The organism is Exiguobacterium algae, from assembly GCF_018617875.1.
Classification (GTDB): Bacteria; Bacillota; Bacilli; order Exiguobacteriales; family Exiguobacteriaceae; genus Exiguobacterium; species Exiguobacterium algae.
In genome coordinates this window covers 115,171-172,841 of sequence record NZ_JACSKZ010000001.1, presented here as the reverse complement: position 1 = coordinate 172,841, position 57,671 = coordinate 115,171, and the positions used below count along the sequence as shown (strand labels likewise).

General features: G+C 46.8%; 52 protein-coding genes, 1 tRNA gene, 1 pseudogene and 1 riboswitch (2 of these 55 only partly in view). Of the genes and pseudogenes, 27 read left to right on the top strand and 27 right to left on the bottom strand.

Annotation, left to right across the window (positions count from 1 at the left end):
• From KNP03_RS00835 to KNP03_RS00820, 4 genes are all read right to left on the bottom strand, one after another.
• On the bottom strand, positions 1 to 85 hold the 5' portion of the coding sequence (locus KNP03_RS00835) for a hypothetical protein (RefSeq protein WP_214823932.1). It extends 113 nt beyond the left edge of the window; only the first 85 of its 198 coding nucleotides appear in the window; the start codon lies at positions 83 to 85; its stop codon lies off the left edge, out of view.
• 63 nt (positions 86 to 148) lie between these two features.
• On the bottom strand, positions 149 to 679 hold the full coding sequence (locus KNP03_RS00830) for a biotin transporter BioY (RefSeq protein WP_214823931.1): 531 nt from the start codon (positions 677 to 679) through the stop codon (positions 149 to 151).
• Between the two features lie 126 nt (positions 680 to 805).
• Positions 806 to 1,744 (bottom strand): DUF5692 family protein, encoded by a 939-nt coding sequence (locus KNP03_RS00825; protein WP_214823928.1) that lies wholly within the window; start codon positions 1,742 to 1,744, stop codon positions 806 to 808.
• Between the two features lie 80 nt (positions 1,745 to 1,824).
• Positions 1,825 to 2,643, bottom strand: a complete 819-nt coding sequence (locus tag KNP03_RS00820) for a hypothetical protein (protein WP_214823926.1) — start codon at positions 2,641 to 2,643, stop codon at positions 1,825 to 1,827.
• A gap of 159 nt (positions 2,644 to 2,802) precedes the next feature.
• Between KNP03_RS00820 and KNP03_RS00815 the strand changes: the two genes are divergently transcribed.
• Positions 2,803 to 3,399 carry a TetR/AcrR family transcriptional regulator gene (locus tag KNP03_RS00815; protein WP_240544398.1) on the top strand — a complete coding sequence of 199 codons (597 nt, stop codon included), beginning with the start codon at positions 2,803 to 2,805 and terminating at the stop codon, positions 3,397 to 3,399.
• A gap of 43 nt (positions 3,400 to 3,442) precedes the next feature.
• On the opposite strand, the gene argH is transcribed toward KNP03_RS00815, so the two are convergent.
• The 6 genes from argH to KNP03_RS00785 all read right to left on the bottom strand — a co-directional run bounded on the left by argH (position 3,443) and on the right by KNP03_RS00785 (position 9,802).
• Positions 3,443 to 4,825: an argininosuccinate lyase gene (gene argH, locus KNP03_RS00810; RefSeq protein ID WP_214823925.1), complete on the bottom strand. Its 1,383-nt coding sequence runs from the start codon at positions 4,823 to 4,825 to the stop codon at positions 3,443 to 3,445.
• On the bottom strand, positions 4,818 to 6,050 hold the full coding sequence (locus KNP03_RS00805) for an argininosuccinate synthase (RefSeq protein WP_214823924.1): 1,233 nt from the start codon (positions 6,048 to 6,050) through the stop codon (positions 4,818 to 4,820). The genes argH and KNP03_RS00805 overlap by 8 nt, the downstream gene beginning before the upstream one ends.
• A gap of 105 nt (positions 6,051 to 6,155) precedes the next feature.
• Positions 6,156 to 7,304 (bottom strand): CapA family protein, encoded by a 1,149-nt coding sequence (locus tag KNP03_RS00800; RefSeq protein WP_214823923.1) that lies wholly within the window; start codon positions 7,302 to 7,304, stop codon positions 6,156 to 6,158.
• A gap of 150 nt (positions 7,305 to 7,454) precedes the next feature.
• Entirely contained in the window at positions 7,455 to 8,018 is a 564-nt protein-coding gene (locus KNP03_RS00795) for a DNA-3-methyladenine glycosylase I (RefSeq protein ID WP_214823922.1), read from the bottom strand.
• A gap of 162 nt (positions 8,019 to 8,180) precedes the next feature.
• Positions 8,181 to 9,347, bottom strand: coding sequence for a cation:proton antiporter (locus KNP03_RS00790; protein ID WP_214823921.1), 1,167 nt, complete (start codon positions 9,345 to 9,347; stop codon positions 8,181 to 8,183).
• 32 nt (positions 9,348 to 9,379) lie between these two features.
• A complete protein-coding gene (locus KNP03_RS00785; RefSeq protein WP_214823920.1) occupies positions 9,380 to 9,802 on the bottom strand; it encodes a GNAT family N-acetyltransferase in 423 nt (140 codons plus the stop codon).
• Between the two features lie 120 nt (positions 9,803 to 9,922).
• Between KNP03_RS00785 and KNP03_RS00780 the strand changes: the two genes are divergently transcribed.
• The 5 genes from KNP03_RS00780 (at position 9,923) to KNP03_RS00760 (ending at position 14,467) form a co-directional block, all read left to right on the top strand.
• Positions 9,923 to 10,468, top strand: a complete 546-nt coding sequence (locus KNP03_RS00780; protein ID WP_214823918.1) for a glycerol-3-phosphate responsive antiterminator — start codon at positions 9,923 to 9,925, stop codon at positions 10,466 to 10,468.
• A gap of 43 nt (positions 10,469 to 10,511) precedes the next feature.
• On the top strand, positions 10,512 to 11,213 hold the full coding sequence (locus KNP03_RS00775) for an SDR family NAD(P)-dependent oxidoreductase (RefSeq protein WP_214823916.1): 702 nt from the start codon (positions 10,512 to 10,514) through the stop codon (positions 11,211 to 11,213).
• A 105-nt stretch (positions 11,214 to 11,318) separates the two neighbouring features.
• Positions 11,319 to 12,167 (top strand): HD domain-containing protein, encoded by an 849-nt coding sequence (locus tag KNP03_RS00770; RefSeq protein ID WP_214823915.1) that lies wholly within the window; start codon positions 11,319 to 11,321, stop codon positions 12,165 to 12,167.
• Positions 12,168 to 12,353: 186 nt separating this feature from the next.
• Complete coding sequence (locus tag KNP03_RS00765) at positions 12,354 to 13,343, top strand: sodium:calcium antiporter (protein ID WP_214823913.1); 990 nt, start codon at positions 12,354 to 12,356, stop codon at positions 13,341 to 13,343.
• 62 nt (positions 13,344 to 13,405) lie between these two features.
• Positions 13,406 to 14,467: a bifunctional glycosyltransferase family 2/GtrA family protein gene (locus KNP03_RS00760; protein WP_214823911.1), complete on the top strand. Its 1,062-nt coding sequence runs from the start codon at positions 13,406 to 13,408 to the stop codon at positions 14,465 to 14,467.
• Positions 14,468 to 14,504: 37 nt separating this feature from the next.
• Here the strand turns inward: KNP03_RS00760 and KNP03_RS00755 are convergent, their stop codons facing one another.
• From KNP03_RS00755 to KNP03_RS00745, 3 genes are all read right to left on the bottom strand, one after another.
• Complete coding sequence (locus tag KNP03_RS00755; RefSeq protein ID WP_214823909.1) at positions 14,505 to 15,071, bottom strand: 3'-5' exonuclease; 567 nt, start codon at positions 15,069 to 15,071, stop codon at positions 14,505 to 14,507.
• 66 nt (positions 15,072 to 15,137) lie between these two features.
• Positions 15,138 to 15,470 carry a four-helix bundle copper-binding protein gene (locus KNP03_RS00750; RefSeq protein WP_214823907.1) on the bottom strand — a complete coding sequence of 111 codons (333 nt, stop codon included), beginning with the start codon at positions 15,468 to 15,470 and terminating at the stop codon, positions 15,138 to 15,140.
• Positions 15,471 to 15,710: 240 nt separating this feature from the next.
• Positions 15,711 to 15,783 (bottom strand) — tRNA-Ala (locus KNP03_RS00745).
• A gap of 129 nt (positions 15,784 to 15,912) precedes the next feature.
• On the opposite strand from KNP03_RS00745, the gene KNP03_RS00740 reads away from it, so the two are divergent.
• Both KNP03_RS00740 and KNP03_RS00735 read left to right on the top strand, forming a co-directional pair.
• Positions 15,913 to 16,776 carry a GRP family sugar transporter gene (locus tag KNP03_RS00740; RefSeq protein ID WP_214823905.1) on the top strand — a complete coding sequence of 288 codons (864 nt, stop codon included), beginning with the start codon at positions 15,913 to 15,915 and terminating at the stop codon, positions 16,774 to 16,776.
• 355 nt (positions 16,777 to 17,131) lie between these two features.
• The gene (locus tag KNP03_RS00735; RefSeq protein WP_214823903.1) at positions 17,132 to 17,377 is read left to right on the top strand and encodes a hypothetical protein; all 246 of its coding nucleotides are present in this window, start codon (positions 17,132 to 17,134) and stop codon (positions 17,375 to 17,377) included.
• Between the two features lie 761 nt (positions 17,378 to 18,138).
• On the opposite strand, the gene KNP03_RS00730 is transcribed toward KNP03_RS00735, so the two are convergent.
• Entirely contained in the window at positions 18,139 to 18,846 is a 708-nt protein-coding gene (locus KNP03_RS00730; RefSeq protein ID WP_214823901.1) for a hypothetical protein, read from the bottom strand.
• A 335-nt stretch (positions 18,847 to 19,181) separates the two neighbouring features.
• On the opposite strand from KNP03_RS00730, the gene KNP03_RS00725 reads away from it, so the two are divergent.
• The 4 genes from KNP03_RS00725 to KNP03_RS13640 all read left to right on the top strand — a co-directional run bounded on the left by KNP03_RS00725 (position 19,182) and on the right by KNP03_RS13640 (position 24,169).
• Positions 19,182 to 20,042 (top strand): SDR family NAD(P)-dependent oxidoreductase, encoded by an 861-nt coding sequence (locus KNP03_RS00725; protein ID WP_214823900.1) that lies wholly within the window; start codon positions 19,182 to 19,184, stop codon positions 20,040 to 20,042.
• A 91-nt stretch (positions 20,043 to 20,133) separates the two neighbouring features.
• Positions 20,134 to 21,576, top strand: a complete 1,443-nt coding sequence (locus KNP03_RS00720; RefSeq protein ID WP_240544397.1) for a class I adenylate-forming enzyme family protein — start codon at positions 20,134 to 20,136, stop codon at positions 21,574 to 21,576.
• Positions 21,577 to 21,826: 250 nt separating this feature from the next.
• Complete coding sequence (locus tag KNP03_RS00715) at positions 21,827 to 23,071, top strand: endonuclease domain-containing protein (protein ID WP_214823896.1); 1,245 nt, start codon at positions 21,827 to 21,829, stop codon at positions 23,069 to 23,071.
• Between the two features lie 663 nt (positions 23,072 to 23,734).
• Positions 23,735 to 24,169: a helix-turn-helix domain-containing protein gene (locus KNP03_RS13640; protein WP_214823894.1), complete on the top strand. Its 435-nt coding sequence runs from the start codon at positions 23,735 to 23,737 to the stop codon at positions 24,167 to 24,169.
• Between the two features lie 137 nt (positions 24,170 to 24,306).
• Here KNP03_RS13640 and KNP03_RS00705 read toward each other — a convergent pair whose 3' ends face one another.
• Positions 24,307 to 25,386, bottom strand: coding sequence for a PDDEXK family nuclease (locus tag KNP03_RS00705; protein WP_214823892.1), 1,080 nt, complete (start codon positions 25,384 to 25,386; stop codon positions 24,307 to 24,309).
• Positions 25,387 to 26,434: 1,048 nt separating this feature from the next.
• Here KNP03_RS00705 and KNP03_RS00700 point away from each other — a divergent pair.
• From KNP03_RS00700 to KNP03_RS00675, 6 genes are all read left to right on the top strand, one after another.
• Positions 26,435 to 28,825 (top strand): sigma factor-like helix-turn-helix DNA-binding protein, encoded by a 2,391-nt coding sequence (locus KNP03_RS00700; protein ID WP_214823890.1) that lies wholly within the window; start codon positions 26,435 to 26,437, stop codon positions 28,823 to 28,825.
• 46 nt (positions 28,826 to 28,871) lie between these two features.
• Positions 28,872 to 30,086, top strand: coding sequence for a hypothetical protein (locus KNP03_RS00695; protein WP_214823888.1), 1,215 nt, complete (start codon positions 28,872 to 28,874; stop codon positions 30,084 to 30,086).
• A complete protein-coding gene (locus KNP03_RS00690) occupies positions 30,083 to 32,647 on the top strand; it encodes an SNF2-related protein (protein WP_214823887.1) in 2,565 nt (854 codons plus the stop codon). The genes KNP03_RS00695 and KNP03_RS00690 overlap by 4 nt, the downstream gene beginning before the upstream one ends.
• 277 nt (positions 32,648 to 32,924) lie before the next feature.
• A complete protein-coding gene (locus KNP03_RS00685) occupies positions 32,925 to 35,009 on the top strand; it encodes a hypothetical protein (RefSeq protein WP_214823885.1) in 2,085 nt (694 codons plus the stop codon).
• A gap of 17 nt (positions 35,010 to 35,026) precedes the next feature.
• A complete protein-coding gene (locus KNP03_RS00680) occupies positions 35,027 to 36,250 on the top strand; it encodes a ParB/RepB/Spo0J family partition protein (protein WP_214823883.1) in 1,224 nt (407 codons plus the stop codon).
• Between the two features lie 15 nt (positions 36,251 to 36,265).
• Positions 36,266 to 36,529 carry a hypothetical protein gene (locus KNP03_RS00675; RefSeq protein ID WP_214823880.1) on the top strand — a complete coding sequence of 88 codons (264 nt, stop codon included), beginning with the start codon at positions 36,266 to 36,268 and terminating at the stop codon, positions 36,527 to 36,529.
• Positions 36,530 to 36,983: 454 nt separating this feature from the next.
• On the opposite strand, the gene KNP03_RS00670 is transcribed toward KNP03_RS00675, so the two are convergent.
• Both KNP03_RS00670 and KNP03_RS00665 read right to left on the bottom strand, forming a co-directional pair.
• Positions 36,984 to 38,081, bottom strand: coding sequence for an HNH endonuclease (locus KNP03_RS00670; RefSeq protein WP_276313795.1), 1,098 nt, complete (start codon positions 38,079 to 38,081; stop codon positions 36,984 to 36,986).
• Between the two features lie 131 nt (positions 38,082 to 38,212).
• On the bottom strand, positions 38,213 to 39,244 hold the full coding sequence (locus KNP03_RS00665; RefSeq protein WP_214823876.1) for an HNH endonuclease family protein: 1,032 nt from the start codon (positions 39,242 to 39,244) through the stop codon (positions 38,213 to 38,215).
• 372 nt (positions 39,245 to 39,616) lie between these two features.
• On the opposite strand from KNP03_RS00665, the gene KNP03_RS00660 reads away from it, so the two are divergent.
• The 3 genes from KNP03_RS00660 (at position 39,617) to KNP03_RS00650 (ending at position 42,402) form a co-directional block, all read left to right on the top strand.
• Complete coding sequence (locus KNP03_RS00660; protein WP_214823874.1) at positions 39,617 to 40,084, top strand: HNH endonuclease; 468 nt, start codon at positions 39,617 to 39,619, stop codon at positions 40,082 to 40,084.
• A gap of 16 nt (positions 40,085 to 40,100) precedes the next feature.
• Positions 40,101 to 41,318 (top strand): DGQHR domain-containing protein, encoded by a 1,218-nt coding sequence (locus KNP03_RS00655; RefSeq protein WP_214823873.1) that lies wholly within the window; start codon positions 40,101 to 40,103, stop codon positions 41,316 to 41,318.
• Positions 41,319 to 41,559: 241 nt separating this feature from the next.
• Positions 41,560 to 42,402, top strand: coding sequence for a hypothetical protein (locus tag KNP03_RS00650; RefSeq protein WP_214823872.1), 843 nt, complete (start codon positions 41,560 to 41,562; stop codon positions 42,400 to 42,402).
• Positions 42,403 to 42,473: 71 nt separating this feature from the next.
• Here the strand turns inward: KNP03_RS00650 and KNP03_RS00645 are convergent, their stop codons facing one another.
• Positions 42,474 to 43,220, bottom strand: a complete 747-nt coding sequence (locus KNP03_RS00645) for a hypothetical protein (RefSeq protein ID WP_214823871.1) — start codon at positions 43,218 to 43,220, stop codon at positions 42,474 to 42,476.
• Positions 43,221 to 43,816: 596 nt separating this feature from the next.
• On the opposite strand from KNP03_RS00645, the gene KNP03_RS00640 reads away from it, so the two are divergent.
• Complete coding sequence (locus tag KNP03_RS00640) at positions 43,817 to 44,338, top strand: hypothetical protein (RefSeq protein WP_214823870.1); 522 nt, start codon at positions 43,817 to 43,819, stop codon at positions 44,336 to 44,338.
• A 165-nt stretch (positions 44,339 to 44,503) separates the two neighbouring features.
• Entirely contained in the window at positions 44,504 to 45,265 is a 762-nt protein-coding gene (locus KNP03_RS00635) for a helix-turn-helix domain-containing protein (RefSeq protein WP_214823869.1), read from the top strand.
• A gap of 482 nt (positions 45,266 to 45,747) precedes the next feature.
• Here the strand turns inward: KNP03_RS00635 and KNP03_RS00630 are convergent, their stop codons facing one another.
• Both KNP03_RS00630 and KNP03_RS00625 read right to left on the bottom strand, forming a co-directional pair.
• On the bottom strand, positions 45,748 to 47,076 hold the full coding sequence (locus tag KNP03_RS00630; RefSeq protein WP_214823864.1) for a hypothetical protein: 1,329 nt from the start codon (positions 47,074 to 47,076) through the stop codon (positions 45,748 to 45,750).
• Positions 47,073 to 49,040: an AAA family ATPase gene (locus KNP03_RS00625; RefSeq protein WP_214823861.1), complete on the bottom strand. Its 1,968-nt coding sequence runs from the start codon at positions 49,038 to 49,040 to the stop codon at positions 47,073 to 47,075. Before KNP03_RS00625 ends, KNP03_RS00630 begins: the two co-directional genes overlap by 4 nt.
• A gap of 267 nt (positions 49,041 to 49,307) precedes the next feature.
• Between KNP03_RS00625 and KNP03_RS00620 the strand changes: the two genes are divergently transcribed.
• Positions 49,308 to 50,348, top strand: a complete 1,041-nt coding sequence (locus KNP03_RS00620) for a hypothetical protein (protein ID WP_214823860.1) — start codon at positions 49,308 to 49,310, stop codon at positions 50,346 to 50,348.
• A gap of 738 nt (positions 50,349 to 51,086) precedes the next feature.
• On the opposite strand, the gene KNP03_RS13480 is transcribed toward KNP03_RS00620, so the two are convergent.
• The 3 genes and pseudogenes from KNP03_RS13480 to KNP03_RS00610 all read right to left on the bottom strand — a co-directional run bounded on the left by KNP03_RS13480 (position 51,087) and on the right by KNP03_RS00610 (position 53,027).
• A complete protein-coding gene (locus KNP03_RS13480) occupies positions 51,087 to 51,353 on the bottom strand; it encodes a hypothetical protein (protein WP_240544396.1) in 267 nt (88 codons plus the stop codon).
• Between the two features lie 29 nt (positions 51,354 to 51,382).
• Positions 51,383 to 51,550 (bottom strand): annotated as a pseudogene (locus KNP03_RS13635) (Abi family protein); the annotation flags it as partial.
• Between the two features lie 451 nt (positions 51,551 to 52,001).
• Positions 52,002 to 53,027 (bottom strand): hypothetical protein, encoded by a 1,026-nt coding sequence (locus KNP03_RS00610; protein WP_214823849.1) that lies wholly within the window; start codon positions 53,025 to 53,027, stop codon positions 52,002 to 52,004.
• Between the two features lie 318 nt (positions 53,028 to 53,345).
• On the opposite strand from KNP03_RS00610, the gene KNP03_RS13630 reads away from it, so the two are divergent.
• Complete coding sequence (locus KNP03_RS13630) at positions 53,346 to 53,516, top strand: IS3 family transposase (protein WP_420827878.1); 171 nt, start codon at positions 53,346 to 53,348, stop codon at positions 53,514 to 53,516.
• Positions 53,517 to 54,086: 570 nt separating this feature from the next.
• On the opposite strand, the gene KNP03_RS00600 is transcribed toward KNP03_RS13630, so the two are convergent.
• The 4 genes from KNP03_RS00600 to KNP03_RS00585 form a co-directional block, all read right to left on the bottom strand.
• A complete protein-coding gene (locus tag KNP03_RS00600) occupies positions 54,087 to 54,335 on the bottom strand; it encodes a hypothetical protein (RefSeq protein ID WP_214823845.1) in 249 nt (82 codons plus the stop codon).
• Between the two features lie 143 nt (positions 54,336 to 54,478).
• A complete protein-coding gene (locus KNP03_RS00595; protein ID WP_214823843.1) occupies positions 54,479 to 55,009 on the bottom strand; it encodes a DM13 domain-containing protein in 531 nt (176 codons plus the stop codon).
• 134 nt (positions 55,010 to 55,143) lie between these two features.
• Positions 55,144 to 55,668: a peptide-methionine (S)-S-oxide reductase MsrA gene (gene msrA / locus KNP03_RS00590; RefSeq protein WP_214823837.1), complete on the bottom strand. Its 525-nt coding sequence runs from the start codon at positions 55,666 to 55,668 to the stop codon at positions 55,144 to 55,146.
• A gap of 67 nt (positions 55,669 to 55,735) precedes the next feature.
• A riboswitch (SAM riboswitch) is annotated at positions 55,736 to 55,834 on the bottom strand.
• A 44-nt stretch (positions 55,835 to 55,878) separates the two neighbouring features.
• Entirely contained in the window at positions 55,879 to 56,040 is a 162-nt protein-coding gene (locus KNP03_RS00585; RefSeq protein ID WP_214823835.1) for a hypothetical protein, read from the bottom strand.
• Positions 56,041 to 56,156: 116 nt separating this feature from the next.
• On the opposite strand from KNP03_RS00585, the gene KNP03_RS00580 reads away from it, so the two are divergent.
• Both KNP03_RS00580 and rlmN read left to right on the top strand, forming a co-directional pair.
• The gene (locus tag KNP03_RS00580) at positions 56,157 to 57,566 is read left to right on the top strand and encodes an amidase family protein (RefSeq protein ID WP_214823833.1); all 1,410 of its coding nucleotides are present in this window, start codon (positions 56,157 to 56,159) and stop codon (positions 57,564 to 57,566) included.
• Positions 57,567 to 57,631: 65 nt separating this feature from the next.
• On the top strand, positions 57,632 to 57,671 hold the beginning of the coding sequence (rlmN, locus tag KNP03_RS00575; RefSeq protein ID WP_214823831.1) for a dual-specificity RNA methyltransferase RlmN. Its footprint extends 1,022 nt past the window's final position; the window shows 40 of its 1,062 coding nt (coding positions 1-40); the start codon lies at positions 57,632 to 57,634; its stop codon lies beyond the right edge, outside the window.

The window sequence follows — 57,671 nt, the reverse complement described above, 5'->3', positions numbered from 1 at the left end:
CTTTCCCGCGTTTTTGTCCTTCACTGGAGCGTGGGTGGATGTGGGTCGCTTTCATCAAGCGCTTTTTAAACGTTGAGTCGCTCATAAGGACACCCCCCTTCCATACTATATAAGTTCCACGGAAGGTGTTCGCTGAAACGTCACAAAATCAGGAAGCGAGTGTCCGGCGCATCTGTTGATTGGACGAGACCTTGACCACAATCACGGCTGCGAGCACGGCTTTTAAGAGATCTCCGATGATGAATGGAAGATTAATTTTTAGGGCGTCTAAAAACGTCATCCCGAGCATGAACTCGAGACCGAGACTCCCTAGCACATACACAAAGCCAAGTCCGAACAAAGCGTTATAACCGATCAATGCCATCACGGAGCGATGACGTTCGCTGAACCAACCGATCAAATAGGCGGCAATCGGGAAGGCGAGCAGATAACCGACCGTCGGACCGACGAACGGGGCCAATCCTCCTTGACCGCTCAAGACAGGAAGGCCGATCAATCCGAGCAGGAGGTAGACGACGACCGTCAAGAATCCTTTTCGCGCCCCGAGGATACCGGCAAGGGTCATGATGCCCAGTGTCTGCAATGTAATCGGAACGGGTCCAATCGGAATTTCAATAAAACTGATGCTCGCGAGTAAGGCTGCCCCGACCGCGATTTGTGTCATGTCTTGAATTTTCATATGTAAACCCCTTTTCAGTTAACGTTAACAATAATAAAGTTAACACAAAATACGGAAGGGGACAAGCAGGAATTAGGATCAGGTAACAAAAATGACGAACGCCAGAAGCATTCGTCATTTCGATTTTTATAGTCCGTTCTCTGTCAAGGCCGTTTGATACGCTTTCGTGTCTTGATAAATCTCGTCACGGAGCGGGTTCAATTGCCGCTTCCGGATTCGGATGAACTGATACACCACGAGGGCGACGTTTGAGAGTAAGGAAATCAGACTGACGACAAAGAAGGCACGTGGGTCATGGGTCGATGGGACCGGTGCGAGACGGTCCGCAAAAGCAGGAATGGTCATGACAAACATAATCCAGAGAGCGAGCGTATGGGCGCGATGCTGTAACCACGCACCTTTTTTAATAAAGAACGTCGGAATCGTACAAGAGAGCAATAAGATGAGACCGGCATAGAAAGAGTGGTCCGAGATACAGTTGTACACGTATGCGAAATTCCAAAGGTCATATGCGATGATCCACGGCCAGATCATATCGGGCCAAATCATATCTTTGGAGCGATCTTTTGAGACCGTAATGCCGACCCAGCCACAGATTGCAATGATGTTCAATAATCCGGCAATGCCGTTCATCAGGTTCCAGGGTCCCGACATGACCCATAGGTTGTCGATATAAGCACCGTCGGGCACGTTGTAAAAATAGACTTGGAAATCACGGATGCATGCTTCTAATATGTTTAAAGCGAGTATTCCCGGCGGAAAGAGGAGGACCCACTTTTTCTTAAGCAGGGACGGATAGTAGCGGATGGCCATGAATCCTAGACACCCGGCAAGTGCCGAGTACGTTTTCACCCAGTTGAACCAAGTTCCGGTCCCATACTCGTTACCGGGTGCCGCGGTCGTCGGCCAAACAAAGATCGTCAAGACGACCGGGACGATCAGGAAGAGGGTGATTCCACCCCATTTCGTCGTCCGGCTGAACTCATTGAACGCCATCAACGCGAACAAGACGAACAAGCCGATGCCCCAACCGGTCAGCCCGATCGGTTCATATAATATTCCCATGATGCTTCACTCCTTTTGACATGTGATTGTGTAATGTTGAGCAAGTTAGGGCAAGTGAACCCCATTTCTCAGGAATGTATTCATTGTGCTTTCAATCGTTTAAACGTGAACATGGCCTGATTGTTATGAAGTTGCCACATGTGCCAGAACACGTACGGCACGATGATCACGAAGTTGATCATGCCCCATGTCGCTAAGACGTCCGCGCTGAACCATGAACTTGAATTCATGATGTCCGGGAAGATATCATAGCAGGCACGGATGAGCAGGTGGGCGGCAAGGGTGTAAATCCGAGCGGTGATATAAAGTTCCGGACGCTTTTTGAGGAGCGGATAGAGTTCTGCAGCGAGCAAGATACAGACCGAACTCGCGAAATACACGGGTGATTCGGCGTAGACGAAACAAGCATTCCAGGATGTATAGATGAAGTTCCAGGAGCCAGTCGTATAGGCGAGGAGTTCGGCGTGCCCTTCCTTCGCAAATTTCCAAAACGTCGGCGCAAACGGGATAGTTACACATAATAAAAATCCGCAGGCGGCATTGAAGTAATTGCCGAGCGTGGCATCTTTCACCGTCGCTTCTGCGATGTTTAAGAATAGGATGGCGTAGAAGAACCACAGGAACTCTTCTTTTTTAAGGAAATTCCAAACGGGACCTTCCTTGTTCTCGTATACGGCGATTCGAGAGAAGCCGACAATGATCGTCGGAATGAGAACGCTTACAATTTTTGCCCAACGAAACCATCCTTCCACGTTTCCCATCATCCATAATGGAAACGTCAACAGTGATGCGAGCCATAAGTAGGCGGAGAGCTTGTAGTGTTTTCGAAAGAAGACGATGATTCCTAACAACAGTGCAATGTACATCGGCATCGTGATGACATGAGGCCAAACAGTCATTCTTCTCACCTTCTAATTGGGATTTAACAAACATAACGCTTGTTATGTTTTTAGTATAAACCCGTCTTTGGATGTCGTCAATGTGAATTTGTTCACATACGTTTTTATTCAGTTCTCTAATTATGCTATGCTGAATAGAGACCGAATGGAGGGAACGGGATGAAAGTGGACGGGAAAGCAAAAATCTTAGCGGCAGCGAGAGAAGTGATCGTCCGGAACGGGGCGAACGGGGCGACGGTTCGCGCGATTGCCGATGAAGCCGGCGTCACGACGGGGGCGATCTATCATCATTATAAAAATAAAGAGGATTTGTTATACGACTTGCTCGATGACAGTCTATCCGTCTCCACGCAGATTGTGCACAGTATGGCGTCAGAAGACATCCAGGCGGACAAAGTGAAAGCGGACATCGTCCGGGAAACCGCGACACGGTTTAAAAAGGATGCCGAGAACCGACTGCAGTACCATTTCGCACACGAAGTCCTGTTAGGCAACACCGAGGTTCAGGAAAAGCTGAAAGAAAAATACAGGGAGTGGACGAATCGGATTGAAGAGATTCTCGTCAACCTTTATGGGCTCGAGGAGACGCGATTGAACCATGCGGTCAGTGCCTGGTTGATCGGTGCCGTCGATGGAGTCGTGCTCCAATACTTATTGGACGTGAACGACTGTCCGGTAGACGAGATGATGGAAGTGTTCGAGTTACTGCTCGAGGAAGGACTGCCCGCTTTCATCCATCAATTGAATGAACGTTAAAGAACCCTCCTCGAACGATGTGTTCGAGGAGGGTTTGGTATAGTCATGACGTATAGGTGAGGCTCGCGGACGCTTCATCGAGTTGATGACGTACGGCATCGAATCCGGTGCCCCCGTAACTGTTCCGTCTTTTCACAGCCGTGACCGGCGCGAGGGCGATATACACATCTTCTTCGAACAGATCCGAGTACGATTGGAACGTCGCAAGCGGGAGCTCACGTAAATAGAGGCGTTCCTTCACACAATGGTTGACGAGCTTCCCCGTCACCTCATGCGCTTCACGGAACGGCATCCCTTTCGTCGTCAAATAGTCCGCCAGTTCGGTCGCGTTCGAGAAGTCTTGCTCCGTTGCCTGTTGCATCGCATCCGGATGGAACGTGAGCTCTTCGACCATCCCGGCCATGATGCTCAGACTCCCCTGGAGCGTCTTGACCGTGTCGAACATGCCTTCCTTATCTTCCTGAAGGTCTTTGTTGTAAGCGAGCGGCAAGCCTTTCATGAGCGTGAGCAGTCCCATCAGGTTACCGATGACACGACCTGATTTTCCACGGACGAGTTCGGCCATATCGGGATTCTTCTTTTGTGGCATCATGCTGGACCCGGTCGAGAACGTGTCCGAGACGGTGATGAAACGATATTCCTCGCTCGCCCAGAGGATCAATTCCTCACAGAAACGCGACAGATGCATCATGAGCATCGAGGCGTTCGATAAAAACTCCAGGATGAAGTCCCGGTCACTGACAGCATCGAGACTGTTCGGATAGGCTTTGGCGAATCCGAGGAGTTCCGCAGATCGCGCCCGATCGATCGGGAAGGTCGTCCCGGCGAGGGCTCCGGCTCCGAGTGGGGACCAGTCGATCCGTTTCAAGCTGTCCGTGAAGCGTTCCTTATCACGCTCGAGCATCCAAAAATAGGCGAGCAGGTGATGGGCGAGGGAAATCGGTTGGGCACGCTGCAAATGGGTATAGCCCGGCATGATTGTCTCGACGTGCTCAGTCGCATGTTGGTGCAGGGCGTGCTGGAGCGAGGTGATCCCGTCGATCACTTCTGTCACCCGTCGCTTCAGGTACAGGTGCATATCGGTCGCGACTTGATCGTTTCGGCTTCTTGCCGTGTGCATCTTCCCGGCGACGGGACCGATTTCCTCGTGCAGGAGTGCTTCCAAGTTCATATGGATATCCTCATGGAAAACGTTGAACGTCAATTGCCCCGAGGTCGCTTTTTCCTTCAAACTATTCAACCCGTCTGTCAGTTGCCCGACTTCTTCGGGTGACAGAATACCCTGCTCCCCAAGCATCGTCACGTGGGCGATACTCCCTTCCAAATCCTCTAGGACGAGCTGGGCGTCGAAACCGATGGAGGCACCGAACTCATCGACCCAGGCGCTTGCGGATTGTTCGAAGCGGCCACCCCATAATTTACTCATGAATCAGTGCCCCTTTCTCGGCCAATACTTCTGCCTGTACTTTTGTCGGCAAGCCCCACAGTTTGATGAACCCGACGGCAGCCTGTTGATCGAACGTATCCGCAGATGTGTATGTCGCAAGTTCCTCGTCATAAAGGGAAATCGGCGATTTACGTCCGTCGACGATGGCCTGTCCTTTAAACAGTTTCATGCGAACGGTTCCCGTCACGGTCTGTTGTGTCTCATCGATGAATGCGAGGAGCGCTTTTGTGAGCGGTGAGTACCAGAGCCCGTTATAGATCGTCTCCGTCAATTTTTGTTCGACGATCGGCTTGAAGTGTGCCACTTCACGGACGAGCGTGAGTGCTTCAAGTGCTTTATGTGCGGTGATCAATGTCATCGCACCCGGGGCCTCATACACTTCGCGTGACTTGATCCCGACGACACGGTTTTCGATATGATCGATTTTACCAATCCCGTGCGCACCGGCCACGATATTCAATTGTTCGAGGATCGTCGTGAACGATTCGCTCTTTCCGTCGATGGCGACCGGTATCCCTTCTTTAAACTCGATCTCGACGTAAGTCGGTTCATGAGGCGTATCCTCGATTGCAGCCGTCAACTCATAGGCGCTTGCCGGAGGCGCAGCCCATGGGTCTTCTAGAATCCCACATTCAATGGCGCGTCCCCAGATGTTCTGGTCGATCGAGAACGGTTCTTCCTGAACAATCGGAATCGGGATGTTATGTTTTGCCGCATATGCGATCTCTTCCTCACGTGACCATTTCCATTCGCGGACCGGTGCGAGGATCTCAAGAGTTGGATCGAGCGCATGGATCGACACTTCGAAACGGACCTGGTCATTCCCCTTTCCGGTACAGCCGTGGGCGACAGCGACGGCACCTTCCGCCTGTGCCACCTCGACCAGCTTTTTCGAGATGAGCGGGCGGGATAGGGCGGAGACGAGCGGATAGACCCCTTCGTATAATGTATGCGCCTGCATCGAGTAACGTGCGAAGTCCTGGACGAATTCATCGACCGCATCGATGACGACGGATTTGACTGCGCCGACTTTCAACGCTTTTTGTTGAATGCGATCCAGATCTTTTCCTTCTCCGACATTGAGACAGCAGGCGATGACATCATATCCTTGTTCATCCAACCATTTGATGGCGACCGATGTGTCGAGTCCGCCTGAATAGGCCAATACGAGTTTTTGTTTCAAATTTGTGCACCCCTTATACATAATTATTCATCTATTTTTATAAATATACGAGTAAGTGTAAGGGATGCGACCCGATTGTGCAACCTTTTTTCCAAAGAAAAAACCACGAAATGATTTCGTGGTCTGTCATTGCTGGACGGTGAGGTCTGGCATCCATTGTTGCATATGGTTTGTGACGGGCTCGACCAAGGAAGGTCTTCCTGTTTTGAGCGGGACGACTTCAAACGGTCCTTCAGCAGAACGGCGCGTGAAGGTCGGGTAGAACATCGGGTTTGTCAGCTCGAACGACGTCACGCCCTCATCGACCGTCTTCACGACGTCAATCCCGACGATTCCCCCGGTGTTTCGCTCATCTCCCTGCTGTCCGGATAGAAAGTTACCGAGTGAATAAATGACGAATGTTTTGTTCCCGTCCTCCCGTTCGACCCAGGCCGGTGGCTGAAGGACGTGGGGATGGTGTCCGATGATGAGATCGACCCCGAGGTCGGCGAGTTGCTGAACGAGCTCGGTTTGAGAATCGTTCGGAAGCGTTTGATACTCTTGACCGAAATGGAGCGAGACGACCGTCAAGTCAGCCAATTGCTCCGCTTCCTCGATTTCAGGACGCATCGCTTCGATATCGATATAGTTGACGTGGTAAGGCTGCTTTGGCGAAATGCCGTTCGTTCCGTATGTATAGGCGAGAAAGGCGAACGAGATATCGTTTGCCGTGAGTGTACGGATCGTCTCTTTATCTTCTTGTGAGATGAAGGAGCCGGTGTACGGCATCCCGATTTCATTCCAATGTGCGGTCGAGTTTTCAATGGCACGGACCCCGCGGTCAAGTGAATGATTATTCGCGGTCGTCACTAAATCGACCCCGGCACGCTGTAGCGCGTCCCCGACTTCATAAGGACTATTGAAGGCAGGGTAGCTGGAGAGACCGATCTCGCTTCCACCAATCATGCTCTCCTGGTTGGCGATGGTGATGTCTGCCTCCTCCAAGACCGACTTGATCGGCGCAAACGTCGAATCGAAATCAAATCCTGCCCCGACACGAGCCGCCTCGTACACCGAATCGTGGAGCAATACGTCCCCGATGGCGTAAAGTGAGGCAGTTGTCACCTCGGGCTCTGGTTCGACGACCGGTGGCTCTTCTTTTGGTGATTCGACAGACGGGTTTTCGGAGTCGACAGAAGAAGCGGGTTGCTCAATCGCTGCTGGATTACACCCGAACAAGAAAGCGAGCGTGGAGAGGGCGGCGAATCGTGAAATGGTTGAAGTACGTGTCAACATGTGAGTCATCCTTCCTGATAAAGTACTGGTGCGAAATGATATCGGAAAGCAAGAAGAGCGGGCTAAATTGAATTGTGGAATCGGTATGTAGGAGAACGGTTTCAAAATTGTGGTTCTTTTTCTTGGACTCAGCAGGAGCCTTTTGCGTAGTTATATCCCTCTTGCGTGACAAGACATTAAGTGATCATTGACGAGGCCGGTCGCCTGCAGGTGGGCATACACCGTCGTTGGACCTAAAAATTTGAACCCGCGCTTTTTTAAGTCCTTGCTGAGACGGGTGGACAGTTCCGTTGTGGCCGGTATTTCGTCAATCGTCTCCCACTGGTTGATGATGGGTTCCCCGTCAACGAATGACCAGATGTACGCATCGAACGACCCGAATTCTTTTTGAATGTCGAGAAAACGTTGGGCATTATTGATCGAGGCCTCGATTTTGCGGCGGTTGCGAACGATGCCACTGTTTTGCATCAAGCGTTCGATGTCGTCTTCCGTAAAACCGGCGACAGTATGGACATCGAAATCGGAGTACGCCGAGCGGTAATTCTCACGCTTTCTCAAGATGGTGATCCAACTCAATCCGGCCTGGGCACTCTCGAGGGTCAGACATTCAAAATGTTTCAGGTCATCATGGACGGGCTTTCCCCATTCCTCATCGTGATAGGCGACGTAAAGCGGATCGTCCCCGCACCACGGGCAGCGGTCTAATGTTGTCATACGAAAGTCTCTCCCCCAAATCGTTTCTTCTAGTGTAGCACGTTTTATTTTGGAAGAAACAGAAGGAAAAGGAAATAAAGAAAGGAGTTCTAGTCGTGAAAGGGGGACTTTGAAAAGATTTTGAGGCAACAAAAAAGATTGAACGGTCCGTCAAACATCCGTTCAATCTTTTTTCTTTTTATCCGGAAGTACACGCGTTATCGTTCGTTCCGTCTTTTTACCTAAAATTTCCGAGAACCGGAACAGGATGATTCCAATGATGGCGGAAACGAAGATATATAACCCGACGAACAAATTGATCGCCCCGTTCGAGAGAGCCGTGAACAGAATCGAGAATTCACCACGAGGGGAGAGCGAGAAGCCCGCCTCGTTCGCCTGGACACGGCTCAGTCCGTAAATTCTTCCACCGACCCGACCGACAATCCATTTCGACAGGACGCCCCAGACGATCAGCACGAAGAACAACGTGTTGACGATGACCCCTTTCTCGAGATTGATCGAGATCCCGAACGAGATGAAGAAAATCGGGAGGAACAAATCCCGAACCGGGACCGTCAACCGTTTCAGTGGACGGACGTCATGGATGTCTGCGAGCATGATTCCGGCGATGAACGCACCCAGGATTTCCGAGAGGCCGAACACCATCCCGATCCCGGCGAAAGAGAGAATCAATCCGATGAGTCCAATACTCGCGTCATCCTGAAGCAACAAGTGTTTTGAAAACTTTTGCTGCTTCGAGACGAAGTTCGACCCGATCAGGAGGAGTGCCGTGAAAATAAGAAAGCCGGCAAATACTTTCCCGATATCTGAAAAAGCAACCGGCTCTTCCTGGATGATGAAAGGGGCGATCGTCAACAGTAACGGGGCGAAGATATCCTCGAAGATGAGTAGGGCGAGCACGAATTCTTTTATATCCTCGTGTTTTTCGGAATGTCGCTCCAACAACTTTGCCGAGATCGAGGAGCTTGTCGCATACAGGACTGCCCCGATCAAAAACGCCCGTGAGAAATCCAGGCTGAACAGGAGCGCAATCCCGAACGAGACACCGAACGAGAGGATGACGTCGAGCACACCGGCTTTCCATACTTTACGCATCCGTTCCAAAAGCTCCCGGAGCGGGAATTTCAGTCCGAGCAGGAAAAACAACAGGATGATCCCGATTTCGCCTGCGACCTTGAACACCTCATTGCCGCTCCAAAAGAATCCAACACCAACACCGATGGCGATGAAGGCGAGGATACTAGGGAAATACAGACGTTCAATCATGAGACTGAACATCGAGATGAGTATGAGCGCCAACCCGAGCAACACGATGATATTAAGCTCCATAAGTCATCTCCCCGTGTGAGAACACGCGTTTATTAATCTTGTCGGTTCCACTGGTATTCCATTCCGACCGATTCCGGACGGGAATAATCAAATCCGAACTGGCGATACAATCCATCGGCCGGAATGTCGGCGATTAGACTGATGATGGCCGTCTCATCCGCTTCTTGTAAGATCCAGTCCATCAAATGTTCCATGATCAGTTTGCCGAGCCCGAGTCCCTGGCATTCGGGATCGACGACGATATCGACGAGATGGAACACCATCCCGCCGTCCCCGACCACGCGGCCCATCCCGACAATGTCATCCTCTAAGTACAAGCAGACACCAAACAATGTATGTTTTAAGCCTTTGATTGTGGCTTGATCGGAACGTTTCGGCATCCCCGCTTTCACACGAAGCATCTGATGCTGCTCCGGTGTCGGTGTTTCCACCTTGACAGTTACTTCATTCACCATACAAAAATCCCCCTCTACACAAGTTATAATCATTTTCCCGATATATTGAATGGTTAAACCTTGATTTTCAAAAAAACTACTCCACATAATGGAAAGAGACAAGTGGAAGGAGCATACAACATGATTTCTGGTCAAACGATCTTACCCGCCATCCGAGACATGCGGGACCTTGAAACGTTTCTAAAGAGTGATCTGCAGGTCGGGGTCCTTTTAGAAGTCCATCTCGGTCGTCTCCATGCAGTATTTAAATTATTAGCGGAACAAAATAAAAACATCTTCGTCCATATCGATTTGATCCAAGGGTTGAAGGCAGATGAGCATGCGACCGAATACGTCTGTCAAACGTTCAAGCCATACGGAATTATCTCGACGAAAACAGGTGTCATTCAAAAAGCAAAACAAAATGGGGTTCTGACCGTCCAGCGCCTGTTTTTAATCGATTCATCCTCTTTGGACAAAAGTTTGAGACATATTCAACGGGCGCAACCGGATTATATCGAAGTGCTACCCGGACTCGTCCCAAAATATATTACGCATATTCGACAAGAGACCGGAATCCCCGTGTTTGCCGGCGGCCTCATCTCATCAAAAGAGGAAGTCGAAGCCGCGATCGAAGCCGGCGCATCCGTCGTCACGACATCGAATCGGGCATTATGGAAGTCATAATGCCGAATAAAACGGGTATAAACACGTCTAGGAGGTGGATGACATGAAATCTGTCATGATCATTACAGGAGTCAGTCAAGGAATCGGGTATTCGCTCGCACGTCATTTTGCCGAGACGTATGAAGTGGTCGGACTGGATATTGGGGACGACCCGAATCTTGAAGGGGTGACGTTTTTTAAGATGGACCTCGAACAACCGGAAGAGGTCAAACAGACGTTTGAACGCATTCGCGACCAGTTCGGAAGCGCACATGTGCTCGTGAACAACGGGGGCATCGCCTCGCTCGTCCAACCGATTGATGAGATCGACGTCGAGACGTTTAAACGTGTGATCGATATCAACCTTGTCGGGACGTTTGTCTGTGCCAAGTATTTCCTGCAACTGAATGAAGGAGAGTCTTACGGGCGCATCGTCAATATTGCCTCGACCCGTGCGCTCCAGAACGAACCGGATTGGGATGCATATGGGGCCTCAAAAGGCGGAATCGTCGGTTTGACCCATTCCCTCGCCATCTCACTCGGGGGACGTCCTGTGACGGTGAACGCCATCAGCCCGGGCTGGATCCATACATCGGATGAGGAGCTTCGTCAGATCGATCACACGCAACATCCTTCAGGTCGCGTCGGTGAGCCGCTGGACATCGTTCGGGCGGTCCGATATTTGATCGATCCGGAAAATGACTTCGTGAACGGACATAACCTGGTCGTCGACGGGGGAATGACGAAAAAAATGATTTACGAATGAAGTATGAGACTTTACTCCTAAAAACGTCTCGATTTTAAGTTACTTTCGTCTGTGTGAAGGGTAACAGATAGATGGACATTCAATCGAGCGAAGGGAGGCGGGAATATGAATCCAATCGTCGAAGAGGCGATTCGTTTTGCATCACTCCGTCATCAAGGTCAAGTTCGGAAAGGGTCAAATATCCCTTATATCACACATCCATATGCGGTCGGCATGCTACTGGAGGCCGATCATCAACCGCCCGCGGTCGTTGCGGCAGGGCTACTCCATGACGTGGTCGAAGATACGGATACGACCCTCGAGGAGATTCGTCAGCGGTTTGGTCCCGATGTCACCCGTCTCGTCACCGCGGTCACGGAACCGGACAAAGGGGCATCCTGGGAATCAAGGAAACGGGCAACGATTGAACGGATTCAGTCACTTCAATATGATGAGGTCGCGCTTTTGGTGGCAGACAAGCTACATAACATCCGCTCCATCCAACATGACCTCATGACAGACGGACTGGCCGTTTGGGAGCGATTCAATCGACCGTTACGTGATCAGTCCTGGTATTACCATGAACTGTTGCGGGCGCTTCAACCATTCAAGGAGACGACGGATTTGATCGGTCTCTACGAGTCGGAGCTTGAGACGATGTTTTTCGGGGAAGTCGGCGCGAAAGAGCAGAAAATGACCAAATTGATCGAGTCCCTCTGGAACGGATTCATTGAGGAAGAATGGTTACAGGAAGTCGATTCGCTCTGTCAGACGGCGTTCGAGCTGCATCGGCTCGTCACCCGGGATCCAAGTGAGCAGAACGGTGCCCTCTATTCCCGTTCGTTTCTGATCGATACGAATTCCCTGCAAGAACTTCCCGTCTCATTATTGCAGGGATTGAAAGAATTGAGTTACCGCTTCTCGATCCGTCCGGAAGAGATGGCGGTGTATATGCGTAATTTCATTGTCAAGTGACCTTATTCATGTTATAGTCAACGTGAAGATGAAAAGGGGAGTAGCGACCACTTCGGTGGTCGATGGGTCGTCATGACAGTGCGAACGCACTCGGTCCATCGAGCTTTTTTACAAGTCCGCAAGACCTTTTTATGGGTGTTTTTAACGTCCATAAAAAGGTCTTTTTATATTGAAGGAGGAAACGGCATGGTATTCGTCTATTTTTTACTCGCAGCCGCCGTCACGGTGTTTGCTGCAATCAAACTGTCAACGTATGCTGACGTCATGAGCGAGAAGTCACGCATGGGAGGATTGTTGATCGGTACGGTCCTGCTTGCCGGAGCGACGTCATTACCAGAAGTGACGACCAGTATCTCGGCGGTCGTCATCAATAATCCGGATATCGCCGTCGGCAATATGCTCGGCTCGAACTTGTTCAACATTTTCATTCTGGCGATGTTCGATTTATATTTCAGACAGAAACAACTGTTCAACGGAGCCAGCCGCGACCATCTGTATACGGCAGGGTTAGGGTTGCTCCTTACGGTTTCGACGCTCGTGGCACTCATCGTACGGGTCGACATGACGTTCATCGGGATCGGTGTCGATGCGCTCATCATCGCAGCACTTTATGGATTCGGGATCTATTTCATCGGAAAACAACCGAAAGCGCCGGAGACGAATGAAGAGACCGAGGAAGAAGTGGTCGTCAGCACGAATCATTCGATTTCATTGAAACGGGCCATCATCGGATTTGGACTCGCTGCACTCGTGACGATGGCTGCCGGGACGGCACTCTCGATCACCGGTGACCGGATTGCCGTCGTGACGGGACTCGGTTCAAGCTTTGTCGGAAGCTTCTTGATTGCCGCCTCGACATCCTTGCCGGAAGCGGCCGCCGTGTTCATGGCGCTCAAATTGCGGAACGTGAACTTGGCGTTCGGCTCCATTTTAGGAAGCAACATCTTTAATATGCTCATCATCGCGATGTCCGATGTGTTCTATCAGAACGGGTCGATCTTAGCCGACGTGTCCTCGTCCCACCTCGTTTCGGCGGTCGGCATCACGCTCTTGTCGATTCTGGTCATGTACAGTATTCTCCGTCAGCGTGTGACGTCGACGGTCCGATACGTGTTACCGTCTGTTCTCGTCGTCCTCGTATACTTCGTCTCGTCCTATCTGATTTTCATCGGTTAAACCGCTCCCTGGCATGTGAGCAGGCTTCCTAGGGTATAGGTAGGCAAAGGGGAGGAGTGGCGATGCAGGTACATGAAGTCTCGACATTAGAAAAATACGTCATCTTAATTCCAGCATATAATCCGGGTGACTCGTTGATTGAGCTCGTCACCGATCTGAAGCGCATCGGGTTTTCCCGTATCATCGTCGTCAACGACGGAAGCAAAGACTCTGTCCATCGGGTGTTCAAACAAGTGTCCACGGAAGTCGAACACGTGCTCACACATGAGGAGAACCAAGGGAAAGGCGCCGCCTTGAAGACAGGCTTCCGCCATGCCCTCGAGGTGTATCCTGACACGTTAGGGGTCATCACGGTCGATGCGGACGGACAACATCAACCGGAGGATGTGTTGAAAGTATACGAAGAAGGTGTCGCCATGCCGCACCACCTCGTCATGGGATGTCGTGACTTCACCGGTCAAACGATCCCGTTTCGGAGTCGCTTCGGGAACCAGGTGACGCGTCTCGTCATGTTGGTCGGGAGCGGGTTACGGTTGAAGGACACCCAGACGGGGCTTCGGGCGATCCCGATTCGATACGTACGGCAATTGCTCGAGGTACCCGGTAATCGTTATGATTTCGAGATGAACATGTTGACGTTCACGAAACGATTGCACGTCCCGATCCAGCAGACGTCCATCCGAACGATTTATGAGGACGAGAACGCCTCCTCCCATTTCCGTCCCATCGTGGATTCGGTTCGAATCTATCGGATGTTTCTGGCCTACTCGCTCTCGTCGGTCGCATCGTTCCTCGTCGACATCGGCATGTATGCACTCTTGATCTATTTACTCCAACCGTATTTTGAAACGACACATGTCGTGATCGCGACATTCGTCTCCCGGTTCCTGTCTGCGCTTTTCAATTACTATGTGAACCGGAAAGTCGTCTTCCAATCGGACGCGAGACGGTCGATGGCCAAATATTTCAGCCTCGTCGGCGTGCAGATGGCGCTGTCCGCGTTATTCGTCTATCTCCTCTTCCTTCTTTTCCGGGACGGGGAAGTCGTCCTGAAAATCGTAGTCGACAGTTTCCTGTTCATCGTCAGTTATTACGTACAAAAACGATGGATCTTTAAACGATAACGAAAAGCCACGACCGCGGTCGTGGCTTTTTATCGGTTCAATACGAGAGGACCCCGGTTTTGACGGACGTATAACGGTGGAGTTCATGTGCGTTATCGATGCCCGTGCGGAGCAACATGTCACGCATGAGCAGTGCGCAGACACGTGCGTCTTCTGCGGCATCATGGTGAATGAACGGGACGTTCAAATACTCGGCCATCGTGTTCAACCGATGATTCGGGAGACGGGGATACAGTTTGCGTGACAATTTGACCGTACAACCGTATTCGATTGTCGGGAACGTATACAGGTCATATTTTGCAATGGCTTTTCGAAGTGCGCCCATGTCAAAGGACGCGTTATGGGCAATCACGAGATCGACTTCATGGAGGAGCGGATAGATCGTCTCCAGCACCTCCGGCAAGGCCGGGGCGTCCCAGACGTCACTCGGTTTGATTCCGTGAACCCGGATATTTCGCTGGTCAAACTCTTCCTCCGGATTGACGAGGAGTTGATTCGTCTCAATCACTTCGCCGTCTCTAAGGAGACTCCAACCGACCGAGCAAATACTCCGGCTATCGCGATTCGCCGTCTCGACGTCGATTGCGAGAATAGCGTGTGGCATAACATCCCTACTTTCTAATCATTTCTACATAAAAAAAGTCTAACAAAATGTTAGACAAATGTCTCATCAGGCTGCGACGAGTGTGCGGCAGGCCTCAGCACAGCGTTCACATGCTTTGGCACATTGCTGGCAGTGGTCATGCAGGTGACGGCCACATTCGACGGCACAGGTGTCACAAACTTGGGCGCATAAGGCGACAATCGGTTTTGTGAAGGCGGAATCGGTTTCAAGTGCGTTCAAGGCGAGTGAACAAATGTCCGCACATTCCCGGGTCAGACGGATACATTCGGTGAACATGTGTAAATCTTCTTCTTGTAGACATTTGGAGAAACAATGATTGCACGATCGCATACACTCGAATACGGTCGAAATTGTCTCCTCAACAGACGTACGATCCATCGGAAGTCCCCCTTAGTGGATAAAGTTTATGAAACATTACCCGTTCCAGTTGAGGATTAACCGTACGGAAGGGCGGGAAACATGGCGTTCGTGTGACGAATTGTTTCCTACGGGTAACGTTTGAAAAAGCACTGCGTTCAACAGAAACATGTTTCAGGAAGAAGAATACAAGACGACAAAAAACACAGCTGGTTTGTCATAGTGGACAATCAGGCTGTGTTTTTTGACAGGTTTGATTAATGGAGCATAGGGGGCTCGAACCCCTGACCTCTACGCTGCCAGCGTAGCGCTCTCCCAGCTGAGCTAATGCCCCGTCTGAAAAATATTATATCATCCTAGTATTTGCGCTGGCAATCTTCTTTTTCTGATTTGTCGAAAAAGTTTAGTCACGAATAATCGTGGGAACTTCAACATAGACGTTTTAAAGAAAGAAGGTGCAAGGATGGAAATGATTTTATTGGCGTTATTGCCGGCCCTCATGTGGGGAAGTATCCCACTCATCGTATCAAAAGTAGGGGGCAAACCCATCCAACAATTAATTGGGACGACAATCGGGGCGATGGTGATGGCGGGTGTGATCGCACTTGTCTTTCAACCGCAGTTCACGACGCTCGCACTCGTGACAGGGTTCATTTCAGGCGTGTTCTGGGCGCTCGGACAGTATTTACAGTTCCAATCGTTTCAAATTTTAAGTGTGTCCAAGGCGATGCCAATCAGTACCGGGATGCAACTCGTCGGCACATCGCTCTTCGGGGTCATTGTATTAGGGGACTGGGAGACGACAACCGAGCTGTGGCTCGGATTTTCAGCGCTCGTCCTTATAATTGTCGGGGCTACGATGACGTCTTACCAAGAAGAGAAGGACGACGACAGTGCCGGTGCCTTGAAAAAGGGGATACTCGTCTTATTCGTTTCGAGTATCGGGTACGTGACGTATGCCGTCCTGACGAATTATTTTGAAGTGGACGGAATCACGGCCATTCTGCCGCAATCGGTTGGGATGTTCATCGCGGCGCTTCTCTTCAGTCTACGAGAAAAAGACGTGAAGAAGCTGGATCCCCGAACCTTTAAAAACATACTGGCCGGGATCGCCTGGGGAATCGGGAACTTCGGTCTCTTCGTCTCGAGCGGCGAGGTCGGCATCGCGACATCATTCGCCCTGTCCCAGCTGAACGTCGTCGTGGCGACCCTCGGTGGGATTTATCTCCTGAAAGAAGAGAAGACGACGAAAGAACGCGTCTATGTCTTCATGGGTATCGGCTTGATTGTCGTTGCAGGGTTTATGCTTGGGATTGCGAAGAGTTAGAAATGAAAAATTGAACTGAACCTGTTGATATGGAAACGTTGATTGAGAGCGGACAAATTGCGCTCAGTCAACGTTTTTATCGTGCTCAAATTTTGAGATACATGAATGAGAAGAATTGCAGTAAAGTTATATATGGCAGTGTGAGAAGTAGGACGAGTGAACGTAACCAGGTGTAACGTCTAAACTAAAGATGAGTATGAATTTATCACACACGTTCTTCAGGTTATATATAGGTAAAGGATGACTCATTTTTGGTCAGAATTGAAATTTAGCGAGACAAATTCACGAAGGATTTTGAGAGAAGTTGAATCAAAAAAATGAACTTAGGAATCATAATGAGACGAGGAACATGTAAATGAACGATGAATTGAAAACGTTATTCGAATCAATGCTAGCTGCAATCCCATTTGTATTTTTCGGTGTGCTCCTGATCCGTTCAAAGGATCAAAAGAAAACGGACCAGACAGGGTCACCCACGGACGGAACAGAAATCCTCTTGAGCTTTCTTTTAACCCTCTTCCCTCCAAAAATATTGGGTTATGTATTGGTACTACTTGGTCTATTCATTGTTGGGGTCACAGCTTGGGCAAACTATCTATAATCGAGTGAAGTTAGAAATACATATCAAAAATAAGGTACCCACCAGTTAGTTAAGACAATCCGTATTGATCTGGCAATGCGAAGATGGATAAGTCGAAAAGTGATGCATGTCGTTCCCCATTCGAATAATCATGTTACTGAAGTCTTGTATGAATCGGAAAGGGTCAATTGCTTTCGGAAGTACCTGACTATAGCCCGAACAAGGCGCAAGTTTCTTCCCACTCAGGTGGGAAAAGCATATTTCCTGAGTGTACTCTTCGACGTTTGGTAGAATTCTCAATGGTGAACGACCACTCCATACCATCAAAAATCTGGTCGTAATGGACGTATCGCTTTTTCCACGTATGGGTGTTCAGCGACACGAGTTGTCGATAAAGTTTGGTCCCATCGTCCTCTTTGAACTGGCGATGTTCTGGACGCGGGAGCACTTCATTACCCGGTGATTCGGCGCGCCTGTATTTAGTCGTGCGGGAGGCTGTGCCGTCATCGAAGAATTTGATGGTTGAGTCTGTGATATACCCATCATGTGGAATTAAGGTCAAGTTGACAATCAAAAAAGGGGACGGATTTGATTGTTCAGTTATTTTCGGTCGAGCAGTCAGTGCTCGTTTCCCCATGATTCTAGAGAGCGGGCACCGATTGCGGGGCCGTGTTCTGATTTGTTTTAGTAGGTTGTACAAAATTTTTTGTACAATATTGTAATGAAAAGTACTCAATGTGTTTCTCCTCCCAGAGCGATCATTCCGTTGTATGTAACACTTCTTATTTCGCCCCGAAATATACCCAGACCCATACCAGGAACAGTAGGAAACAAATAAACGGGAACATTAAATAGGTCGTGATGAATTTAAGCAGTGCAATGTATTGCTCGCGCGAACACGGCACAAGCTGTGGTGTTTCTTGGGATTTCTGTTCTGTCTCCCTTTTATAGGTGGAAGGGAGCCCGAAAAAGATTCGAACCTGTTCGAAGTTGGCCATTTCGTTAAATCCGGTATAGCCGTATGATATTTTGTTCGAACCATCTTTTTGCACGGTATTCACTTTCCATTCTGCTCCGTCCATCATGACAAATCCATCTGTTTGATCCTCCACCCATTCTTCCGATTTGAAGCTTCGAAATTCTGAATAAAGCTGATCTGAGATTTGACGGTCGTACCAACCTTCACTAGAGCAGGTGAGGCTGCCGTCTTTGTATTGTTTGATTGTGTGCTTAGCGATCCCATTCTCGTGGAATTCGATTGTCGATGATACGCTGATATAATTCGCATTGTATTGACCTAACGTGTACATCACTTCATTAAATGTGGTTTGAAGTATGGATGGTCCTGGTGCAACGGAAGGCTCGACAGTAAATGAAGGGTGGTTGGTCAGTTGCATACGATTTCTATATTGTTCGTATGATTCAACAAGAACATGAATCCTTCTGTTCTCCTGACGGTGTCTTTCAAAAAGCTTGTTTATGATTCTCATGAATGGCGTTCTCCCAGACTGCGTACTTAAGTATAAGTACGTTCGAAATTTGATGATGTAAGACGATTGTATACCGTGAGGGTGAAGAAGGGTTGTAAGAAAAATGTCCAGGTACCTTCCTAGATAGTAACTGGAAGACATGATCTTGTTCGTCAGAAAGATTTCACTCTAGTCAAAGCAAAAGACTTCTTGGCTCAACCAATATTAGTGAATCAGAGAAGTAAATGTTACTTGTCTATTCGATTCATGCGAATTAAATGGTAAAATTTATAAATAGGACATCCAAAAGAACTTTGATAAAGTTGCGAAATCTCAAAAAAAAAGGTGCTGGCTAAATGCATAACTACACGTTACTCGAGAGGGTCCTGTTTCGTTCTCCACCATTCCATTTCGAAAAGTTGAAAAAAGAAATCGATGGAAAGACCGTGTTGATTACGGGTGCGAGTTCAGGAATCGGCAAAGAGTTCGCCTATCTATTAGCGGATACGTCGGCGCATCTGATTCTCGTGGCCCGGAGAGAAGCAAACATGAACGCCATGAAAGTCGAAATCGAAAAGGCTTCAGCCCGTGTAACGGTTTTCTCCGCAGATTTGCGAAATGAAGAGGACCTTGCACGCTTGCTGTCATTTCTTCATCAATTACCGGACGGGTTGGATGTCGTCGTCAGCAATGCCGGAATCTCCATTAACCGTCCCATTGCCGAGTCACTAGATCGCTACCATGACTTCACACGGACGATGGCGATCAATTATTTTGCTCCGGTACAATTAATACTATCGCTTATTCCGATACTTGCAAAAAAGAACGGGCAGATCATCAATGTCTCGACCATCAATGCGTTACTCTTCCCAATCCCTCACTGGGCTGCCTATCAGGCTTCGAAAACCGCGTTTGATACGTGGTTCCGTTCAGCGGAGCCGGAACTGAAAAACAAAAATATTTCCACGACGACTCTTTATCTACCGCTGGTGAAAACTCCGATGATCAAGCCGACGCTGGCTTATCAGCATTCGCCTGCCATGTCACCGGTTCACGTGGCGGAAATAATCGGACATGCCTTGTATACGAAAAGAAAAGTGTATAAACCGTGGTGGCTGATCCTGGGTCAATGGGCTTCCCTCATTTTCAGAGCCCCGTTAACATGGATCGTTACTAAGCTAGTAAAGAAAAAGGAGCGTGAAAGAAGCGATGTTTAATTTGATGAAAATATTGTCACAGCTCCATTTTCTTTCACCGTCAAACTTAAGACGCCTTTTCGTCGCAATCCGTCAAAATGGAGTTAATTTGATGCTTCTCTTTACATTAACGGAAAAGACGGCAAGTCAAAAAACGGCTTTAGTGGACAGCCAGGAAACACTTACATACCAGGAGCTAAAGAAACGCTGTGAACATCTCGCGTATCTTCTGTCAGTGAGGTATGGGATTGGGAAAGGACATAAAGTGGCGTTCTTCTGCAAAAACCATGCGTCGTTTGTGCAAGGCATCTTTGCTGCCTCACGGCTTGGCGCAGATAGTTACTTGCTTCATTGTTCTATGGGTCAATCGCAGTTCAATCGGCTCGTGCAGGAACATCAATTCGACCTCCTGATTTACGACGATGCGTTCAGTGGAATGATTGAAAAATCGCCTTACAAAAATGCAAAAATCGTCAGCGATCATGAGAAACATGAATCCATCAACAGTTTATTGAATTCGGCGTTCCATCATAAAACGAAATTACCGGCTGCTTCGAGCGGGAAAATCGTGTTGTTGACCGGTGGCACCACGGGAAAACCAAAACAGGTGATCCACCGGCCGTCCCTCTTTCATTTCCTGGAGCCATTTGCGGCTTTACTGAATCGTTTGAAGCTACCTACATACAGCACGGCTTATATCGCAACGCCGATTTACCATGGCTACGGCATCGCCATCTTGTTATCTTTTCTTGCGCTCGGAAAGAAAGTGGTCATCCAGGAGAATTTTGATGCGAAAAGAGCCTGCGACCTCATTCGACAGCATCAGGTAGAAGTTGTCACGGTCGTCCCGCTCATGATTCATAAAATGTTGAAGCATGAACCTGAAGCACTCCGATCCTTGGCTTGCATCGCGTCTGGAGGTGCGAAGCTACATCCGGTTTTAGTGAATGAGGTAAACAACCGTCTGGGGAATGTCTTATACAATCTATATGGGACATCAGAAGCCGGCTTGAACATCATCGCCACACCTGAAGATTTAAAGTATGACGCGAATACGCTTGGGAAAAGGATTCCGGGAGGGGACTTAAAGGTCGTAAAGGATGGAGTAGAAGTTGAACCCGGAAGTATCGGTGAGTTTTGCATCCGGAACAAGTGGTCCATGAAAAACAGGAAGAGCCGTTGGATCCATACGGGGGATATCGGATACCGGGACGGGAACGGCTATTATTTCCTATGTGGTCGAACAGACGACTTGATCATCTCAGCCGGGAATAATATTTATCCAGGGGAAATCGAAACGGTTTTGCGCAATCATCCGAGTGTCGAGGACGTCGCTGTCATCGGGGTAGAAGATGTATACGCCGGTCACATTTTGAAGGCGTGTGTACAGCTGTATGCTGAGCAGAAAATGACGGAGGAAGAACTGTTGAGCTGGTTACGGACACGAGTGGCACACTATCAACTTCCACGAGAATTGGTTTTCGTTGAGGAGTTGCCTTATACAGCGGTTGGAAAGCTGGATCGAAAACGAATTCAAGCAATACATCGTAGGTAAGTATTGTAGGTTAAAAGAATAAAATGAACTAGGGTACTTTTTCTACACAATATTTAATACGATTTACATACAAATTTTTTTAGAGTCACATATTGAAAGTAATGGTTTTATATATTGGTAGATCATATAACTTAAGTATAATATTTACACTATAAATTTTTAATAGTGATGAACGGGGTGAAAGAGAACAAACTTGTCTACTGTTCAGTCGTTCTCTAAAAACAGAATACTGGATATAGGAGGAATAAACATGAAAAGCTTGATTCCTATAAATGAGAATAGTCCATTGGAAGAAAAGATGGAGTTGTCACTAAAAAGAGCGGGTTTAAAATTCAAATCTCAGTTTTCACTAATGGACAAGTCGAAGGACCAATGGAATCCAAAATACATTTTAGACTTCTTGGTCTATGGAGAATATTGCAAAATTGCCATTGAATGCGATGGGATCACGTATCATTCTTCAAAAGATGCTAGACAACACGATACTCAACGAGATATCTGGGTTAAACAACATGGCATTCAAGATACATTACGTTTTGACACAAATCAGATTTTAAATGATATGGATAGTGTGATGACAGAAATTCATAACACGATTGCTGCAAACGATAAACTTTACTTGGATAAGCAAGTACAAGGCGCTTTTAATCCGAACCAAATACCGAAATCAATTGGAGCGGATGACGCACAGATTTTGATCAGATCTTTACAAGAAGAACTGTCGAAGGTTTGTAAAGATGTGACCAAAACTGTTAAAATACGCGAACGTCGAAAAGGAGAAATTAGAAAAAGAGTCAGGGATGTCATCCAAAGAAAAGGTTTTGCAGATTTAAAAAATCTATTTGGTTATTTTGCACTTGAAAAACTTGCGTCTTCACAAAATGATTTTGATTGTATCTTCGGGGCATTCAATGTCCCTTGCACGATTACACTTACCAACTGTTCTCGTCAGGTGAAAATCCCGAAAGATATTGCAGAAGATGAGTCGATTCTTAAAATCATCGTATTATATGAACAAGGTAGTACAAAATTCAAAGGCAGTTCCTATATCGTATTGGATGGATTCAGTGAAGAGAGGTGTCGGATTTTAAAAAGCGATATCTTGGGCCATCTGCAACGACAAAAGACAGATGTGCAGAAACATCAAATAATACTAGATCGATATCAGGAACACGAAACAGAGAAAGAACTACTAAACGAAGTGTCTCGTCTAGAGACCGAATTAAGGCAGGTATATCAAAAACTTTACCAATCAAAGTCCTTTAGATCATCAATAAATCAATCCCCTTTTGAAAATCTTGATCCGACAGATCGTGAAAAAATTGTGATTTCCATTTCGAGATTCTTATCGACTATGACCGAAACACAATCCTCAAAAGAAAAATCAATCGACATTGCTTTTACTTGGCTCAAACAAGAGGGAATCTATTTCAAGCACCTTGTTTTTACGCTACATGAACTTACATTGGCGATTCATTATTTACGCAAAATGTGAAGATCATCTTGCTTGATTCAAATTTCAAAAAAAAATTTAATGCAATTCGAGAAGGGCACAAAATCTTGATTTTCAATCAAGAATGGGGAATTGTCCGTCATTGCCGTGGTCTCATGATTATCTTATATTCCGGAGATATCGAACGAACTCTCGTAGGTCGGATGTGAAGCTTAGAAGTCTTGAGTCCGGGTTAACTTTTTCTTAGCCTTTTTATCGAGTTCGGTCACCTTCGTCTCAATCAGTGTCGAATCATTCGATAGTTTGAGCGCTATCTAGTTTGGGCCCTCTGACATATAGAAGTCAATCAATAGGAAACCATGTTCCTTGCTTCGTGCCTGGTTTAGATTATGTATCGCTTAGACTGAAATGGTGAAGGTGTGTCGTTCATAGTTCTGGATTCGTGTGTCCGGCACGTCGGTGAATCGTACAAACAGCATCTCGTTCCCTCCTTAGTCCTGAAGCGCCTGCGACTTGAAGCTGAGCTTCTGTGAACGCTAGAAAAAAATGGTTCTTACGCACTTTAGGTGAGAGTGATGTTTTCGCATTATCGTTGTATAATCGGACAAAAGGTCGTGATTTCAATGGAACATTACAGAGGTTCTTGATCATTTTCATCTCCTCAAGAACCTATCGGACCTTTTCGAGAAGGTTTGCCACACGTTATTGCCCGGAAGTTTCGGCTTAGAGATAGGAGAGTGCGCGTCAGAGATTGTCTCAACGGACGACGCTGGGGATGATGACGGCAGATGGGACCACCCTTCTTGGCATCGAACACTAGGCGTCAAGAAGGCATACGAGACCGGGGAGTCGGTCACTTCGATTGCCCGTAGATTCTCCGTCAGTCGGCAAACGGTTTACAACGATATCCGAAGGACAGCGCCGATAACCCATCACCGAAAGCGCTCGCCGAGCGCCTCGCGGCGCAAAGTGAATCGCTGGATCGACCGGATCCGTCAATTATATGAAGTCAATTGTTTCAAAATTTACAGACAAGATGTTTGGAATGGGGGACGTAACATCCTCAATTCTCTTCAACAGCGAGTTCGCGAAGAAAGACTTATCGTGAATGTGTTTCGCAGTCCACAAAAAATAGCCTGACGAATAAATAATGCATTTCGTTAGGCTATCTTTATAGACTTCCACTCGTGCTGGCAACCTGATATCACACAGATTTTTTGTAGACGCGTTTCAATTCCTGTATTACCATTGGCAAAACCAAGCCAGCTATATCAAAATTAATTCTGGGAATAAATAAACTCTAAATACGATTGCTTGGAATCGAACACCATCTCTAGATCGGTATCGAAATGGTACCCGGACCTCACACACAGTTTAATAAGGTCACTAGTACCTATGTCACCCCCAAATGTAGAAATAAATTTTTCCTCGACTTCATCGATTTTTTTGTTGTTCTCACCTTTAATGAGACTATCAATCAGATATTTCTGTGTATCTTTAATCATTCCATTTATGAACAATATTCTTCGGCCGACTCGGAGATTCGCAATCTTCCCCGGTCTCATCAAAATCCCCTCATAGACTTTCTTATCGAATCCATATTCCTCGAGTGGATCGTGTGCCAAGAGGTCGATGAGTTGCTCTATCGTGTAGAAACGGTCAGATTTCATCAGCCCGAAGACCGACTCACGATAGGACTCCAACAACCGGATGGTTATGCCGGCACGGACGAGCGATCGTTCCGTGATATAGAAATCTGGCTCGATTTCGATGATTCTCCATCCGCTCCTCATCTTCGCCATCATCCTTGAAGCAAAAGGATGGGACAGGATTGGGGTGTCCTCCATTCTGAAATAGTCGTTCCTAAGGACGATATTCTCAATGTATGAACGACTGTCCAGATATTTTTTATTGAGGATATATGGTGAGGATATTCTAAAGCCGAGACTCTCCACGAAGTCCTTACTGATCGAATCCACCCCAAAACCTGGGATTACAGCCTTGCAGGCTTCGACGAAAGTTTCTGGGGTGTAGGCTTCCTCCTTCAACATTCCTTTGAGGGAGTTTAGTGTCACCTCATCCAACTCGATGGCTTCAGACAACATGTCTCTCTTGAAATTGATTTCATCCTTTCTATTCTCAAAGAGCGTCGAAACGATATCGGTCACATATTTCGCGTTCAACCAAAGACCTTGTTTGGTAATCGTCTGTCCGTCGGGGAGAAGGGTGACATCGTTCTTGTTGTTAGCTTTTGGTCTTATATGTATCATCTTATGCGCCGCCTGCCCCGGGAGATTGTTCTTTGTAATAATGTTGTTTCCCCATGGAGCTTCCCACATCTGGACGCCTTGCTTCAAGATGTTCGTCACCATCTGCCAATATGACTTCAACTTTCCTACTTCGTCATGGGGAAGTTTCCAAAGAACGGGACCGAGAAAAAACACATCACCTTCTTTGTTTTCCCCAAACACAATGAAAAGGAATGTCGTCTCCCCGAGACATCTAAAGATGGCACTGTCTTCCCATCCTGTTCCCACCCAAGAGAGGAAATCGATTTCTTCAAGGACGGTGTTCTGTTTTGATTTTCCTTCCTTGTTGAGGTTGACGGACTTTATCATCAATCGTCCTTTGGAATTGTTCTCCAGGCGCTCAATCGCACCTTGATGGCGGTCGATTAGCCTTTTCGTTATATTTGAAGTCTTCGCCTTACTCTCATTAAGGTCAGGGTTGAGACCGACGTCCCAGGACAACTGTCGCGCACCCTTGCAGATATATGTATCAAATACTTCAAGAAATTCTTGCATAAAAATCCCTCTCTCATTATAATTTTCTATATATGGAATTTAATTAGAAAATGTATTTTCGCTGCTCCACTTCATTAAATTTTACAACAATATTATATATTATAATCCAGTCTTCACCTTTTATACATCAGAGTTGATGTTTTTTTATATAGCAGTGAATAATCCCTCCCTAACAGAAATAGAAGATATTGACGTCTGAGGTGAAGAGGATGCTGCTAGACGGCAGGGGAGTCGTGTCATCAAAAGTGTTAGGCAAAAGACCCTGAACATAAAAATCAGTTTTGATGACCGGGAAGATGTCCTTTCCAGGGCGGGGCTCAATGTCGTCAGAAAAGAGAACGTCACTGAAGATGAAATCATACGCCGTGCCCTAGAGGCTTATTTGAAATCTCAACACAGACCATGACAAAGATTGCGAGGAAGATGAGGAATGGACAGACTACCTGGTCAAGGGGGAGGCAGGTATCATGATATCCCCCTCAAGGATCTACAAAATAGTTTTTTGGGGTTGATTGATGTCGCAGAGAAGGAAGGATATCGTTTCACGTTTCACACGGCAGTTCAATTGATACGTCAAGGGTTGACACCTGACGATTTCCTGATGGGCGACGAGGAGACGCTCATTAGGTTTCGGGAGCCGGTCAAAATCACCCTTGGAGAACTCGTCGAATTATATGGACCCGAGAGATTCTATGAATTGTGTTCGAGAAGGACCTTCTACCATCTGATTTTTCTAGGTACGGGGGTAAATGAATCACTCCCGAGATTACTGGGAAGCAGAGGATTCGATTACATATCTTTCAAGGACGTCGATTATGACACGTTCAAGGAGATGACCGGGGGACGGAACAGGCTGACCACGTATCAAAAGCTTATGGATGCTTATCGAGCGTTCGAGGTGGAGATGAGCGCCTCCTTCGAGAGCTCAGGGTCTAATGTCGCTCACCTCGACCCTGTGAGGGTGGAAGTCTCTGATAAAATCGGGAAAAGAGAGATGAACGTGTTGGAGAGAGAGTTCGTCAGCAACTGTTACGACTCGCTCCCTAAAAACTTCACTGTGGAAGAGCTCAAGGGGAGACTCGGAGTCGACGAGAGGCGCGTCTCCGTTATTTTGAAAAGAGCTGAAGAAAAGGGTTTACTGAAGGTGGATGGACATGATGTGGAAAAATTAAGACGAGCATTCATGGACATCATGTCGTCTGAATATATTCCGAATAAAGAGCTCGTATCAATGAGATTCAAGGAAGGATTGAGCTTACAAGAAATGGCGGACAGGTTGGATGTCTCGAAGCAGCGTGTCTCACAGAAATTGAAGACGACGCTGGAGTGGATTCCGATATCGCATGTGAAAGAAGCCAAAAGATACCTGCGCAGGTTCCGGCGTTTTGCAATGACAGAGGAAGCGTTTGTGACGATATTCGAGGAAAGCCCTGCAATCTTCAGACTTTTGGATGCAAAGGCCACAAGTGGTACAAGTGACATTTTGGAAATGTACACGAGGTTGAACGAGGAGCAAAGGAGGAACTTCGAGCAATACCTCTCTGTCTTTCCGATTGACGATCGTCTGGTTCCTTTTAGCAAGAAGAGCATCCTTGAGAGAGTAGTGTTCGAGAATGCCCGCGACCGTGCACTTCGCATCGAGGAGGTGGCAGTCCTCTATCAACAATATATCGATGATTTCTTTCCCGAAGAGACTGCGATTGGTCTGAGGGTCGACGAAAGGAGCCTCATGGGCCTGGCAAGCCGTTCGAAACATATTATCGGCTCCAATGGTCTACGAGTCAGGTATCACTCGCCGGATGTGTGCACCGAAGATCGGTTAGAAAGGGTTGGAAGATTATTGAACCTGGAACCTGGAATCTACCATGCCCGCTTTATCTATGATTTGGACAGGGAGCTCATGCAAGAGTTGGATTGTCAGGATGCATATGAACTCCATAATCTCATCAAAAACAAGATTGATCACCCTCATGTGATCATGGGGAGGATGCCAGAGCTGGCAATCAATGTCGAAGACAAGAAGTCATGGTTACGTCATCTCATCGCAGAACATAGTCCCATGCCGCTTGAGAAGTTCTTGGGATACCTGGAGGACAACTTTGGACTGCACGTCCCTTCGATGCGCAGTTTGATTCAAACGGATTTGGGGCACCACCTGACCCCGGATAACATCTTGATCACTGAAACGCCCTCCATTTCGCTCGAAGAAGGGGATTGGCTCTCTTCTGTCCTTGTCGAAGATATCTATACGTTCGACCAACTCTTGGATGCCTATCCGGACAAACCTGAACTGTATGACAAGTTTCTAAACAAGGCTGTCCTTTCGACCATAGGATATGTCATAAGGGGAGGATTCATCGTCAGACAGGAGTTCGGCAGCGGAGAATCCTATTTCAGGAGCAAAATCAGGTCTCAAGATTTGTACCGGATAGAGTATACACCCGCTTCAAGAACACAGACATATTTTAAAGTGTTGAAGGACCTTGAGACGAATCTAGAGATATTCAGATTCGACGAGGACCATTACATCAGCCTTGGTCGCATGGAGCGTTCAGGTATCACGAAACAAGAAATCGAGGTTGAAATCGTCAAACTTGTGCGGTTCGCGAGTGGGCTTGGAGCAGAGTACTTCACGTTACCACAGATTCAAGAAGAAATCGACTCTCCATTGTTCAATCTTGGAATGGAGAAAGTCTTCTATGAGAGGCTCATCCGACTACAAGATGGGGTGAACTTCATCCCGACCATTGGAGGGGACATCTTTTATTTTGCGAAAGAGAAGAGGACGATCGGACAATTCTATCTCGAACATTTGCCATCTGAAGATGGTCTTGACGTCCATTTTCTGATGGCAGAGCTTGAGGAACGTTATCAGATTTCCTTGAACCGAGCAAAGCTGATTGAGTCGACCAAAGAGCGCGGAGGCCATTTCTCACCAGAGACCGGGAAGGTCTATCGGAACAAGGAGACCTTCCTGTCCAGCATCTATTGAAACAAAGACATACATTTAGACATTCATCAGGAACGGGGTTATCAGATTGAGAACAGAAACCAATATTGAAAAGATTGATTTACATACAAGGGTCGGACAGGACATCATGCGAACCGACCAGAAACGAAAGTTGGCCTTGAAGGGGGAAATACGGAGCTTTGAAGTCCATCGAATCCCTCTCGACCTTCTCCTCTACAACAAGCGTAACGGACGTATCATCAGCTGGATGAACAAACTCGAGTCCGAAGGGGTCGTCGTGGACGAGCTTTCAAAAGACGAGTATAACGAGAAGGTCGAGACGATGATCGTCGACTCGAACCGGACCGCACTCGAGAAGACGAAGAAGAACATCAAGGCCCTCGGGCAAATCCATGCCGGTGTTGTGTTGAACAACGGGACCGTTGTCGACGGCAACCGACGCTTCACCTGCCTTCGTCAGCTCAAGCGTGAGGACGGCGGAGACCTTTTCTTCGAGGCCGTCATCCTCGACCCTGAGGAAGGACTGACGGACGCCGACATCAAGCGACTCGAGCTGCGCATCCAGCATGGGGAAGAACGTCCGGTCGATTATAACGCCATCGACAACCTGGTCGACGTCTATAACGACATCCGGATCAACCGTTACTTCACGACCAAGGAATACGCGGCGAACATCGGCAAGAAAGAATCTGATGTCAAGAAGATGCTCGAGAAGGCCGACCTCATGGTCGAGTACCTCAAGTTCATCAATGCGGAAGGCAAGTTCTATGTCGCACGTGAGCTCGAGCTCGACGGTCCACTACAGGAGATGACGGGGATCCTACGGAAAGAGAAGGACGAGGAGGACCGCATCCGGGTACAGGACGCGCTCTTCACGGCATTGAGCACTTCGAAAGAAAGAGACCTCACCCGTTACATCCGTAGAATCGGAAAAGACATCCTCGGCAGCAAGAACCGTGAGGAATTCCTAGAGGAGTTCGAGGACATCGTGGACGAGGTGCACGACGCCTTCCAGGAGAGGGAGACCGTCGATATCTCGACGATCCGTGAGGTGAACAAGGACCTCGAACAGGTTCGTTCCGAGGCATCTTACATCGTGAGCCGTCGTACCGAGGAGACGGCCATCACACGGGCCCAGATGAAACCGGTCGATGCTTTGAACACCTCGCTCAAGGCGCTCGAGAACATCGACACGGAGCAGGTGTCCAGGATGGATGCACATACGAAGGGTGAGTTCGACCGATTGGTGAACCTGTTGCGGGAGAGACTGGACTCCCTATGAGGGCCGAGTCGGACTTTCGCCTCCTCGACCTGAAACCCTCATATTATACAAATCAGACGAGCATCGCGAAAACCTTCTATGAGCCGGTCCTGTCGAACGCCGTCTCCTATGACCGTGTGAGCGGGTATTTCAGCGGGAAGGCGTTCGCGCATTATGCGAAAGGAATTCAAGGGCTTGTCCGGAATGGGGGAAGGATGCGCCTCATCATCTCCGAGGAGATCGCAGAAGAGGACTTCCTTCAGATGACCGAGGGATATCGTCTGAGACGTGAGCTCGAGGAGGACCTGTTGGACCGACTCGACGAGAAGCTCTCTCTCCAGGAAGAGGCGGACTTCTCGAACCTGGCCCATCTTATCGCGAGAGGGGTCGTGGACGTCCGGGTCGGCTTCATCCGTGCCGGACTGTTCCACTCCAAGTTCGGGCTCGTCAGGGACGCAGAAGGGAACATCCTCTATTTCACCGGGTCCAACAACGAGACACGCGCCGCCATCGAGCACAACTATGAGTCGTTTGACGTCACGGGGACCTGGCTGTGCTCAGACTTCGACCGTCAAAAAATCGACAGGGCCATCGAGGAGTTCGAGAGCCTCTGGTCTGACGGTTCGGGCAGACACGGTGTCCGTGTCAGGGAGTTCGAGGAGCTCGTGCTGAGTCATATCCTGAGAAGAGACAAGGGGAAGATCATATTGGACAAAGAGATGCTGTTGGACGACGCCCTGGTCCTGACGTTGGATCAGGGCAGGCTCGTCGTCCATGACCGGGTGGCGCCCGGCAAGTTACGTGCGAACGAGCGCACATTGACGAGGACGCTCGTGCCGTTCTGCGACGGGGGATATCCTACTTTCCGGTCGGATCTCACCTATATGGAGATCAAGAAGGTGATCAGCCATCTGGAACGCCTCGGGGAAAGACGTGGCTTCGAGGTCGTCGTCACCGAACGCCTCCGGCAATACCTGGGAGACCAGGAGTTCATGATCGAGGAGAGGGCGGAATATGCGCGTCTCCTCAAATCGTCACATGAGAAGGTTCAACGAAAGTACGAGACCTTCTCGAGCGTGGTGGACAGGGAACTCGAACGAAAGCTACGGGAGCGGCAGATGCGTTCGGCCTTCTATATGGTCGAGATGCAGAAGGCGGCGAACTTCTCCGTCCCAGGTGCGGGGAAGACCTCGATGATCTATGGCGCATATGCATACCTCTCCTCGAGAGAGGTGAACAAGGTCGAGCGGCTCGTCGTCATCGGGCCGAAGAACACGTTCATCTCATGGAAGGACGAGTTCCGGGCAAACTTCGGGGACAAGCGAGACCTCAGGGTGCTCGACATCCATGACTCGGTCGAGCCGTTGCTCGCCCTGAAGACCGACGCCCACCTCTATGACCTTATCCTGGTCAACTACGAGTCGCTGGGTAAATATGAGCGGGTCCTCTCCGAGGTGATCGACCGCTCCACCATGCTGGTCTTTGACGAGGTCCATAAAATCAAGGGGCTGAACAGCATACGTGCGAAGTCCGCGAAGGCGTTGGCGCCCCTGGCGCCTTACAAGTTCGTCCTCACCGGGACGCCGATACCCAACACCTATGAGGACATCTATAACTTCCTCAACATCCTGTACGGTGAGGAATACAAGTCATTCTTCAATTTCAAGCCTTACGAGCTAAAGGAACCGAACGAGTCGAAGGTCCAAGAGGTGAACATGAAGCTGGCGCCGTTCTTCTGGCGAACGAACAAGCGGGAGCTCGGCGTGCCGGATGCGGATGACGACATCCTTTACAGAATCGTCGCAGACGACACGGAACAGCGCATCATCGACCTCCTCTATCGGAAGTACCGTGGGAACCCGTTCGCCCTTTATATCCGTCTCATCCAGGCGGCATCGAGCCCGGAGCTCGTCCTCCGGAACATCGACATGGCGGAGATGTTCGGGGAGGATGCGGCTGAAATCCCTCTTCTGGACGGGGAGGGGCAGCCCGATGTCTCCTTGGATATGGAGGAGATACGTCTCCTCAGGTCCGTCCGAGAGACACGGAAGTTCCGTCGTGCCATCGACACCGTCACCTCCCTCCACAGGGAGGGCAAGACCGCGGTGGTCTGGTGCATGTTCGTGCATACAATAGACAGGGTCCATGAGGAGCTCTTGTCGAACGGGATCAGGTCCGCCGTCATCTATGGCAGCACGCCACAGGAGGAGCGCGAGCGACTGATCCGTGCCTTCCAGAACCGTGAGTTCGATGTCATCGTCACGAACCCGCACACGCTGGCGGAGTCGGTGTCGCTCCATCATGTCTGTCACGACGCGGTCTATCTCGAGTATTCGTTCAATCTCACCCATATGCTCCAGTCGAGGGACCGGATCCATCGTCTGGGACTCCAAGAGGGACAATACACCCGTTATCATTACATGATGATGGAGGGCCAGCCCGATAGACAGAACATGGTCGATGAGAAGATCTACATCCGACTCAAGGAGAAGGAGCAGCGTATGCTCGAGGCGATCGAGAACGGCGAGCTCCGACCTGACCCGAACGTGAACTATGACGACATCGTCGCCTTGTTCGATTGAACCGATAGTCGAACGATTTAGATGGAGGAGGTCCGCCGAAGGCGCGGACCTCCTCCATTTTGTCGATTTCAAAAAAACAGACGAGGTGGTGTATCGGGACAGATGAACCATCGAAGAGATATCCCTCCTTTGTAAAAATGATGATACGTCCCCTAAAATTCAGGGAAAAAGATAGGAAAGTGGAGACAAAAAAATGAATACCTGGGTACTGGACCTAATACATGTATTCAAAATCGGACGAGATGCCGTCTGATGGTCAAGGGAGGAGGAATGAGAGATGAAAAGCGGGCCTGGGGAGCGTGGCGCACGAGCGGGTCGGACGGACAGGGAGCCATTCGAGAGGAGGATTGCGAGGAAAGGAGTCGAGCATGTCTTTTATGAGAACGTATATGACGAACTCGGCGACGTCTTCTCCCTAGAAGAGGTGGCGACCCTCCTGGAGACCGAGAAGGATGATGTCGCCGATCTGCTCGAGAGATCTTCGAGGCATGGATTCGTCAGACCGGACGGTGAGAACTTCAAGAAGAGGACACGGACCTTGTCCTTGCTGTTGTCCTCGGATGACATCCCGGAGTCGGAGCTCGTTCGTGCAAAATTAGAGACCGGTCTGAACGACCTCGTGCTCGCCGAACGCCGGGGACTACCGCTCCGGACCTTCAAGAAAAAACTCAAGAGAGCTTTGGCGATGATGCCGGTGACGCATGTCTCGGACGCCCGACGATACCTCAACAGGTTCAAGTCCTATGCGTTCACCGAAGAATTGTTCATGGCGGTGTTCGCCGAGGACGCTCGGATGTACCGCTTCCTGTCCCTCAAGGTACGAAGCGACCAGCGGGATGTCAGAGGGATGTATGCCAGGTTGAACGAGGTGCAGCGCGCCCGGTTCAGGCGTCACCTCTCTGTCTTCGTGAACCGTGTGGGAAATCTCGAAGAGGCCACCATGACCGGGGTATTCGAGCATGTGTGCTGGATGAACGCCGGTCAGGCACACATGTCCATCGATGGATTGAAGACCCTCTATGACGCCTTTCTCGACGAGCAGTTCGATGAGTGGACGGCCGAGAGGCTCAAAGCGGATGAGAGGAAGCTCGCATCCATCGCCTCTAGGTCGTGCCGGATACTCTCCTCGGACAATCGATATCGATTCCATGACGCCTCGGTGCTCACCAAACGAAACCTCCAACGTCTGAGGGGACTTCTCAGGCTGGAGCCCGGCTTCTATAGCACCGAACACATCTTCGGCCTCGACCCATCCCTCATGGAGGATTTGGACTGCATCACGCATGAAGAGCTCCATCAAATCATCAGACACCACGTCACCGTCAAGAACGTGACCATGGGACGCCTCCCCGAAATCGCAATCGGTGTGGACGACAAGTCGGTCTGGCTGAAGAGACTGGTCCGAAGACATGGGCCGATGGAAATCAGTGATTTCCTTGAAATCGTGCATGCAAGTTTCGGGCTGTCCCCTCGCAGCGTGAGACGGACGTTGAAGGATGCGCTGCCAGAACTCGTCTCACCGGACGGCATGATCGGGGTCACGATGTCGGGAGCGACGAAGCGAGAGATCGACTGGTTCTCGAGGCGTCTCACGAGGGACATCTATACCCTGGAAGAACTGGAAGACATGTTCAGAAAGGTGGAGGATTTCAAGGCGAGGTTCATGAATCCCGTCTCTCTGGAACGTTGTGGTTTCATCCTACGGGGAGGTCTCGTCCTTCGTTCTCACCACGATAGCGCAGATTCATATTTTAAAAAACTACTCGTCGCGAGCGACTTCTTCATCGTCCCGGACGAACCTGCATTCAAGACCGCCACTTTCAAAAGGGCGGTGAAGGACCTGGAAGACAGACATGATATCTTTCGGTTCGATGAACGGCAGTACATCCATCTGACAAGGCTCAGGAAGGCGGGCGTCAACAAGGGTGTCGTGAGGGGATTCATCAAAGAGGTGATCGAACACGTCAAACGACAGCAATGGGAATACTTCACTGTCCCGATGATTCATCACCAGGTAGAGTCGTCCTTGTGGGAGCTCGGTCTAGAGGATATCTTTTTCAAGGGACTCTTACATTCGCATCCTAAAATCAGGGCAATCAGGACCGGCTCAGGTGACATCTTTTATCTTGGGAAAGGGCCAAGGAGCCTTGGAGGTCTCTTCATCGAGCATCTCCCAAAGGATGGGGGCATGGAGCCCCTCGAGTTGAGAGAGGACATCGAGACCTCCCTTCATCTCCTCTTTGATGAGAGCGCCATCGTCTCGGCCATTCGGGACCGAGGAGGTCATTTCTCTCCGGAGACAGGCAAGCTCTATCAGGACAAACAGACATTTCTGGACAACATCTATTCGATTGACGAATGACAGGGGAGGGATTGGACATGAGGAAAGGACCAGAGAACATCAATCTCAGAAAACGGATTGGGGAAGATATATCTCTTACCGAGCAGAAGAGGAAGCTCACATTGAAAGGGGAGACGAGGGTATTCGATGTGTATCGGATCCCCCTCGAGCACCTGGTCTACAATCGACGGAATGGACGAATCATCAGCTGGATGAACCGTGTCGAGTCAGAGGGGGAGGACGTCTCGACCCTTGACAAGAATGAATACAACGACAAGGTGGAGGAGATGATCATCGAGTCGAACAAAGGGGCGCTCGAGAAGACGAAGGCCAATATCAAGAACTTCGGACAGCGGGTCCCAGGTGTGGTGCTCAACGATGGGACCATCGTGGACGGGAACCGTCGATTCACCTGTCTCCGCCATCTGAGACGTGACCACGGGATGGATGTCTTTTTCGAGGCGATCATCCTCGACCCGAAAGAAGGGCTCTCCGATATCGACATCAAACGGCTCGAGCTCAACCTGCAGCATGGTGAGGAGCGCCCAGTGGACTACAATCCGATTGACAACCTCGTCGACGTCTACAATGACATCGTCGTCAATGAATACTTCACGGAACAGGAGTATGCGCTGAACACCAACAAGAAGCCCTCGGAGGTCAAGAAGATGGTCGAGAAGGCCAAACTGATGGTCGAGTACCTGGAGTTCATCAACGCCGACGGAAAATTCTATCTCGCGAGGGAGCTGGAGCTGGATGGGCCCCTCCAGGAGATGGTCGGCATCCTGAAGAACGAGAAGGACGAGGAGGAACGGATCCGAGTGACGGACACGCTCTTCACAGTGCTGACGATCTCCAAGAACAAGGACTTGACCAGATACATCCGTCGCATCGGAAATGACATCTTGAAGGCATCGAATCGAGAGGCGTTCCTCGAAGAATTCGACGAAATCGTTTATGATGTCGCCGACGCTTTTCAGGAAAAGGGGAAGGTCGACCTGGAGGCCATGAGGCAGCTCAACTCGGAAATGAAGGACCTGAGGGACGAGGCCGCCTCCCTCATCGACCGTAGGGCAGACGAGACGGCCATCTCCCGGGCGAAGATGAGACCAATTGATGCATTCAACACGTCCCTGAAGACGCTCGATACAATCGATATGGACCATATCGGAAGGCTCGATCAGAAGAACAGGGAGGAGTTCATCCGTCTCATGGGACGGATGCGGGGGATGCTGGACTCCTTCGAGGAACGTCTTTCATGATGGGTCGGCAATGACATGGCTGTAAAACCGAAGAAGTCGCCGGCACATGTGCCGGCGACTTCTTTTCATCAGACGACAGAGCGCCTCATGTTCTCGATGACATCGAACGTTCGTAGGAAACGGGGGGACAGGGAAGCGTGTGCGAACCTGGGTGCAGGTCTCCCGCCCCTGGCGGCCGTCCTCGCGACGACGGTCTCGATGTCAAGAAGATCAGGGAGTATCGAAGAGATGACGGCCTCGGTGTATCGGACGAACGGCATCCGGACACCCATGTGTTGAGGACTCGGATAATTGATGTCCTCCTGCAAGATCAACCAGTAGAGGAGCACCCTGGTCTGTCGACCCTCCAACCTGTGTCCTGCGATTTCGAACGGGGAAGGAAGGTCCACAGTCCCGGTCAGTCCATTTGTAGCCAAATCCTCTAGAAAGCAGAGCATCGACTCGGCCCCGTCGTGTCCCGATATCTCGCAATACGTATGGACCGCACGGACCACGTGTATATGCGAGGGGGCGAAATCGTTCAGATAGAGGCAATAATCACCGGTCTTGCCACCGCGTAACGCTCCGGGATATCTCAATTGTAGGCCCGGGACATGTTCCTCCAAGGAGTGTGTGTTCCCATGGACCTCTTGGACCGGCAACTTCGTATAAAGATTTTTCATGTATAGAATGTCATCTGCGAAAGGCATGGACGAATCCTCCTGAATAGTTTTTGAGAGTCGAACAGATGTGTTCATCTTGAAGAGTCTTTAAAGATGTTCGCCCGATGAAGGCGCATGTATGCCTTGTTTCTCGGTATATGTGAGAGGTGCATCGTCTCGTCTATCGACAACCTCTGCAATTCCTGGCGAGGGATCATCTCTGAAATCAGAATCCGCCCATCGTCCTCGAACGTGATGAATCCTTTGTCGAACAATGCGTCGTGGGTGACGCAGAGAAGGAGCCCATTGTCGGGGTCTTGCCGTTGATGTTCGTCGGCGACCGACCAGGGGAGGATATGACTCGCGACCAAGAGGGGCTCGACCGCCATACCACATAGGTCACAGCAACGCCGACTCTCTAACAGGGCGCGACGAAATCTTCCTTGGGTTCTCCTGAAGATGGTCATCCGATAGCCGATGCTCTCCAATAGACGTTCACGGCGTCTTGAGCGTTCCCCGGGTACAAGCGGACGTTCGACACGTGACGAAAGGTCACGATCGACCAGGAAGCGTAGCCACTCGTTCGGGGCATGTTCAGAAACTGTGATGCCTCGTTTAAGGTCATAGAGCCACTCTCTTTTTGCCGTCACCTCAAGGACGGTGAAATGACCCACGAAATTTTCGAAGGGAAGGCCCGTCCTCGGGTCTGTGAATTCCTCTAATGACAGGGCATCCACCTCGGACGTGCCCGGTACATAGGGTATCGCGATGCCGACGTATTTGACACTATCGTCCACCTGTTTCTCGAAATAAAAGAAGGGAGCCAGATGTGCTTCCGGTTCATTGTACGCCCTTTGGAAAAACCTCTGCAACGCCTTGTTACCTGCATTGTTTGTAGAGAGGTAGTGTTGGCTCGAGGATTCATTGTCTCCGTAATAGGTCAAGATACCGCTCATAGGATCATAGACGTTCTGCCAGTTCTCATGTTTGCCGGTATCTAGCAGGACGACGAAGGCCTCCTCTTGAGAAGAGCGATTGATAGGATTCTGCTGCATGGCACGGCGAATCCCTCCCATGTTGCCCACCCCCCTCAGACCAGGAAATTTGAAGATATTATGGATCGGTTCACGCCGTGTATGGTTACTGTCACTACCCTTTAAATAGTTTGTTCCCGGTACCAAGTCCGCCATCATGGCATCTTCGAATGTGACCTCATGCATTGTTGCTCATTCCTTTCTTTCTATGTGAGTTGGCTATCGTTGCTTAGCCTCTTAATTTTCCGAGGATTTTGATAAGTGAGCGTGTTCCGTACAAGACTTGTTCAAAATGCCGGTGGCAGCTCGAAAGTCGGTCTCCATTGCGTCCCTCCGGATGCGGAGAGGCTCAAGTTATAAATCAGATTCAAATAGGAGATTCTCTTGTCACGTGTCCTTCCGGTCTGATTCATCAACGTCTCGCGAAGCGGCTGATGACTTTCGATGAGAAACTCGTTCCTACGGAAGAGTCGATCCAGATATTCGATATGAGGGATACACGCGAACTTTCCTTTCGAACCGCGGTTGCAGTCCTGACAAGAGAGCACCAGGTTCCACACTCCGTCCAGATTCTCCTCGAACATGAGTGCGAGCCTGTGGGGGAGGAAGTGGTCGACATCCGCCAAGTCAGGGTGACCGGATTTGGTGCTGATGTCACGGAAGCAATAGAAGCATTTACCTTTCTGATATCCATTGAGCGCGTCCCGGGATGATGTGATGTTCGTGCGACGACCTCGATCATGCTCCTCGACGAAGAGCAACTCGGCCGATTCGTCGTGTCTCACCTTGAGCATGTTCGACGATACCCCTGTCGACCAGGCCGTCTCGACGAGGCGCCATCTTGCTTCGACTTCCGTCTCGAAACTGTCTGCCTGGACAGACTGTAGGATTCGATACATATCATCGGTCAATATGATGCCTTTAGTGTTATCAGATTTCGACACCTCGAAAAATGAGACGGGCAACCGGTCGTTGTTCACGTTATGGAAAGCGTCAAGGACGTTCACGAACCCCAGCTTTCTGGTCGATTCAATCAGCTCGTCATAAGATACAGTCCCTGCATTATGTCCCCGACAGATATCCAGATATTTGCTGGAGGACGATATTGCCTGCTTGTCACTCAATTTCAGGTGTTCACATATGTGCGCCGCGAAATGGACGGAGATATCTTGCAGACTGATGAAAGAGTTTCCGTTGTCCCCGACCTCCAGCAACGATTTCGCCATGGCGAACTTGTAAGAGGCAGAATTTTTCCCGAACAAGATGATGGCACGAAAATAAGACTCTAGAGACGGCTGAAACTCTGTAAAACGGTTCACGATTCTTTCCCCCTTTGATAAAAAGAAATTATTTCCATGAATCAATTATATGACATCTCTAATGTATGGGCATGTAAAAAAATAAAACAGGTGAGAGGTGGGATTTCAGTAGGAATCCGAGGGTGAAAAACTATGGGGCGGTTCAATCATATATTTAATATTCTAGATGACGATTTGATTGAGTATCGCAAATTCAATTTAAAAAGACATACCGATTTTACTTCATTCAAAAAACACTTACTTTATAAATATTTATAAAGTTTAATATTTTATTGAGGTGGAATACCTCTAATATGTCACCTCAATAAACTTACCTCACACTTACCGCTTCAATTTTTACAATGCTACTTTTTCTATCAAGGAGGTAGTGAAATGCATCAGTTGTCATCTTTTTTATCTCGATTTAACATTGATCAGGAAGAGTTGTTCATTCAAATATTCCCTCTGATTCAAGAACATGTTGTCGAATCCATTCGTCCGACAGAAGAACAGATGAGGGAATGGCGAAATTCTCCTGAAGGACGTCAGGAATTTGAACGCTATATGTTATCAAAGTTTACTGTCGTCCCATCAAAACGGACAATTCGAACACTATGGGACATCTATAACGGAAAGAGGCAGACGTCCCGTGACAAGGCACTCGTCCGAAGTTTCATCGAAGCACATAGATATGCGGTCGCCTGTGCACATTGTGGTCTGACGGAAGGGAAATTCCATGTGGACCATATCATCCCGTTGTCGAGAGGAGGGAGAGATGAACCTGAGAACCTTCAGTTTCTTTGCGTCCGTTGTAATTTGAAGAAGTCGAACCGTTATGATTCTCGTAAGCCGCTGATATGAGAACGGAGGAACAAACATGTCCAAATCTTATTCTTTAACACGTTCTAACTTGCTGACACTGATTGAAAAGATTGAATCACGTCATGGTGATAAGTTCAAAATGATGTTGGTCAAGTTGGAACAGGGGAATGGATATGATATGGCAACAAGCCAACTCCCTGTCGACACGACCCATGCTCTATTACGTCGTATCCCGAGGGACTATGATAATCCGGAAGGCATTCAACGAGCGTTGAAGGCTTCTAAGGTGAATAACATCGAGAAAATCGCAAGGGAAGACGAGGAGAGATTTTCATCTCCTAACGCAGTAGTCGTGAGCCTGGTGACGGAACACGAATATGTGTCGATGGTGACTGATCAGGCGAATGAGATGATCAGATATTTCATCATAGATTTGGCGGCTTACAAGAACGTGGTCGCAGAAGCAGAAGTGGATGCAGGTGATTATCTTATAGACGAACATATCTTCCCTGGTATCATGATTGACGGGCACCATCGGACAGCTGGTCTTTATCAAGGTACCAAACTCGGATTAGTACTTCCCGTGACCGCCTATATCGACCTGCCTTCCAAAGATATGGCCAAAGTGTTCGCGGACATCAATATCTATCAAGAGAAGCCTAGTACGGTTCATTCTCTTGCTATGAAAGCGATATCTGGGACACTAAGCAGCACCGAGGAAGACGCACACAGTATCGTGTCGCTTCTGAATCAGGAGGAGTGGTCTGTCCTGTATCAACGTGTGAAGGACATCGACGGGCCAAGACCTAAAGACTTACCGAAATCCTATGTGACCAATAGTACGTTCGTCAAACTGGTCGAGGGATATGTTCTGGACACTATGCCTGATTTAGCCATGCTCCGCAAGGCGCAGATTTTGAGTGACTATTTCAAGGCATGGAGTGAGGTATATCAGACTGCATGGAGAGATGAGAAGAGCCATGTGTTGGTGAAATCTATGGGCTTTCAAATCATGCTTCGAATATTTGATAAAATCTATACGATGGCAGGTAGCGATGGCATTCCATCCAAACAAAGTTTTAAGACCTTCCTAGAGGTTTACATGCACCCTACTGAGACACTGACCGTCTATGATAAGGAGTTGATCCTCGACTGGAACAGCAGAGATTACGGAGGATATTCGAGTGGCAAGGGTATCAATGATATCGTTGCGGCATTGCAAAAGCATATCGCGAACAAGCACTATTATACGCTAGAACAAGCTTCAAGCTGATTCTAGCTCAGAAGGAATTCAGACGGATGGAGGGAAGACCTGTCTTCTCTCCATCTTTTTAGGTGAGAGATAATTGGTTTTTATTTTTAAAAATCGGTTGAACTCAAGTCTAGGTTGATCTTGTAAAAATAGGATGATAAGATTGCAGAATCATGAACACATTTCTTTTTTCATCAGACAAGAAATGCATTCAATCTAAAGGTTTGGACTCTATAAAAAAGATGTTGGAGGGAGATTTGAGATGAAAAACCTCACGTTAAGGTTAAAGGTCGAGATGATTGATTTCAATGTCGTCGACTCACCACCGACAAATTATGAGATAGCGAGTTATCAGTTCTGCAATGTTGGTACCGTTCAGTTGATTGATGACTTGTATGACCTTATTTTGAAAAAGAAAGGTGACTGGGTTCGCTTGAAAAGTATTAAAACCCCTGACAGACAAGAAGTCGATTTTTTGTTGATGTTCACAAAATCAGAACTGAGTGAGGAAGATAATCGCTTGCTTAAATCGATTGTAAAAGTTTGTGAATCATATTTTACGTATCATGATCTTGAACTGAACATCGAGGTCGATGAACAATTGTCGCATCTCCCATCTATAGATTCGATGGGAAATGGTATGATTGTGAGCGCTCAAATGAACGGAGGTAATGGTCTATCAGAATTCTTAGAGAAAGAATTCAATAATCAAGGAATCGATTATACAATACTTCGTAGACAACAAGAGCGCGTGGACGCCGGTGCCAGTGGCGGTATGGAACATGTTTTGATTCATATAGCACAATGGGTTCTAACGAGCGCAGCATGGGACATATTGAAAAAAAGTTTGAATTCAGAGGATATCTCATGGTTGAGTTTTTTTAGGGAATCGAGATATGAGGAAAAGCAGTTCAAGCGAATCAGGAGATCGGTGGCGGAACGTACCAGGGTCAATGAGATTGACCTGATACTCAAAGATAAAATTGAGGATGAGAAAGAAGTGACTATCGTCTTCGAGGTCAGGGGCGTTGCAGAAGGCGACATAACTCTTATCTGTGACCATGGCGGTAATATCAGGGACATATCAAATACGGTAACCAGTTAAATGACATACACTTCAATGATGTGGACGAACGAATAGAGGCATTCGCATGACTGCGGTGCCTCTATTATTGTTCATTCATCAGTTTCAGTTCTGTTCCGATCTCTCAATATGGCAAGTTCTATTTGCTCTTCGAGTCTAATCTCGAACGCTTCTTTCTCACGACGGAGGATTTGAACTTCGAGGTGTAGTCTCTGGTTCTCTTCCTCCAAGTGATCCGACCTTCGAATGCGCCCTTTTAAGTCTTCGACCATGTCGACCAGGCTTTGATTCTGACGATAAAGCTGGGAACGTTCATCCTCGAGTCTCTTGAGTCGTGCCTCCAAATCGAAGACCTCTCGCCTCAGACCTTTCGTGACCTCTTTGGATGCCGTTCGTTCCGCCTCCAAAGTGGAAGTCAGCTCGCCATTCTCATGTACTGCAATCTCGAGTCGCTCTTCGAGATTCCGCCTCTTTATTTCATGTGCAGACAAGTTCTCCTCATGCGCCAGTTCGAGACGGTCCCTCTCATCGAGGATGCCCTGTTCGAGCTCGTTCACCACAGCGAGATGTTTGGATTTGATTCGCTCGTTCTCTCGGATTTGCGCTTCGATACGGGTCGCCCGTTCATGGAACATAGCCCTCACCTGCGAGAGGGTGGCCTCCAATACGGCGTCCTCCTCGGCGATGACCGGGTCAGGGGTATCTTTGTCGGCCAATTGCAAAAGCTCCTCGAACAATTGATTTGTCGAGAGCTGTCGCTCCTCCATCAAGCCCTGTATACGTTGTTTCACATCAGGTGACACCAGGAATGAGGTCACCTTCGTCTCTTGTGTCTCCATTTTCTGTTCTCACCACTTTGTCAGTTAAATTATTGATGCGGTTCTATAAAATAAGTAGATTTCGTATACATTTCGACGTCGAAATGTATACGAAGCGATTCATATTTGTTTCCTCATAAGGCTTTCTTTCCTTTGAAAAATTTTTTTAGGAAAAGTTCTCTTTCTTCACAGAAAATTCTCCGAGATACTTTAAAGAGTCCATTTTTCGGTGTGAGTCCACGACGCGCTTTTTCGTCCCGACCATCTCATCTATAAATTGTCATTACATCGACTATCTTCGAGTCGCCAGGAATCGTGCCACGTTAATCTCTTTTCGTGTACCCATATTCCCGTATTGCATGATTGCTCTTCAATAAAACCATACCATAATTTCTTCTCCATTTTTCATAAAATCTTGTCACTTCGTTTCAAGTCGGCCCATAGAAATCAATCAATATTACTCACGGGAGATAGAGAATCGATACTTCAAAATTGATATATGCTGAGTAGCGGCCGGAAAGGATGCTGTTAAGTTCGTGAACAAAGGGCTTTACAAAGTATGGAGGTTAATTTATTATGTAGTAGTAAATTAACTAATTCAATTAGGAGGGAAAGACATGGTAAACAGTCGAACGGCAGTGGAAGTGTCGGGCCAGGTGGACCGGCCGACGTATTACATCACCCCGGTGGGTGAGTGGGTGAACTATGAGCGAGGGGTGTCCGCGGGGGGCATCGCCCCGATTGATAAGGGGGAGGTCGCGCGTTTCCTGACAGAGTCACAGCTGGGGTGTCTCTCGACCGACCGGTTGCGGGCGTACGGTCTCGGAAACCTGACGACGGACCGGAACCAGCGGATGGTCGAGAAGATGATGGAGGGTGACCATCTCGTCTTTTATTTCGACAAGACGCTCCGTTCGATGGGCCGCGTCGTCCAGGTGGTGGAGAGCGAGGATCTCTCATTGTGGCTCTTCGGGGACCGACGGTACAAGTTCGTCGTCTTCCTCGACGACTTCAGGGAGCTGGGCCTGCCGGCCTCGACAATGGCGGAGTCCCTGTACGGGAAAGGGGATGGCGTCGTTCGCGGGCTGAGGCGGCTGAGCGAGCTGAACGGGACGAAGCTCGAGGGGCTTTTAGGGTGAGGCGGGGAGTAATTCTCCGCTTTTTTTGTCTATCTATAAAAATTTGACAAGAACTCGAGTGAAACTATACTCAATTATAAAATGATAAAGTATCAAGATGAGTAGTTGAAAAAACTAGCCATTAAACAAGAAGAAAACCTGCATTAGATAAAGGAGAACTTAGCCATGGAAAGTTTAACGTTTTTCAAAATTTTAATGTTACAAAAAAAGCTGTCTAATAAAGATGTAGCAAAAGAATTGGGTGTCAGTGAAGTTAGTGTAAAAGACTGGATTGACGGGAAAAAAAATATTCCTTATAAAAGATTAGATGAATTGAAGAAGGTTCTTGAGATAGATAATCCTGATTTATTATCAGAGAAGATGAGACTGCCCACGCTTGAAGAGATGGGGTTGGTAGGGGATACATCTGTAGAAAACATCATAACTGAGAAAAAAACGGAACAGATAATCTGGCAACCCGTGGGAAGTGATCTAAGAAATTTTTATAGCAGTATCTTAAGTGAAAAGGTTTCATCTCCACCTGTCAGTACAAAAGATATGCGGTTGGAACCGGTCCGCGAAGAAGTGGAGTTGATTGAAAGTGGATTTGTATCGGTATGGGGTGTTCAAGATGGCAATAACTATATGACGTTCAATAAATTTCAGCGTATACAAAAAGGTGATATAGTCATGTTTTATTCCGCTCAGAAGTTTATCGCATATGGGACGATAGTTGGGAAAATTATTAGTGAAGATTTGTCTATGGAACTTTGGAAAAGCCATGATTTTAAGAATATCTATATCATAAAAGACGTAAGACCCATGGACGAAGAATATTCAGAATGGACCAAACAGATTTATGGAAAGGCGAGCAGATCGCTTCAAGGCTTACGCATTCTTGATGAAGAGAAATCGAAACATTGTTTAAAAATTTTGGGTCAAATTTAACAACGAATGCAAATTAAAAAAGATAGGGTGGCTCATGGAAGTTGAGAATAAAAATTCACTTCTACGTTTTTTAGATGAAACTTAGTATACTTTCTAGTGCGCGTTGTTGTAAAAGTTCGAGTTTAAAGGTCGTGGGTTTGAATATCCTTTCTGGTCTTGACATGGATGAGGTCCTTCATAGATATAGTTCAGGTATAAACAGGATAAAATAAACGGCCCTATCGAAAGACAGGGGCCGTTGTCGACTGGTAAGTCCAGCCTTCTAGTTGATTGCTTATAATGTAGTGAAAAGGGATGGGCCATGTCAATTAAAGCAACTAAAGTACGGTGATAACATTGTGTTACTAAAAACATCATTAAAAAGAAAAATGAGGCTAGTGCGTTAGTTAAATTCGTGGTCTATATCTGGGCATTTTATGTCAGCGCTTTTTTTAACTTGAAAATCCTTTTTGTCTCGTTTGCTATATGGGTACCTTGATATTTCAATCTACGAGTTTTTGTAAAGCATCAATCAAATCTTCGTCAATACTATCGAAATTTGAGGCGTGTATGTCTAAGAAGCCCAACTGTATGGCAAGGTCTCGTCTGAGCTTGGCTAAAGGTTCTTTCCCAAGGAGATTCAAATCGACAGTGTAGCCGACAATAAACCCTTTCAGGTCATCAATATCTCTAAACGATTTTTTAATTCCAGCAAAATCATTTTCGAGTAAATCTTCTAGATAGTTTTCATTGTAAATCTTTCTTTTCTTTACAAGTTCTTTGGCATGATTGTCATGGTAACTATATAGTGGGCCCAGCTTAAAAATCTCTAGATAGTCCTTGATATTCTTCGGCTGATGATTGACGGTCTCGAGAGCGATTTCTATGTTGTCTTGACTATAGCTTTTGATTGCTTTGAACCTGAAATAGTCATGAAGACTATGTTCGAAAGGATGAAGCCCATCGAACGGGAACTGTTTTTCACCCTTTAAAGACTGGTTACATTGTTTGCAGGAAGGAATCAAGTTATATAGAGACATCGAGAAATAGGGATAACGCTTCTTTGAATAAAAATGATCGATGTCTGCCCTGACTCTACCACTGTTCGAAAGAAATGGAGTTATGTATTGGCGATTACAATAAGGGCAGACAGTAATTTTACCGTCCATGATAAGCGAATAATCGTTCCATTCATGATTAAACACAGTCAATGAATTAAAACCCTTTAGAGTAAAACTTACTCCAGTCAATTTATTGAAGATTCGCTCAAATGCTTTTGCTTTCTTATTCTCATCCGCCTCTAATTTATTTCTAAAGTTCTCTATTTCTGGAAAATCATCAATCAACAATCGAATGATTTCTACTTTTACATTTTCCGAGTATTTGTTTTCCGATGTATTATGTAATGCCTTTGCACGGTAATAATGGTACAAAGATTTTGTTTTGAAATTTTCGTATTGAAATAATTCATATAAATATGTACTGAATGAGTTAGCAATATCTCTATGTTCTGGCTCCAACAGTTTTACAGTCCAGGGAAAAGAGGACGTAATTTCGTCTTGTAGTCCTCTTAAGAGGGTCGGGGAGCCCTTTGAAAACAAATCAACCTTGTTTTCAACAAGATTGTAGAGTCCCCACTGCTCCTCCTTTAGACTTTTATTAAAAGCATCGCCGTCTCCCCGAAAAGAAATTTGATTCAAAAAAGATTGATCCAGCACCGGGTCAAATTGGAAAGGCTTTATTTGAAGCGTCCTCAACTTAGGAAGAATGGATGTTTTGAAATATTCATTATGGCGGTTCTCTATTTCTGAACTGTAGGTGAGTCTTATCATGATTGGCCACCACCTTTATCGTGTGAGGAAATAATATAATTGATGAGCAATTTTTTCTCATCACTGCTCATAGATGAAAATAGCTCTATAGAATCTCTGACCTTGTTTGTTTGAGGGCTTGAGATGATTTGGGAAATCCTATTTTGAAAATCTACACGTATGATTTCTTCACCAATTATCTCTACGATAGATTGAATGGAGTTCAATCTATCGTTCGGTAAGGGGGTCGCCCTTTCTTTTTTTGAAATCATTTCTTCCATTTTTTCTAAATTTTTGTCGATGTCGATAAATATCTTTTCAGCGAGGCTTCCGATTACTTTGTCCACTTCAAAAGATTTAGAAAATAAATTATAGATATTTTGCCCGAACGTCCTACTGACTTGATTTTTTTCATTCGAAGTTTGTTCTGTCGGGTCTATCTTCTTGAGGTAAGTGACATTATGGTGAGGAGTGTCAGATAAAATGATTGGGGAATGTGTGGTCATAATTATTTGCACCCTCTCATCTTCGAAAATTAAAGAAGTCAATTGTAACAACCAATCTACGTACTTTCTTTGCCATTCTGGATGAAACGAGGCATTTCCTTCATCCACGAGAAGCCAAATATGGTTCTTTAACTCGCTTTTTTTATCCTCTTTAGTTCGCCCGTTTTTTGCCTGTAATAAGATTGAAAAAAGGTTTAAAAAGTGTCTCTCGCCGGCACTCATCCCCCAAGAAAAATTTAGGAACGGATTTGGCGAAATGTTTTCATACAGATCGAGGAATGTATTGAGGTTGGTATTCTTTAAAGATAGTACGTATCTGCTCTCTTCGAAAGAATCTTCAGACATCGAGCTGTATAGAACATCATGAATCCACTCAAGAGTTCCCTCATAGCGGGTAATAACGTTATTTTTCCTTGATGTATCGTAATCAAATATCTCACTGTAGAGATTTGTCATATACTTGAACAAGTTTTCATCTACCAAATCTGGTTCAGAGAAGACATTTGAAAATGAAACGAATTTTTTTCTCGTGTTGACCAAAGTTTTCTCGTCTGATTTTAAAACCAAGTCCTCTAATAATTCGTATAGAAAATTTATCATTGCATTTTCATATGTCATCGTATATAAGGTCAATTTTTTATGTCTCAGGATGAAAGTGTCTTGAATTTTATTCGAGATTTTACGAGTGGCTTTTTCAACAGAATTCGTATCTTTGTGGTTCTTTGAAGAAAATAATTCAACTAAAGAGCGATGCACATTATTGTTATCGACTTTAATTTCAAGGCTATCAGGTAATTTGAATGGAAGGGTAAAGTTATGCCCACCCTCTTTAATCTTTTCATTAAAGAAATATATAAATTTTAGTTGTCTTGATGTCTCGTTCAAAAAATAACGCGCGATAGGGTTGGTGATGGAGGAATTTTCTGAATGCTCATCGGATAAACTTCTCATCGTCGAACCGGTAGATCCATTGAAGACGGAAGCGGATTCCAGCTCGAAAAAGTCTCCTCTGTCTATGGACTCGGTGATGTAAATTATGCTTTTTTCAGTCACATATCCGTTCAATTCGATTTGCTCTATAGTAGTTACGTTGCTATTGGTTACATCATCACTGCCATAAACTCTAATCTCCTCTTTTATGTTCACTGAATGATGGAAGATACTCCTCGTCTCATCGTCGAAGAAGATACCCAAAAGCCCATCTGAGAGAAACTTGTGCTGGCTAAAGTCCAAAAAACTTTGTATCGTTTTTAACAAAGTTGTTTTACCAGCACCGTTGTCGCCGATGATCACATCAATCCCTTTAATGTTTTCACGTTTACCCAACAAGTAGCTTTCGATTTTTACAACATCGGGGCTGAATGAAGATAATATGACTTCATTTGATTGCTCATCATAGCAAATATCGAGGATGTCGTGGAACTTGTATTCTTCAAATTCATGTTTAGATTTTTTCTTAAGTAAATAAACAAGTCTCAATGTCATCAATCCTTTTAAAAAATTATAAGTTAAATATCAATAAAAAATATTGATTTCCGAATACGGTATTTATATGTAAAACGTTCAATGTTCCTCTATAATAACACATGAAAAATCATGTAATACATTCATATATTTTCAAAAATAAAGGGACTTTTCTGAAGGTATTTGGTTTGAGTTTCAAATCTATGGGTGATACATTAAAGAGTAAATTTATATAAGTGATTCATACCCGGAAAATTGAATCAGTTGAAGGGAAGAGAGTTGATGGGTCAAGAAATACTAAGAACCTATGGTGTTAAAAAAGATTTGGAGTATGCGACTGACAATAATTTCGAAACATTTGTTCAGTATATTTTAGGACTGGAAAATAATAATTATATAGGTACACGTATGAAAAGAGACGATGGAGTTGATGGTTTAATAATAAAAAGGGAATCAAATGATAAAAAATCAGTGGTTCTTTATTCAATTTATGGTCCTGAACAGTCGACTCGCTGGAATATAAAGATGAGAAAAATTGAAAACGATTTGAGCGAGATGATCAAGCACGCTGTAAAATATGATGAGTTTACGTTCAAATTTATCTTTAATTTCAAGTTAGGGTTTGAACAGGCTGAAGCATTTGAATCTTTGATGCATCAGAATGAAATTAAATATGAACTGTACAATCCGGAAAAACTTATAACGCTTTTGAAGACAGACTCGCAGATTCAAAGTGCTGTTGCATTCATCGTTGGAATCGAAGGTGAAGATAGACCTTTGACTGATTTTAATAATCATGTTTTTGCTGGAGAGGTTCTCAAGGTTCTTCAATCTTTTGACTTGAAAGAAGACTTGTCAGATAAGATGAAAAAAATTAACGATATGGTGCTCCAGGTCCTCTCCTATCTCTCAGGTGAACATTTAACAATCCGTCCATGCCTGTTTTCTCAAAAGCAAGAATCGAATGCTCAACTATACTTGGTACCCGACAGAAGACAGTTAGTTGAAAAGACAAAAGTCAATTCAGGTCATGAAACAGCATATTTAGTTCATGATAAGAAAAAAGAAATTCAAAGACTATCAAAAGAAGAATTTCAAATGCTATACGATGGATTATGGGAAGAACAGTTGACTGTTTTATCTCCATATAAAGGTTGCCTGGCAGTCAAGGTCGAAAACCTTTTAGTAATCTATACGATACTTGAGAAATGCTTGAGGGATTTTGAAAACTCTGGAGATTTGGACCTTTATAAAGTGTTGCTTCGAATGAATCATCAACAAAAAATTCATTTTTCAAGACTTGAGGTGTCGAGAAATTCTTGAACCTGGAAAAATCGAAAGTTTGCCATCTAACCATCCAAGCGACTCGCTTTCAAATTTAAATAATGTGCTAAAGAAAAAACGATGATGTTCAATATAGAGAATGGAACCCATTTTGAAAATAGTGACGTAAGCTTGTGACACATGATATGGCGTGATACCAGTAATCTTGTACTGCGTTCTCGAAATCTATCTATAGATGATTACGGCCGTCGAAATATACCGGTCAAGCGATTTATTTTTACCGAATAATCACAAACAAATTACCGAGCGATGCCATAGCCCCGACCATTCTCTATATTGCCTTCCATGATTAATATTCACACCCGATGATGTGACATTACCATAGGTAGGGCTTTTAATTCTACGCTGTTCGGCCATCCTGAAACTTAAAGAGCAAAGACTCGGCATTAGAAGCATAGCGGCTAGCACTGGTAATTCGCGTCAGAAAGTGAACAGGCGACAAAAAAGGCTTAATGGGCCGTTAGATAAACGCTTGCGTCGGAACGAACAAATAAAACCGGGAAGCTTCATGTTCGAAGCTTTCCGGTTTTTATCTTCTTGACTCTAAACTATGTAGCAACTCTCTATATAATGACGGTGGGATGTTCATCTGACTCAAGAGCATCCCTTCGTGCCTCGAGAAGCTGATTAAGTAATCATGTATCTCTGAGGTGACCGATCGGGTGAATCGGTCTTCGATTTCTCGGTCTCGTAGATAGGACAGGGCGATGATAAAACTCAGGATATCGTCACGTCCCCGACCGTGTTTCTGATTACCAGGATCCAAGGTGGCATATCCCGATAGGTCTCCCGATAATAGGTCATCGGTTGATGTGTAGAATGGTAGACCTCGGAAAAGATTTGCAGCAGCAGCTCGCGCTCGTATTTCCCTTTGAACCGGCCATGTGAAATTTTCTTCCCCTGTCGGAAGATACGGTTAGGTTGATAGTCGTTGACGGAGTGCCCGTGCTCTTCGGCGAGCACGTAGGAGATGACAGAGTGCAAAAGGTTCTCCCCGACAGAGTCGCCGACAGCAGGGCAAAGCGGAGGGTGTTGTCCATCTCATATAAATAATAAATCTCTGAGAAGGTCGTGCCCGTATGGAAAGATTCCTCTTCGGCATTCGCATCGATAAAAAGGTCTTTGTAGCCGTTGATGATCTCATAGTAACTCGTTCGAATCAGTGCCTCCTCCGCAAACATGGGGTCATCAATGACGAGACCGCGTCGTTGCAACAGTTGAAGTTGGTCGGTCGTGGATTTGAATACCTTTTCAGGTCTCGACATGAACTTTGTCCCCCAAATCTAATTCAGATATAGACAACATAAAATAAATGGCCCTTCACCAAAAAAGTGAGGGGCCGTTGTTGGCTGGTCAGTCCAGCCTGCTAGTTGATTACTTATAATATATTAAATTGTAATAGGTTCAATGAAAGCAACTAAATATTGTCGACAGCATGGAGAAATAGATAGTCATGAAATTATACTTCATAGATTATAGACTTAAAAAAATGAGTGACTTGTTTATCTAGATTTATTGATAAATACTAAATGGAATATAAAAAAGAAGGATATTCCATAGTGAAATTCGTTTATATTTCAAACTTCTACATTTAATATTGCAATCAAATTTAAGGTTCTCCAGTGGAATATATTAGTCTCTAGCTTGTACGTTTGTAACAGTTCTTGAGAATAAAAAACCGTGTTTAATCTCTCGTTTATCATTATTATAGATTTTAGCTATATTGCTATTATCAAATTCTTTGGGATCTAATGGGATGTCTGCATAAGGATTTAAATATAGTAACATTCCATCCAGTAAACGCTCGTTGTATTTTTTATGTGGATGAGTATTAAAAATACCGTTTTGGCCATAATCATTATATGTATAAGTATTAATAAATATATGATCGTGTTTGCGTTGAGAAAGTGCCCTTACTTTTCCGATTGAAGTAACAGAGCTAAATAATATTCCGCTGATACAACTTAATTCAGCGTTATTAAATAAGCCGATTGGAATCTTTTTTCCGTTTTTCCTTTTAATAATATGGTCTACATATTCAAAATATGGAGTATTTCCTCTATATTCGGCCTTGTCTAGGCCATAAAGTACTTTCTCGATTGCTCCGGTTCCCTGATTATAAAAAAAGTTTTGTTCAAATGCACCTATAGCCAGTATAAAAGGCTTACCTTTAACATGATTTAGCTTCGAATATTGTTTTTGATATTTATTAACTTTTGTCATGATACTATTTGCTATACGTTCAGTAGCAATTTGAATTATGTCACCGTGAAGTGACTCATGGTCAAAATTACTATTTTCGAGCAAACTTTCTATAGCATTTATCCTATCGTGTTCAGGTCTATCTCCTTCCGCATGTCTAGTGCTTACTGCTTCAATAATTATTGGCATGTTATTTTTTCTGGTCTCAATTACAAAATCAGGTGAAGAATAAGAATATTCAATTTTAAATCCCATATTTCTAAAACAGGCATGTAAATATAGTTCCCAAAAGGCAGTATTAAATGTCGTTTGAAACTCTTTTACAAATTTATTGTCTCTATCTTCAAAACCAATTTTCCAAGAATTAATTACCTTTATTAGGTCCTTATCTCTTGATAGATGAATAAAATTTGGATGTAGCCTATCCTCAGAAACTTGAATATTAAATAAGTCCACGTAATCACTCCTGTTTACGTTTTGGTTTTTAAGAAGACATTTAAATTTCATATATATTATTATAATTCAAGTGAAGTTGTTTTTGAAGGAAGAACTAAATCCTTTGATAAAATATAAGGACAAAAGGTGTGAACTGCCCTATAAAAGTTGGACATATAAATCTAACTTTTGTAGGGTGTGTTTATGGTTAAATTGGTGAAGGGTTCAAAAGTTCATATGACCGAACGCTATTTGATTGGTACAGAGGGATGCACAACCTTAGGAAGAGATTTCGAAGTGGACCGTCAGAAGGTCATGCAATAGAGCAAATGTCTCAACATCGCTTTCGACGAGAGCTTTTTCGCCATGTTCGAATCTGAGCTTCTTTATCTCAAAAAGTTCGAAAGCGTAGCTAATTTCAAACAGGAGCTCGATCCCTATAATCACCTTCATATCAATGAACAACTAAAACACCTGAGTCCGGTATTCTACCGGACTCAGGTGTTTTAGTCGCCTGAAAAAAATATTTAGTTTCCAATTTTTTTAGTTTGGTTTAAATGTGTGCGTTTTACTGGATGTCTGTCATTCTGGGTGTTATTTTGTCTTTTGAATCTACATTGATTAATTTCTGGAGGTGTAATTCATTTAAAATGTCCGTCAAATCCTCTAATCTTTCGGTAACCTTGTTCTGCCAAGATTCGAAAATGGTAAGAATTATTGATAAAACAATGTAAGTACTTACAATTGCAGCTGAAACGAGTAACAAATAAGAAGTTTTGTGTTCAGTTTGAATACTAGAAAAATTCAACCATGCGATTAGAAAAGTTAATGATAATGGAATTAAAGAAAAATTTATTGTGTAGTGCAAAATACATTTATTATAAGAAAGAGGTATTATCATTTTTTTGTCAATATCTCTTTCTAATACGATATTAACTTGTGATAATATAAGATACTCACAAGTTTGAACCTATTTGAATTACCTAAATGTTTTTATAACATCAAATTTAATATGTAAGTAAAAAATAATTGAACGGTCGATTTTATATTAGTCTTTCATTCGAATTAAGGGTTAACGGTTTACGATTTCTTCTCCCTTAACTGTCTCACACGCCACATCATCGACGTAATGAACGCTGCCCATCCGCCTAGTACGATGATATAAAGGGCCAAGAAGAAAACGAACTCTCCATAATCTTCGAGCTCTTCGAATGGATTGTGGATGATCATCGGCTCAGAGAGAATGCCAAGCCCCACCAATGGGATGAAGAGAATGAAGAATCGTTTCCAAAAGAATTCTTTGTACGGTTTCGATGAAGTCCATTGCATCATACTACCTCCTGAAAAATTACACTTATTTACATATAGGATAGCATGTTCGAATCCAACATTGAATCATTGTTCAAATTCATTATCCATATAAAATCAAATAAAAGAGGGAGGCCGATTCATTCAGCCTCCCTCTCTTTGTCTTATTCATTGTTTGCAGTCAATTCACCCGTCCCGAATGTTGCGCTGAAGGCACGGCACCAAATGACGACCGTGCTGTACTCCTCTAGATCAACTTCCTCGGGCACCAGGTAGTTTTGATTCCCGATGTTTCCTTTTAACGCACCGAGACTGACGCCTTCGGTCGTCTCTTGTCCAGGCTTCGTCAAGTAGACGAACAGGTCTGGGCCGTTCGTCGTCTCAAAATCTTCGAAGCGGAGATAGACGTTTCCATCTGATTCCACTGACTGAATCGTGCCTGCGGTCTGGTAGTTTTTCTCCCCGTCCTTGAAGACACCGGAAACGGCAGTCGTCTTGACGGTGCCTTCTTCTGCGGCATCCGCTTCAGATACATCTGACTCTTCCTCTGTGTCCTCGACCCTCGACTCCTCCGAAGTCGGTGGCAATCCTTCATCGACCGTCTCGTTCAAAAAGAGCGGCGAGATCAACCACCACGCCACGACGAGCACCGCGATGCCGATCACCCCAATCAGTACTTTTCCCCAAGTCTTCATTCTCAGTCCGCCTTTCATTCGTACCTCTTCTTAATCATACAGGATGTCTACTCATTTCATACCCTTTAATCGGCTCGTGTGACACCATAAGAAAGACGCGACATCATACAAGACAATCGCGTCTGATTGAACGATTAGACGGTTTCTACCCAATTCGTATCAATGAATTCATCGCGCCCGGAGATGGCACGGTCTTCTTTATAATGCTTTGGATTCTTCTTGTGGTAGTCCTGATGATACTCCTCGGCCGGATAGAATGTAGTCGCCGGCAAAATCTTCGTGACGATCGGGTCTTTGAAACGGCCGCTCGCTGCGAGCTCGTCGCGACTCTTTTCGGCAGCGATCCGCTGTTCCTCCGAATGGTAGAAGATGGCCGGCGCGTATTGCGGCCCGCGGTCCTGGAACTGCCCGCCGTCGTCGGTCGGATCGGTTTGGATCCAATACAGTTCGAGCAGACGTTCATATTTAAAAAGAGAAGGATCATACGTGATCTCGACGACCTCGACATGTCCCGTCGTCCCGGTTTTTACTTGTTCATATGTCGGATTGTCGACATGACCGCCCGAATATCCGGAGACGATCCCTTCAATTCCAGGTAGTTCTTCAAACGGCGTCACCATGCACCAGAAACAGCCGCCGGCAAATGTAGCTTTTTCCATTCTTTCTTTCCCTCCAAATCAGTCTCCAACAAAAAAGCGCTCACGTCGGAGGACATGAGCGCTTACGTCATATCGTCCAAGGTTTCCCTTGCTGGTCGTAGCACCTTGCCGCGGCAGGTTGCTGTGAAGTCATGGAGCCAGATCTCTCGTTCACTCTTGATATCGATATGTAGTTGGTGAGAGCATCATACCACCCTCAAAACCTTCCCGTCAATGGTTTGGTTTCCGGCGGAATTGAACGACGGTCAGGACGACGATGAGCATGATCAGTCCGATCGATAAGGGGAGTCCGTACGGGACGTTCTCTCCGTAAAGCTGCAGGAAGAAGAGTGCGAACACGGCGAGTAAGACGATGATGTATGAACGGGTCATAAGTTCCTCCTCAATCGTTTCTTTCAGTGTAGCAAGAACCGTCCGATATTACGACAATAAAGGAAAAATGCGGTCGGGAACGAATAGGGATAGGAGTGAACAAAGGAGGAAACGATATGGACCATCAACATGAACTGTTTGAATTGACCGTGACGAAAGCCCATCACGGCTACAAGGACGGGACGTTTACGGCAAAAGACGTGACGAGCTATTATTTACGACGAATCGCCAAGTTCAACGAACGGTTGAACGCCGTCATCCAGGTGAATCCGGACGCCTTGTTCGAGGCAGAGGCGGCCGATCGGGCGTTTCGGCGGGGGGACCGGAAACCGCTCCTCGGTATCCCGGTCCTGTTAAAAGACAACGTCGAGACGAACGGCTTGATGCGTACGACCGCCGGTTCCGCTGCGATGCGTCATCATTTCGCGGGACGGGACGCGGAACTCGTCAAGCGCCTCCGGGCAGACGGGGCGGTCATCCTCGGAAAGGCCAACTTGTCGGAGTGGGCGAACTTTTTAGCGGACAACATGCCGAACGGTTGGAGCGCCGTCGGGGGACAGACGAAAAACCCGTACGGGGACGGACTCGACGTCGGGGGCTCAAGCTCCGGTTCTGCCTCCGCCGTCGCGGCGAATTTGACGTTACTTGCTGTCGGGTCGGAGACGAGCGGCTCGATCGTCCACCCGAGTGTCCACAATGCGATCGTCGGCATCAAACCGACCGTCGGCTTGATCAGCCGGACCGGCATCATCCCGATCTCCCGCTCGCAGGACACGGCCGGACCGATGGCACGGACTCTGCATGACGCCGTCCTTGCGCTCCAAACGATGTGCGGGGAAGACGAACTCGACCCGGCGACAAAAGACGTCCCGGTCGGACCGCCTTACGTCACCTGTCTCGACGAACGACAGGCTGTCGGGATGCGGGTCGGATATGTGAAGGCCGATCTGTCCGCGGAAGAAGGGCTGTATTATAAGGAAGCGGTAGAAGTGCTGCGGCGTGCCAACATCGAGCTCGTCGAAGTCGAGCTTCCGAAAACGGACCGGTTGGACCAGGTGGATGTGCTGTTCGAGGAGTTCAAGCTCGGCATCGAGGCGTATTTGGCCTCGACGGACGTCCCGTACGAGACGCTCGCTGACCTCATCGAATGGAACCGGGCGCACCCCGAGTACATCCCGCATGGGCAAAAAGTGTTCGAGCTGTCTGAGGAACGGTCGGGTCGGTTGATCGGCTCGTCTTATCTCGACCGGCGTCTCGACGACATTCAGGTGGCGAAGACGGAAGGGCTCGATGCACTTTTGAAAGATCACCGGCTGCATGCGCTCGTTTTGCCGCATGACATGAACTATGACATGGCGGCACGAGCCGGTCACCCGACGATCACGATTCCGTATAAGGTGAAAGCAAGCGGTGCCCCGTTCGGGTTGTCGTTCACGGGGACGAGCTTCTCGGAGCGTGACCTCATCCGGATCGCCTATGCGTTCGAACAGTCGGGATCACGGCCGACGCCGCCTGACTATTCCTAAGTTGCACCTGTCCGTCACCTCCGCTACAATGGTACGTATGCGGATTAGAGAAAGGACAGATTGCTATGAAATCATCAATATACGGGTTGACGTTTGATCAACTCA

Bases quoted from the DNA above. Each gene is read 5' to 3' on its own strand.
- KNP03_RS00770 (WP_214823915.1), top strand. From the start codon at position 11,319: ATGAATCCAATCGTCGAAGAGGCGATTCGTTTTGCATCACTCCGTCAT.
- KNP03_RS00715 (WP_214823896.1), top strand. From the start codon at position 21,827: ATGAAAAGCTTGATTCCTATAAATGAGAATAGTCCATTGGAAGAAAAG.
- KNP03_RS00650 (WP_214823872.1), top strand. From the start codon at position 41,560: ATGAAAAACCTCACGTTAAGGTTAAAGGTCGAGATGATTGATTTCAAT.
- KNP03_RS00790 (WP_214823921.1), bottom strand. From the start codon at position 9,347: ATGGAGCTTAATATCATCGTGTTGCTCGGGTTGGCGCTCATACTCATC.
- KNP03_RS00755 (WP_214823909.1), bottom strand. From the start codon at position 15,071: ATGCCACACGCTATTCTCGCAATCGACGTCGAGACGGCGAATCGCGAT.
- KNP03_RS00725 (WP_214823900.1), top strand. From the start codon at position 19,182: ATGCATAACTACACGTTACTCGAGAGGGTCCTGTTTCGTTCTCCACCA.
- KNP03_RS00655 (WP_214823873.1), top strand. From the start codon at position 40,101: ATGTCCAAATCTTATTCTTTAACACGTTCTAACTTGCTGACACTGATT.
- KNP03_RS00585 (WP_214823835.1), bottom strand. From the start codon at position 56,040: ATGACCCGTTCATACATCATCGTCTTACTCGCCGTGTTCGCACTCTTC.
- KNP03_RS00675 (WP_214823880.1), top strand. From the start codon at position 36,266: ATGGCTGTAAAACCGAAGAAGTCGCCGGCACATGTGCCGGCGACTTCT.
- KNP03_RS00700 (WP_214823890.1), top strand. From the start codon at position 26,435: ATGGGCGACGAGGAGACGCTCATTAGGTTTCGGGAGCCGGTCAAAATC.
- KNP03_RS00620 (WP_214823860.1), top strand. From the start codon at position 49,308: ATGGGTCAAGAAATACTAAGAACCTATGGTGTTAAAAAAGATTTGGAG.
- KNP03_RS00730 (WP_214823901.1), bottom strand. From the start codon at position 18,846: ATGAGAATCATAAACAAGCTTTTTGAAAGACACCGTCAGGAGAACAGA.
- KNP03_RS00815 (WP_240544398.1), top strand. From the start codon at position 2,803: ATGAAAGTGGACGGGAAAGCAAAAATCTTAGCGGCAGCGAGAGAAGTG.
- KNP03_RS00595 (WP_214823843.1), bottom strand. From the start codon at position 55,009: ATGAAGACTTGGGGAAAAGTACTGATTGGGGTGATCGGCATCGCGGTG.
- msrA (WP_214823837.1), bottom strand. From the start codon at position 55,668: ATGGAAAAAGCTACATTTGCCGGCGGCTGTTTCTGGTGCATGGTGACG.
- KNP03_RS00580 (WP_214823833.1), top strand. From the start codon at position 56,157: ATGGACCATCAACATGAACTGTTTGAATTGACCGTGACGAAAGCCCAT.
- KNP03_RS00685 (WP_214823885.1), top strand. From the start codon at position 32,925: ATGAAAAGCGGGCCTGGGGAGCGTGGCGCACGAGCGGGTCGGACGGAC.
- KNP03_RS00750 (WP_214823907.1), bottom strand. From the start codon at position 15,470: ATGGATCGTACGTCTGTTGAGGAGACAATTTCGACCGTATTCGAGTGT.
- KNP03_RS00680 (WP_214823883.1), top strand. From the start codon at position 35,027: ATGAGGAAAGGACCAGAGAACATCAATCTCAGAAAACGGATTGGGGAA.
- KNP03_RS00690 (WP_214823887.1), top strand. From the start codon at position 30,083: ATGAGGGCCGAGTCGGACTTTCGCCTCCTCGACCTGAAACCCTCATAT.
- KNP03_RS00795 (WP_214823922.1), bottom strand. From the start codon at position 8,018: ATGACAACATTAGACCGCTGCCCGTGGTGCGGGGACGATCCGCTTTAC.
- KNP03_RS00600 (WP_214823845.1), bottom strand. From the start codon at position 54,335: ATGCAATGGACTTCATCGAAACCGTACAAAGAATTCTTTTGGAAACGA.
- KNP03_RS00630 (WP_214823864.1), bottom strand. From the start codon at position 47,076: ATGATAAGACTCACCTACAGTTCAGAAATAGAGAACCGCCATAATGAA.
- KNP03_RS00785 (WP_214823920.1), bottom strand. From the start codon at position 9,802: ATGGTGAATGAAGTAACTGTCAAGGTGGAAACACCGACACCGGAGCAG.
- KNP03_RS00820 (WP_214823926.1), bottom strand. From the start codon at position 2,643: ATGACTGTTTGGCCTCATGTCATCACGATGCCGATGTACATTGCACTG.
- KNP03_RS00635 (WP_214823869.1), top strand. From the start codon at position 44,504: ATGGAAAGTTTAACGTTTTTCAAAATTTTAATGTTACAAAAAAAGCTG.
- KNP03_RS00735 (WP_214823903.1), top strand. From the start codon at position 17,132: ATGAACGATGAATTGAAAACGTTATTCGAATCAATGCTAGCTGCAATC.
- KNP03_RS00760 (WP_214823911.1), top strand. From the start codon at position 13,406: ATGCAGGTACATGAAGTCTCGACATTAGAAAAATACGTCATCTTAATT.
- KNP03_RS00825 (WP_214823928.1), bottom strand. From the start codon at position 1,744: ATGGGAATATTATATGAACCGATCGGGCTGACCGGTTGGGGCATCGGC.
- KNP03_RS00640 (WP_214823870.1), top strand. From the start codon at position 43,817: ATGGTAAACAGTCGAACGGCAGTGGAAGTGTCGGGCCAGGTGGACCGG.
- KNP03_RS00660 (WP_214823874.1), top strand. From the start codon at position 39,617: ATGCATCAGTTGTCATCTTTTTTATCTCGATTTAACATTGATCAGGAA.
- KNP03_RS00720 (WP_240544397.1), top strand. From the start codon at position 20,134: ATGCTTCTCTTTACATTAACGGAAAAGACGGCAAGTCAAAAAACGGCT.
- KNP03_RS00645 (WP_214823871.1), bottom strand. From the start codon at position 43,220: ATGGAGACACAAGAGACGAAGGTGACCTCATTCCTGGTGTCACCTGAT.
- KNP03_RS00800 (WP_214823923.1), bottom strand. From the start codon at position 7,304: ATGTTGACACGTACTTCAACCATTTCACGATTCGCCGCCCTCTCCACG.
- argH (WP_214823925.1), bottom strand. From the start codon at position 4,825: ATGAGTAAATTATGGGGTGGCCGCTTCGAACAATCCGCAAGCGCCTGG.
- KNP03_RS00670 (WP_276313795.1), bottom strand. From the start codon at position 38,081: ATGGCGGACTTGGTACCGGGAACAAACTATTTAAAGGGTAGTGACAGT.
- KNP03_RS00830 (WP_214823931.1), bottom strand. From the start codon at position 679: ATGAAAATTCAAGACATGACACAAATCGCGGTCGGGGCAGCCTTACTC.
- KNP03_RS00780 (WP_214823918.1), top strand. From the start codon at position 9,923: ATGATTTCTGGTCAAACGATCTTACCCGCCATCCGAGACATGCGGGAC.
- KNP03_RS00740 (WP_214823905.1), top strand. From the start codon at position 15,913: ATGGAAATGATTTTATTGGCGTTATTGCCGGCCCTCATGTGGGGAAGT.
- KNP03_RS00805 (WP_214823924.1), bottom strand. From the start codon at position 6,050: ATGTATAAGGGGTGCACAAATTTGAAACAAAAACTCGTATTGGCCTAT.
- KNP03_RS00775 (WP_214823916.1), top strand. From the start codon at position 10,512: ATGAAATCTGTCATGATCATTACAGGAGTCAGTCAAGGAATCGGGTAT.
- KNP03_RS00765 (WP_214823913.1), top strand. From the start codon at position 12,354: ATGGTATTCGTCTATTTTTTACTCGCAGCCGCCGTCACGGTGTTTGCT.